This window comes from Pseudomonas syringae (genome assembly GCF_021605415.1).
GTDB classification, from domain to species: domain Bacteria; phylum Pseudomonadota; class Gammaproteobacteria; order Pseudomonadales; family Pseudomonadaceae; genus Aquipseudomonas; species Aquipseudomonas syringae_S.
The window spans coordinates 1-46,982 of the sequence record NZ_WKEQ01000040.1 but is presented as its reverse complement, the minus strand read 5'-3'; the positions used below and the strand labels follow the sequence as shown (position 1 = coordinate 46,982).

General features: G+C 59.6%; 45 protein-coding genes, 4 tRNA genes and 1 riboswitch. Of the genes, 34 read left to right on the top strand and 15 right to left on the bottom strand.

Annotated features, from left to right (window positions below; translation table 11 throughout):
- Positions 1-155: 155 nt before the first annotated feature.
- From GIW69_RS22530 to purM, 3 genes are read right to left on the bottom strand one after another with little or no spacing between them, the layout of a single operon-like run.
- Entirely contained in the window at positions 156-869 is a 714-nt protein-coding gene (locus GIW69_RS22530) for a DUF3108 domain-containing protein (RefSeq protein WP_236484972.1), read from the bottom strand.
- 8 nt (positions 870-877) lie between these two features.
- Positions 878-1,528, bottom strand: a complete 651-nt coding sequence (gene purN / locus GIW69_RS22525; protein WP_236484971.1) for a phosphoribosylglycinamide formyltransferase — start codon at positions 1,526-1,528, stop codon at positions 878-880.
- A gap of 11 nt (positions 1,529-1,539) precedes the next feature.
- Complete coding sequence (gene purM, locus GIW69_RS22520; RefSeq protein ID WP_236484970.1) at positions 1,540-2,598, bottom strand: phosphoribosylformylglycinamidine cyclo-ligase; 1,059 nt, start codon at positions 2,596-2,598, stop codon at positions 1,540-1,542.
- 372 nt (positions 2,599-2,970) lie between these two features.
- Between purM and GIW69_RS22515 the strand changes: the two genes are divergently transcribed.
- The 5 genes from GIW69_RS22515 (at position 2,971) to GIW69_RS22495 (ending at position 7,660) form a co-directional block, all read left to right on the top strand.
- Positions 2,971-4,035: a DUF2066 domain-containing protein gene (locus GIW69_RS22515; protein WP_236484969.1), complete on the top strand. Its 1,065-nt coding sequence runs from the start codon at positions 2,971-2,973 to the stop codon at positions 4,033-4,035.
- A 42-nt stretch (positions 4,036-4,077) separates the two neighbouring features.
- A complete protein-coding gene (locus GIW69_RS22510; RefSeq protein ID WP_236484968.1) occupies positions 4,078-5,151 on the top strand; it encodes an AI-2E family transporter in 1,074 nt (357 codons plus the stop codon).
- Between the two features lie 222 nt (positions 5,152-5,373).
- Entirely contained in the window at positions 5,374-6,078 is a 705-nt protein-coding gene (gene hda / locus GIW69_RS22505) for a DnaA regulatory inactivator Hda (protein WP_042558310.1), read from the top strand.
- A gap of 209 nt (positions 6,079-6,287) precedes the next feature.
- The gene (locus tag GIW69_RS22500) at positions 6,288-6,905 is read left to right on the top strand and encodes an NlpC/P60 family protein (RefSeq protein WP_236484967.1); all 618 of its coding nucleotides are present in this window, start codon (positions 6,288-6,290) and stop codon (positions 6,903-6,905) included.
- 218 nt (positions 6,906-7,123) lie between these two features.
- On the top strand, positions 7,124-7,660 hold the full coding sequence (locus GIW69_RS22495) for a C40 family peptidase (RefSeq protein WP_236484966.1): 537 nt from the start codon (positions 7,124-7,126) through the stop codon (positions 7,658-7,660).
- A gap of 125 nt (positions 7,661-7,785) precedes the next feature.
- On the opposite strand, the gene GIW69_RS22490 is transcribed toward GIW69_RS22495, so the two are convergent.
- A complete protein-coding gene (locus GIW69_RS22490; RefSeq protein WP_236484965.1) occupies positions 7,786-9,099 on the bottom strand; it encodes a PQQ-dependent sugar dehydrogenase in 1,314 nt (437 codons plus the stop codon).
- A 64-nt stretch (positions 9,100-9,163) separates the two neighbouring features.
- Entirely contained in the window at positions 9,164-9,748 is a 585-nt protein-coding gene (locus tag GIW69_RS22485; protein WP_236484964.1) for a hypothetical protein, read from the bottom strand.
- Between the two features lie 166 nt (positions 9,749-9,914).
- Positions 9,915-10,147: riboswitch (cobalamin riboswitch) on the top strand.
- A gap of 81 nt (positions 10,148-10,228) precedes the next feature.
- Here GIW69_RS22485 and cobO point away from each other — a divergent pair.
- From cobO to GIW69_RS22420, 14 genes are all read left to right on the top strand, one after another.
- Positions 10,229-10,840, top strand: coding sequence for a cob(I)yrinic acid a,c-diamide adenosyltransferase (gene cobO / locus GIW69_RS22480; protein WP_236484963.1), 612 nt, complete (start codon positions 10,229-10,231; stop codon positions 10,838-10,840).
- Entirely contained in the window at positions 10,837-12,237 is a 1,401-nt protein-coding gene (locus GIW69_RS22475; protein WP_236484962.1) for a cobyrinic acid a,c-diamide synthase CobB, read from the top strand. The genes cobO and GIW69_RS22475 overlap by 4 nt, the downstream gene beginning before the upstream one ends.
- Positions 12,234-12,884: a 5,6-dimethylbenzimidazole synthase gene (gene bluB / locus GIW69_RS22470; protein ID WP_236484961.1), complete on the top strand. Its 651-nt coding sequence runs from the start codon at positions 12,234-12,236 to the stop codon at positions 12,882-12,884. Before GIW69_RS22475 ends, bluB begins: the two co-directional genes overlap by 4 nt.
- Positions 12,881-13,789, top strand: coding sequence for an adenosylcobinamide-phosphate synthase CbiB (cbiB, locus tag GIW69_RS22465; RefSeq protein ID WP_236484960.1), 909 nt, complete (start codon positions 12,881-12,883; stop codon positions 13,787-13,789). Before bluB ends, cbiB begins: the two co-directional genes overlap by 4 nt.
- A complete protein-coding gene (gene cobD / locus GIW69_RS22460; protein ID WP_236484959.1) occupies positions 13,782-14,777 on the top strand; it encodes a threonine-phosphate decarboxylase CobD in 996 nt (331 codons plus the stop codon). Before cbiB ends, cobD begins: the two co-directional genes overlap by 8 nt.
- Positions 14,774-16,225, top strand: coding sequence for a cobyric acid synthase (locus tag GIW69_RS22455; RefSeq protein ID WP_236484958.1), 1,452 nt, complete (start codon positions 14,774-14,776; stop codon positions 16,223-16,225). The genes cobD and GIW69_RS22455 overlap by 4 nt, the downstream gene beginning before the upstream one ends.
- Before the next feature lie 147 nt (positions 16,226-16,372).
- Entirely contained in the window at positions 16,373-16,894 is a 522-nt protein-coding gene (gene cobU, locus GIW69_RS22450; protein WP_236484957.1) for a bifunctional adenosylcobinamide kinase/adenosylcobinamide-phosphate guanylyltransferase, read from the top strand.
- Positions 16,891-17,946, top strand: a complete 1,056-nt coding sequence (cobT, locus tag GIW69_RS22445) for a nicotinate-nucleotide--dimethylbenzimidazole phosphoribosyltransferase (RefSeq protein WP_236484956.1) — start codon at positions 16,891-16,893, stop codon at positions 17,944-17,946. The genes cobU and cobT overlap by 4 nt, the downstream gene beginning before the upstream one ends.
- Entirely contained in the window at positions 17,943-18,512 is a 570-nt protein-coding gene (gene cobC, locus GIW69_RS22440; RefSeq protein WP_236484955.1) for an alpha-ribazole phosphatase family protein, read from the top strand. Before cobT ends, cobC begins: the two co-directional genes overlap by 4 nt.
- Position 18,513: 1 nt before the next feature.
- A complete protein-coding gene (locus tag GIW69_RS22435) occupies positions 18,514-19,236 on the top strand; it encodes an adenosylcobinamide-GDP ribazoletransferase (RefSeq protein WP_236484954.1) in 723 nt (240 codons plus the stop codon).
- Positions 19,237-19,353: 117 nt separating this feature from the next.
- Positions 19,354-19,758 (top strand): MarR family winged helix-turn-helix transcriptional regulator, encoded by a 405-nt coding sequence (locus GIW69_RS22430; RefSeq protein ID WP_236484953.1) that lies wholly within the window; start codon positions 19,354-19,356, stop codon positions 19,756-19,758.
- A gap of 52 nt (positions 19,759-19,810) precedes the next feature.
- A complete protein-coding gene (locus GIW69_RS22425; RefSeq protein ID WP_236484952.1) occupies positions 19,811-21,019 on the top strand; it encodes an MFS transporter in 1,209 nt (402 codons plus the stop codon).
- On the top strand, positions 21,016-21,138 hold the full coding sequence (locus GIW69_RS26250; RefSeq protein ID WP_268945657.1) for a hypothetical protein: 123 nt from the start codon (positions 21,016-21,018) through the stop codon (positions 21,136-21,138). The genes GIW69_RS22425 and GIW69_RS26250 overlap by 4 nt, the downstream gene beginning before the upstream one ends.
- A 55-nt stretch (positions 21,139-21,193) precedes the next feature.
- Positions 21,194-21,754, top strand: coding sequence for a glutathione peroxidase (locus tag GIW69_RS22420; RefSeq protein ID WP_236484951.1), 561 nt, complete (start codon positions 21,194-21,196; stop codon positions 21,752-21,754).
- Positions 21,755-21,837: 83 nt separating this feature from the next.
- On the opposite strand, the gene GIW69_RS22415 is transcribed toward GIW69_RS22420, so the two are convergent.
- The 3 genes from GIW69_RS22415 to GIW69_RS22405 form a co-directional block, all read right to left on the bottom strand.
- Complete coding sequence (locus GIW69_RS22415) at positions 21,838-23,109, bottom strand: outer membrane protein transport protein (RefSeq protein WP_236484950.1); 1,272 nt, start codon at positions 23,107-23,109, stop codon at positions 21,838-21,840.
- Between the two features lie 146 nt (positions 23,110-23,255).
- Positions 23,256-23,738, bottom strand: coding sequence for a hypothetical protein (locus GIW69_RS22410; RefSeq protein WP_236484949.1), 483 nt, complete (start codon positions 23,736-23,738; stop codon positions 23,256-23,258).
- Positions 23,739-24,012: 274 nt separating this feature from the next.
- Entirely contained in the window at positions 24,013-24,237 is a 225-nt protein-coding gene (locus tag GIW69_RS22405; RefSeq protein WP_003214941.1) for a hypothetical protein, read from the bottom strand.
- 965 nt (positions 24,238-25,202) lie between these two features.
- On the opposite strand from GIW69_RS22405, the gene GIW69_RS22400 reads away from it, so the two are divergent.
- Positions 25,203-25,526 carry an SEL1-like repeat protein gene (locus GIW69_RS22400; protein ID WP_236484948.1) on the top strand — a complete coding sequence of 108 codons (324 nt, stop codon included), beginning with the start codon at positions 25,203-25,205 and terminating at the stop codon, positions 25,524-25,526.
- 175 nt (positions 25,527-25,701) lie between these two features.
- Entirely contained in the window at positions 25,702-27,066 is a 1,365-nt protein-coding gene (locus GIW69_RS22395) for a DNA recombination protein RmuC (RefSeq protein WP_236484973.1), read from the top strand.
- A 46-nt stretch (positions 27,067-27,112) separates the two neighbouring features.
- Here the strand turns inward: GIW69_RS22395 and GIW69_RS22390 are convergent, their stop codons facing one another.
- The gene (locus GIW69_RS22390) at positions 27,113-30,583 is read right to left on the bottom strand and encodes a hybrid sensor histidine kinase/response regulator (RefSeq protein ID WP_236484947.1); all 3,471 of its coding nucleotides are present in this window, start codon (positions 30,581-30,583) and stop codon (positions 27,113-27,115) included.
- A 326-nt stretch (positions 30,584-30,909) separates the two neighbouring features.
- Entirely contained in the window at positions 30,910-31,452 is a 543-nt protein-coding gene (locus tag GIW69_RS22385; RefSeq protein WP_236484946.1) for a TetR/AcrR family transcriptional regulator, read from the bottom strand.
- 91 nt (positions 31,453-31,543) lie between these two features.
- Between GIW69_RS22385 and GIW69_RS22380 the strand changes: the two genes are divergently transcribed.
- From GIW69_RS22380 to GIW69_RS22370, 3 genes are all read left to right on the top strand, one after another.
- Positions 31,544-32,746 (top strand): MFS transporter, encoded by a 1,203-nt coding sequence (locus tag GIW69_RS22380; protein ID WP_236484945.1) that lies wholly within the window; start codon positions 31,544-31,546, stop codon positions 32,744-32,746.
- A gap of 105 nt (positions 32,747-32,851) precedes the next feature.
- Positions 32,852-34,003, top strand: coding sequence for a TDT family transporter (locus GIW69_RS22375; RefSeq protein WP_236484944.1), 1,152 nt, complete (start codon positions 32,852-32,854; stop codon positions 34,001-34,003).
- A 97-nt stretch (positions 34,004-34,100) separates the two neighbouring features.
- Positions 34,101-35,975 carry an MFS transporter gene (locus tag GIW69_RS22370; RefSeq protein WP_236484943.1) on the top strand — a complete coding sequence of 625 codons (1,875 nt, stop codon included), beginning with the start codon at positions 34,101-34,103 and terminating at the stop codon, positions 35,973-35,975.
- Positions 35,976-36,071: 96 nt separating this feature from the next.
- On the opposite strand, the gene sugE is transcribed toward GIW69_RS22370, so the two are convergent.
- The 3 genes from sugE to rdgC form a co-directional block, all read right to left on the bottom strand.
- On the bottom strand, positions 36,072-36,386 hold the full coding sequence (gene sugE / locus GIW69_RS22365; protein WP_010456757.1) for a quaternary ammonium compound efflux SMR transporter SugE: 315 nt from the start codon (positions 36,384-36,386) through the stop codon (positions 36,072-36,074).
- A gap of 117 nt (positions 36,387-36,503) precedes the next feature.
- Entirely contained in the window at positions 36,504-37,469 is a 966-nt protein-coding gene (locus tag GIW69_RS22360) for a bile acid:sodium symporter family protein (protein ID WP_236484942.1), read from the bottom strand.
- 98 nt (positions 37,470-37,567) lie between these two features.
- Entirely contained in the window at positions 37,568-38,488 is a 921-nt protein-coding gene (rdgC, locus tag GIW69_RS22355; protein WP_236484941.1) for a recombination-associated protein RdgC, read from the bottom strand.
- Positions 38,489-38,647: 159 nt separating this feature from the next.
- Here rdgC and GIW69_RS22350 point away from each other — a divergent pair.
- The 4 genes from GIW69_RS22350 to GIW69_RS22335 all read left to right on the top strand — a co-directional run bounded on the left by GIW69_RS22350 (position 38,648) and on the right by GIW69_RS22335 (position 39,190).
- Positions 38,648-38,723 (top strand) — tRNA-Val (locus GIW69_RS22350).
- 19 nt (positions 38,724-38,742) lie between these two features.
- Positions 38,743-38,819 (top strand) — tRNA-Asp (locus GIW69_RS22345).
- A 200-nt stretch (positions 38,820-39,019) separates the two neighbouring features.
- Positions 39,020-39,095: transfer RNA gene (locus GIW69_RS22340), tRNA-Val, on the top strand.
- Positions 39,096-39,113: 18 nt separating this feature from the next.
- Positions 39,114-39,190 (top strand) — tRNA-Asp (locus GIW69_RS22335).
- Positions 39,191-39,413: 223 nt separating this feature from the next.
- Here GIW69_RS22335 and GIW69_RS22330 read toward each other — a convergent pair.
- Both GIW69_RS22330 and GIW69_RS22325 read right to left on the bottom strand, forming a co-directional pair.
- Positions 39,414-40,580, bottom strand: a complete 1,167-nt coding sequence (locus GIW69_RS22330) for a catalase family protein (RefSeq protein WP_236484940.1) — start codon at positions 40,578-40,580, stop codon at positions 39,414-39,416.
- Complete coding sequence (locus GIW69_RS22325) at positions 40,577-42,388, bottom strand: di-heme-cytochrome C peroxidase (RefSeq protein WP_236484939.1); 1,812 nt, start codon at positions 42,386-42,388, stop codon at positions 40,577-40,579. The genes GIW69_RS22330 and GIW69_RS22325 overlap by 4 nt, the downstream gene beginning before the upstream one ends.
- 269 nt (positions 42,389-42,657) lie before the next feature.
- On the opposite strand from GIW69_RS22325, the gene bamJ reads away from it, so the two are divergent.
- The 6 genes from bamJ to GIW69_RS22295 all read left to right on the top strand — a co-directional run.
- On the top strand, positions 42,658-43,374 hold the full coding sequence (gene bamJ / locus GIW69_RS22320; protein WP_236484938.1) for a BamJ family beta-barrel-assembly machinery protein: 717 nt from the start codon (positions 42,658-42,660) through the stop codon (positions 43,372-43,374).
- A gap of 294 nt (positions 43,375-43,668) precedes the next feature.
- Positions 43,669-44,124 carry a YkvA family protein gene (locus GIW69_RS22315; protein WP_236484937.1) on the top strand — a complete coding sequence of 152 codons (456 nt, stop codon included), beginning with the start codon at positions 43,669-43,671 and terminating at the stop codon, positions 44,122-44,124.
- A 106-nt stretch (positions 44,125-44,230) separates the two neighbouring features.
- On the top strand, positions 44,231-44,572 hold the full coding sequence (locus GIW69_RS22310; RefSeq protein ID WP_236484936.1) for a helix-turn-helix domain-containing protein: 342 nt from the start codon (positions 44,231-44,233) through the stop codon (positions 44,570-44,572).
- Positions 44,569-44,940 carry a hypothetical protein gene (locus GIW69_RS22305; RefSeq protein ID WP_236484935.1) on the top strand — a complete coding sequence of 124 codons (372 nt, stop codon included), beginning with the start codon at positions 44,569-44,571 and terminating at the stop codon, positions 44,938-44,940. Before GIW69_RS22310 ends, GIW69_RS22305 begins: the two co-directional genes overlap by 4 nt.
- Positions 44,941-45,348, top strand: coding sequence for an SEL1-like repeat protein (locus GIW69_RS22300; RefSeq protein WP_236484934.1), 408 nt, complete (start codon positions 44,941-44,943; stop codon positions 45,346-45,348).
- 235 nt (positions 45,349-45,583) lie between these two features.
- A partial coding sequence (locus GIW69_RS22295) for a DUF6531 domain-containing protein (RefSeq protein WP_236484933.1) occupies positions 45,584-46,982 on the top strand: 1,399 nt, incomplete at its 3' end.

Sequence of the window (46,982 nt, the reverse complement as noted above, 5' to 3'; positions counted from 1 at the left end):
GCAAAAGCTGATGGCGCTGATGGGCTGAGAGGCCCTTTATTTTTCAGATCGCAGAAAAGCAAATGCCCCGACAAGTCGGGGCATTTGCTTTTAACCGGGACAGATTGTGTTTTCACACAGCCTGAATTGTCGGGGCTTTTTGTGTGGGCGTTGGCTTAGCTGCCTTTGACCGCTTTGCCGTTGACCGTGCCGTCCTGGAGCATGATGTTGTACTCCTTGCCGTCGGTCTCGACCTGTTGCAGGCGAACCAGCAGGTAATCCCAATCCTTGGCGAACCACAGGACGGTGATGCGTTTGCTTTGTGTCGGATCACGTACGCGTTCGACCTTGATGGCCTCGATCTGGCCAGCCTTGGTTTCGACTTTTTCCGAACCCAGCACGCGGAAGTCATAAGTGTCGACTTCGCCATCATCAACGACCTGATAGCTCATGCTTTTCTTGCCGGCCGCCACGTCATGTTGCAGGGCCAGCTGGTACGTGGATTTATCGACCATGCCACGATTGAGCGGAATCTTCACCGCGTCGCCGCGATCGGTGCCGGTGACCATTTTGGTCGACCAGTCGAAATCCAGATCGGCTTTCTTCGCCTTGCCCAGACCGCCACGTTCGAAGTGGTAGGACTGTGGCAGGAGGGTGTCCTTGTCGAGGGTCAGGGTGCTTTCTTCACTCAGGCTGGCGATCATCATCGACGCCTTGAAGCTGAGTTTCCAGACGCCGTTGGCTTCCTTTGTCAGGCTGCGTTCGGCGGTGCCACTCATGGGCAGTTGTTTCCAGTCGGCGGTGTAGCTGGCGGAGAACGGTTGAAGGTCTGCCGCCTGTGCCAGTGGCAGGGCGAACAGAGCGCAAGCGAAGAGCAGGGCGCGACGCATAATATCTCCTAGTTTCGAATCAAGTGGCCGCTGGCCGCGAGGGGCAGGCCATCCAGTGATGCACCGTGCTCGCCGAGGCTGAGCCGGCCTTCGGCAAACCAGCGTATGGCCAACGGGTAGATCAGGTGTTCCTGCGCATGTACCCGTTGGGCCAGACTCTGCGGCGAATCATGCAACTCTACCGGTATTACTGCCTGTACGACCAGTGGCCCGCCATCGAGTTCCTCGGTGACAAAGTGCACGGAGCAGCCGTGTTCGGCGTCGCCGGCCTCCAACGCGCGCTGATGAGTGTGTAACCCTTTGTATTTGGGCAGCAGCGACGGGTGGATATTGAGCAGGCGACCCTGATAGTGACGAACGAAGTCAGCGCTGAGAATGCGCATGAAGCCGGCCAGTACCACGAGTTTCGGATTGAATTCGTCGATCAGTGCGATCAGGGCGGTATCGAAGGCCTCGCGACCTTCGAATGCCTTGTGGTCCAGGGAGCGGGTTTCGATGCCCGCGTCCCTGGCGCGTTGCAGGCCGTAGGCATCGGCGCGATTGGAAATCACCGCAGCGACACGGACCGGGCTGTCGCCGGTGCGTGTGCTGTCGATCAAGGCCTGCAAGTTGCTGCCGGTGCCGGACAACAGCACCACGACATCACAGGTCTGGGACATCCGCTCTTGCATCAGTGTGCCTTGAGGTTCTTCAGTTCGACCTGCGCCGCGCCTTCGGCAGCGTCAGAGATCTGGCCGATGACCCAAGGCTGTTCGCCGGCGTCACGCAGGGTATTCAGGGCCACTTCAACATGTTCCTGAGCTACGCAGATGACCATGCCGACGCCGCAGTTCAGTACGCGGTGCATTTCGGTCTCGTCGACGTTGCCTTTTTCTTGCAGCCAGTCGAACACGGCAGGGCGGTTCCAGCTCGCCACGTCAACCACGGCTTGAGCGCCTTTTGGCAGAACGCGCGGGATGTTGTCCAGCAGACCGCCGCCGGTGATGTGGGCCATGGCTTTGACCGCGCCGGTGTCTTTGATCAGCTTGAGCAGCGGCTTCACGTAGATGCGGGTCGGAGCCATCAGCAGGTCGGTCAGCGGCTTGCCATCGAGCTGGATGTTTTCGATGTCGGCGCCGGAGACTTCGATGATTTTGCGGATCAGCGAGTAGCCGTTGGAGTGCGGGCCGGACGATGGCAGGGCGATCAACGCATCACCGGCAGCGACTTTCGAGCCGTCGATGATTTCCGACTTCTCGACAACACCGACGCAGAAACCGGCCAGGTCGTAGTCTTCGCCTTCGTACATGCCAGGCATTTCAGCGGTTTCGCCGCCGACCAGGGAGCAGCCGGACAGTTCGCAGCCGGCGCCGATGCCGGTCACGACCTGGGTCGCGGTTTCGACGTTGAGCTTGCCGGTGGCGTAGTAGTCGAGGAAGAACAGCGGCTCGGCGCCGCACACCACCAGGTCATTGACGCACATGGCGACCAGGTCGATGCCGATGCTGTCGTGCTTGTTCAGGTTCAGTGCCAGACGCAGCTTGGTGCCGACGCCGTCGGTGCCGGAAACCAGCACTGGCTGCTTGTAGCCGGCCGGGATTTCGCAGAGGGCGCCGAAACCGCCCAGGCCGCCCATGACTTCCGGGCGCGCAGTGCGCTTGGCGACGCTCTTGATGCGTTCGACCAATGCTTCACCGGCGTCGATGTCTACACCGGCGTCCTTGTAGCTCAGGGAGGGTTGCTTGCTCATGATCCAGGCCTTTTAGGGGGGATTCAGGGGTAACGACCGAGTTCAGCGGGTGCACCGAAATCGACGGGGGCGATAGCCTCACGCGAGTTTTTCGGGACGCCCGGTTGTTGCCGGTCTGCGAAGGCGCGCGATTTTATCAGGCTTGAAGGGCAGCGGCCATCCTCGTGCCGACGGGCAGGGCATATCAGCCGAAATAAATACGGTTGAAGCGGCGAGCGACCTGTATAAGTTGTCGCGATTAACCGTCTATCGTTAGGCATGTGCAAAAACTTACCGCCAGCGTGTGAATGTTTTGCGCGGGCATGCGGTCACAGCCTTGCTCAATCGGTTCACGCGGCCTGTTCCAGCCGCTCTTGTCGACGGGAATCTTCCATGCGTTTGTGTAAATTATTGTTTGTAGGCTGCTTGTCTCTGGTCAGCCTGGCGAGTCATGCCGAATCCCTCAAAGGCCTTTATCAAGTGCGTGAGCCGGTCAACGGCCAGGCGCCGGAAGAGCGCGACCGCGCCATCCAGGGTGCACTGGATACACTGGTGCTGCGTCTGACCGGCGATGCCAAGGCGCCGCAGAATCCCGGGCTGGCGGCGATCCGAAAGGATCCGCAGCAGATCATCAGCCAGTTTGGTTTTGATGCCGGGCCCCCGGAAGTGCTCAAGGTCGATTTCGATCCGGCCACCACCGAGCAGGCGTTGCGCCGTGCCGGGCTGGCGTTGTGGGGCGCCAATCGCCCATCCATCCTGAGTTGGTGGTTGAACGATTCTACGGAAGGTTCGAGTCTGGTCGGCGACGGACAGGCCAGTGCCGCGCCGTTGCGTCGTGCCGCGCAACATCGAGGTTTACCGCTGCGTTTGCCGCTGGCGGATCTGAGTGAGCAACTGGTCGCCACTGCGCCGACGCTGGAAGGCACCGATCCTGCGCCGTTGCGTAACGCATCGGAGCGCTACAACGCCGACGGATTGCTTGCGGTGCATGCGCGCGAAGAAGGCGGGCAGTGGCAGGCCAAGTGGCATTTGTGGCTGGGCGATCAGAAAGAGGCGGGGAGCGTGCAAGGCGCCGATCAGGCGGCTGTGACCGATGCCGTGATGCTGGCGGTGGCTCAGCGTCTGGCGCCGCGCTTTGTCGCCAAACCGGGTGTGGCGGGCCAGCAAGTGCTCGAAGTGCAAGGCATGAATCTGGAACATTACGCGGCGCTGCTGCGTTTGCTCGAACCGTTCGGCGTGCGGCTGCAAAGCGTTGAAGGCGACCGCATTGTGTATCGGGTCAATGGCAGCGCCGAGCAATTGCGCGCACAGTTGTCGTTGGCCCGTTTGCAGGAGGTTCCGGTCGGTGAAGCGCCTGCGCCTGTGCCTGCACCGGTGCAGCAACCGTCCACTGAGGGTGCGACGCCGGCAGTAACACCTGCCCCGGCGCTGACGCCGACGTTGCGGTTCCGTTGGTGAATTTTTCTTTCTTTATATAGATGCTTGAAACAGGAGTGGTAAATGGCCGATTCACGGCGTTGGTTCTGGCTCGGTGGGGTTGTCCTGCTTTGCGTGTTCGTCTGGTTGCTGCACCCGATCCTGACGCCGTTCCTCGTCGCGCTGCTGCTGGCGTATCTGTTCGATCCGCTGGTGGATCGTCTGGAAAAGCTTGGTTTGTCCCGCACCTGGGGTGTGATTGCGGTGTTTGCGCTGTTCACCCTGATTGTCACCGCGCTGATGCTGGTGCTGGTGCCGATGCTGGCCAAACAGCTGCTGCGTTTGTATGAACTGGCGCCGCAGATGCTCGACTGGTTGCAACACACAGCGGTGCCGTGGGCGCAGGCGAAGCTGGGGTTGTCGGACGGCTTCTGGAAGTTCGACAAGGTCAAGGCTGCAATCAGCGAACACATGAGTCAGACCACCGACATCGTTGGCATCGTGCTGAGCCAGGCCACGGCTTCAAGCCTGGCGTTGATCGGTCTGTTGGCAAATCTGGTGCTGATCCCGGTAGTGAGTTTCTACTTGCTGCGGGACTGGGACGTGATGATGGCCAAGATTCGCAGTCTGTTGCCACGTAACCGCGAAGAGCGTGTCGTTGCGCTGGCTGGTGAATGCCACGAAGTGCTGGGGGCGTTTGTTCGTGGACAATTGCTGGTGATGCTGGCGTTGGGCGTGATTTACGCGGCCGGGCTGATGATTGTCGGTCTGGAGCTGGGACTGCTGATAGGGTTGATCGCAGGTCTGGCGGCGATCGTGCCTTACATGGGTTTTGTGATCGGTATCGGTGCGGCATTGATTGCCGGGTTGTTCCAGTTCGGTGGCGATCTGTATCCGATGATCGGCATCGTCGCGGTGTTCATGATCGGCCAGGCGCTGGAAGGCATGGTGCTGACGCCATTGCTGGTCGGGGATCGGATCGGCCTGCACCCGGTGGCGGTGATTTTTGCGATCCTGGCTGGCGGCGAACTGTTCGGCTTCACCGGTGTGCTGCTGGCTTTGCCGCTGGCAGCAGTGATCATGGTGTTGGTGCGACACGTTCATGACTTGTACAAGGATTCGGGAATTTACAGCGGCGTCGACGATCCTGAACTTTAATGTTTGCGCGCGAGCGGCCCGACGGTGAGTCGGGTTGGCTCGCGTCATGCACGCAATCCTTGCCCGGGCTGCGTCAGAGAAACTGGCATAAAACCAGCGTATTAACGCAAACCTTTGATTTTGCTTAATGTCTGTCGCATTGTGTACACCGCTTCACGGGTATAAACTTCGCAAACTTTACACAGAGGCCACTAACGGTTCCCTGAGAACTGTTCAGTCAGCATGAAACCGATTCAGCTGCCCCTAGGTGTGCGTCTGCGTGACGACGCCACCTTTATCAACTACTACCCAGGCGCCAATGCCGCTGCACTCGGCTATGTCGAGCGCCTCTGCGAAGCCGACGCCGGGTGGACCGAAAGCCTCATTTATCTGTGGGGCAAGCACGGGGTAGGGCGTACGCATCTGTTGCAGGCGGCCTGCTTGCGCTTCGAACAGATGGGCGAGCCGGCGGTGTATTTGCCGTTGGCCGAGTTGATGGATCGCGGCACCGAAATCCTCGATAACCTTGAGCAGTACGAACTGGTTTGCCTGGATGATCTTCAGGTGATTGCCGGCAAGGCTGACTGGGAAGAGGCCATGTTCCACCTGTTCAACCGACTGCGTGACAGCGGTCGACGTTTGCTTATCGCGGCTTCCACGTCGCCGCGTGAGCTGCCAGTCAAACTGGCTGACCTCAAATCCCGCCTGACCCTGGCGCTGATTTTTCAGATGCGCCCACTCTCCGACGAAGACAAATTGCGTGCGCTGCAGTTGCGCGCGTCCCGTCGCGGATTGCACCTCACCGATGAAGTCGGGCATTTTATTTTGACCCGCGGCACTCGCAGCATGAGCGCGCTTTTTGATTTGCTGGAGCAGCTTGATCAGGCTTCCTTGCAGGCTCAGCGCAAGCTCACCATCCCTTTCCTGAAAGAGACGCTAGGCTGGTAAGTCTTGGCTTTCAGCGGGTTTGGGCAACGTTCAGGCGCCAGAAAATATGCTTTTCTGCACAGTAGCAGCCTGCGTCGGCACCAACGGGTTTGGGCGCTTAGATGTAAACGAGAAACCGGGAAGTCACATAAAGTTCGATTGAATTTGCAAATGAGGTTGATAGCGGGCATAGTCTCGCCTTCTTTACAACTTCAGCCACGGTCGTGCCCATGCTAAAGCGCTTCGCACCCCTCGTGCCTCTCGCACTCGTTACCCTGTTGTACGGTTGCGCTGCTCACTCTCCAGTTCAAGAGCAGCCACAACAGATCAAGAATTCTGCTACCGCTCAGTCTTCCGTTATTTATCAGGAAGAGCTGGACACCGAGAAAGCACTGTCGGACTTCAATGGCAAGAAGCCTTACCAGCTTCCTGTTCTGGCCGACAGCATCCTCGAACGCGGCATGTCCCTCATCGGTACCCGTTACCGTTTCGGCGGCAGCTCTGAAGCCGGCTTCGATTGCAGCGGTTTCATCGGCTATCTGTTCCGCGAAGAGGCCGGCATGAACCTGCCGCGCTCGACTCGCGACATGATCAACGTTGATGCGCCACTGGTTGCGCGCGCCAATCTTGAGCCGGGCGATCTGTTGTTCTTCGCCACCAATGGTCGTCGCGGTCGTGTCAGTCACGCCGGGATCTATTTGGGCGACAACCAGTTCATCCACTCCAGCAGCCGCCGCAGCGGTGGTGTACGCATCGACAACCTCGGTGACAGCTACTGGAGCAAGACCTTCATCGAAGCGAAACGCGCTCTGGCCAACGCGCCGACCGTGGTCACTGCTCGCAAGTAATCGTGGTTTATCGCCACGCCCGTGGCGATAAACCAGCTGTTATCGAGTTAGTAGACTTGGACTTTACAAGGTGAAGTTAAAGTCTTACTTGAAGTTTGCTGTGTAGCCGCTAGAATCTCATCCTATATTGATGGCAAACCGCCTGCGTCCTACGCAGGCGGTTTTGTTTTCCGCCTTTTCGGCAGAAAAAGCCGCAGCCAGATCAGGATGTTCTGCTAATGACGACGTCGGCCCGCCTCACTTTGATGTTGTTCGCAGCGCTGCTCAGCGCTTGCGCCAGTCGCACACCGCCCCCTGGGCCGGTGGTTCGCGCCCCGATCGTATTCGGCCCTTCCCAGACTTTTTCTCCCGTGGCTGAAGACGTGCTGTTTCGCGCGCTCGGCCTCGTCGGCACCCCCTATCGCTGGGGCGGCAACACGCCTGACTCGGGTTTCGATTGCAGCGGTCTGATCGGCTTTGTTTACCGTGATGCCGCCGGTATCAGCTTGCCGCGCTCCACGCGCGAACTGATCGTCATGCAGGCGCCGAACGTGGGTAAAGAAGGCCTTCAAACCGGCGACCTGATTTTCTTCGCTACCAATGGTGGTTCGCAGGTCAGTCATGCGGGGATCTACGTTGGTGAAGGGCGTTTCGTTCATGCGCCGGCCACCGGTGGGACGGTGAAGCTGGACAGCCTGTCGAAGGCGTATTGGCAAAAGGCTTACCTAAGCGCCAAGCGAGTGTTGCAGCCGGAACATCTGGCGCACAACCCATAGAATCAAAGGCGACCCCTCTGCAGGAGTGAGCCTGCTCGCGATAGCCTCGCATCAGTCAACATAGATTTCGACTGAGACGACGCATCGCGAGCAGGCTCACTCCTGCATTGGTTTTGTGTCAGGCGTTATTTGGTGGAGGACACCCGCCACACCTTATTCCCCACATCGTCCGCCACCAGCAGCGCACCCTGCTTGTCGATCGTCACGCCAACCGGCCGGCCCATGGCTTTCTCATCTTTATTGAGGAAACCGGTCAGGACATCAACCGGTTGCCCGCTCGGTTTGCCCGCCGCGAAGGGCACAAAAATCACTTTGTAGCCACTGTGCGGCTTACGGTTCCACGAACCGTGCTGGCCGATGAAGGCGCCATCCTTGAATTGCGCCGGCAGGCTGTTGCCTTGCGCGAAGGTGAAACCCAGCGAGGCTGTATGCGGGCCGACGGCGTAGTCCGGCGCAATGGCTTTCTGCACCAGCTCCGGATTCTGGGGCGTAACGCGCACGTCGATGTGCTGGCCGTAATAACTGAAAGGCCAGCCATAGAACGCGCCATCCTTGACTGACGTGATGTAGTCCGGCACCAGGTCACTGCCGATTTCATCGCGCTCGTTGACCGATGTCCACAGCGCGCCACTCTGCGGTTCCCAATCCATGCCGTTGGGGTTGCGCAGGCCTGAGGCAAAGATCCGGTGATTGCCGGTGGCGCGATCCACTTCCCAGATCGCCGCGCGACCTTCTTCTTTATCGAGACCGTTTTCACCGACGTTGCTGTTCGAGCCGACGGTAACGTAAAGCTTGCTGCCGTCCTGGCTGGCGATGACATTTTTTGTCCAGTGGTGGTTGAGCGTGCCACCGGGCAGATCGACCACCTTGATCGGCTCCGACTTGATTTCGGTCGCGCCGGGTTCGTAGTTGAAGCGCAGCAGTCGATCGGTGTCGGCGACGTACAGGTCATTGCCGACCAGAGTCATGCCGAAGGGTGAATGCAGATTCTGCAAGAACACCGTGCGAGTCTCGGCCACGCCGTCTTGGTCGGCATCGCGCAGCAGCGTAATACGGTTTGCGCTCGGCACGCCGGCACCGGCGCGCCCCATGACTTTTTTCATGACCCAGCCGCGAATGCCTTTGCTGTCATCGGGCTTGGGCGGTGCATTGGTTTCCGCCACCAGCACATCGCCGTTGGGGAGCACGTAGAGCCAGCGCGGGTGATCAAGGTTTTCCGCGAACGCCGTCACCTGAGTGCCGGCCGCCGCTGTCGGTTTTGCACCGTCGGGCCAACCGATCGCCGGGGCGATATTCACGGTGGGTATCATGGTTTTGTTCGGTTCAGGCAGTTTCGGAGACGGGCCGGTGCCGTCGGACACTTGCAGACTGGAGGTTTCACCACAAGCGGCGAGCCCTCCGGCGAGCGCGATGACAAAAACGAGCTGGGGCTTGCGCATGGCGGATCCTCTCTATGAATGTTCTTAAACATAGAGAAGCGCGCGAGCCCGATGGTTCAACCGCTCAACCGCGGGCCTCTTTGAACAGCACCGCGACACCCGGATGATAGTTGCCCGCTTCGTTGTGCAACTTGTGATAGGCGTAAGGAAAATACCAGGCCACGGCGCAGCAGTGTTCCTTTTGCAGGTCGTCGACCATGTCTTGCAGTTCTTCGGGGCTGGCGCGCTGCCCGGCCTTTTGCGGCGCAACGAACAGGCAGCCGAGCCTGAGGTCGCTGGCGTAGCTGATGCGCTTGGCGTCGCTAGTGATGTCGAGCAGGGCTTGGGCCAGATTGAGGTTGTTGACCTTGGGCCAGCGCTGAGTGACCTGAATGAATGCGCGATCTTCCGCGCCGGCGATAAACAGATCGGCGCGGGCATTGCGCTCGCCTTCTTCGTTCTGTTTGCGCGTGGCGGTTTGCTGCAAGGTCACCAGCTCGGCCATCCACGCCGCTGCCGAAAGCAGGCCAAGATTGGCTTTTTCGTCATGCCAGTAAGGCGTGTCGTTATCGCCGCGCACGGCGTTGTAACGATCGATACAGTCAAACCAGCGTTCCAGCACCGGGCGCAGAAACTCCAGCCGCGGATTACTGATGCTCATGCCTTGCATGGGATTTCCCCTTGTTATTGTGATTCACGCTTTTGAATCAAGCGCGTGGCTCTTTGATATCACTGTGCGGGGCATGGCACAAGATTGGCGTCAGATAATTGATAGGTGGCAGTTATTCGCGCACTTCACCGGCCTCTCGATTGACGCTCCACCCCCAACCCTCTAACCTTCGCCGCTTGTTTCAGGTGCTCTGTGACCCAGTGTCGACAGAGTGAAACAGGGAAGCCGGTGAGGGTTGTCTTCAGACGAAGCGCAATCACGATCCCGGCGCTGCCCCCGCAACGGTAAATGAGTAAACGCTGCGCCATATGCCACTGTGTCGATCACGATGCGGGAAGGCGCGCAGCCAGGCCAACGCCGCTCATGAGCCCGGAGACCGGCCTGATCCATCCAGCGGCATCACGGTGGGCGATGCCAGGCTTTTTGCCGTCTATTCTTGTGCCTGCCCGCCGTTATCCAGCCTCAACGGAGAGCTCCCCCATGACCGATTCCCCTGAACGCGACGAGCGTCATCTGGCGCGCATGCAGCGCAAAAAAGCCGTGATCGACGAGCGCATCGCCAATTCCCCGAACGAATGCGGCCTGCTCCTGGTGCTGACCGGCAACGGCAAAGGCAAAAGCAGTTCGGCATTCGGCATGCTCGCCCGCGCCATGGGCCACGGCATGCAGTGCGGCGTGGTGCAATTCATCAAGGGACGTAACAGCACCGGCGAAGAGCTGTTTTTCCGCCGCTTTCCCGAGCAGGTGCGTTTCCATGTGATGGGCGAAGGTTTTACTTGGGAAACCCAGGATCGTCAGCGTGACATCGCCGCCGCCGAAGCCGCTTGGGAAGTTTCCCGCGAACTGCTGCGTGACCCGGCCATCGGCCTGGTCGTGCTGGATGAGCTGAACATTGCCTTGAAGCACGGATACCTCGATCTCGATCAAGTGCTCAGCGATTTGCAGGCCCGTCCGCCGATGCAGCATGTGGTCGTCACCGGTCGCGGCGCCAAGCCTGAAATGATCGAAATGGCCGACACCGTCACCGAAATGGGCGTCATCAAGCACGCCTTCCAGGCCGGCATCAAAGCGCAGAAAGGCGTCGAATTGTGAGTCAACCACGTCATTGCCCGGCGGTACTGATCGCCGCGCCGGCCTCCGGTCAGGGCAAGACCACCGTCACCGCCGCGCTGGCCCGATTGCATCGCAATCAGGGGCGCAAGGTGCGCGTGTTCAAATGCGGCCCGGACTTTCTCGACCCGATGATTCTCGAGCGCGCCAGCGGTGCGCCGGTCTATCAATTGGACATGTGGATGGTCGGCGAGCAGGAAAGTCGTCGCCTGTTGTGGGAAGCAGCCGGCGAGGCCGATCTGATCCTGATCGAAGGTGTCATGGGTTTGTTCGACGGCACGCCGTCGAGCGCCGATCTGGCGCGGCATTTCGGTGTACCGGTGCTTGGTGTAATCGACGGCACCGCCATGGCGCAGACCTTTGGCGCACTGGCGCTGGGTCTGGCGCGCTATCAGCCGGATTTGCCGTTTGCCGGCGTGCTGGCCAACCGCGTCGGCACTTTGCGTCACGCGCAATTGCTGGAAGGCAGCCTCACCGAAGGCCTGCGCTGGTACGGCGCGTTATCCCGGGAAACCGGTATCGAGCTGCCGAGCCGACACCTCGGTCTGGTACAGGCCAGCGAACTCAATGACCTCGACATGCGCCTCGATGCCGCTGCCGATGCACTGGCCAGCAGTTGCGAGGTCGCGCTGCCACCGGCCGTTGAATTCGCCGCGCCGGACGTGCTCGCCGCCGAACCGTTGCTGGCGGGCGTGCGCATCGCCGTGGCACGTGACGAAGCGTTTGCCTTCACCTACGGCGCCAGCCTCGATCTGTTGCGGGCGATGGGCGCCGATTTGAGTTTCTTCTCGCCAATCCGTGATTCGCAATTGCCCGAGGCTGACAGCCTGTATTTGCCAGGTGGCTATCCGGAACTCCATCATGTCGCGCTCGGCCAAAATACACCGATGCTCGATGCCATTCGCGCCCATCATGCGGCCGGCAAACCGCTGCTCGCCGAGTGTGGCGGCATGCTGTATCTGCTCGATTCGTTGACCGATGTCGACGGCACCCGCGCTGAATTGGTGGGTTTGCTGAAGGGCGATGCGGTAATGCAGAAGCGTCTGGCAGCGCTGGCGTTGCAAGCAGTGGATTTGCCGGAGGGTTCGCTACGCGGACACACCTATCATCATTCGTTGACCACCACCGAAATGGCACCGATCGCGCGTGGCCTGAGCCCGAACGGCGGGCGCGGGGCCGAGGCGGTTTATCGGGAAGGGCGGATGACGGCTTCGTATGTGCACTTTTATTTTCCGTCGAACCCGGCGGCTGTCGCGGCACTGTTTGCGCCGGACCTTGAGGCCGCCATCGCTGGCAAGCCAGCTCCCACAGTCGACGGTGTAATGCCTGAAGAAATGCAGTCCCCTGTGGGAGCTGGCTTGCCAGCGATGGGGCCATGACCGACAACGCATTTTCCGAAGCCGAGCGCGCAGCGGTCTACAAAGCCATCGCTGAACGCCGCGACATGCGCCACTTCACCGGCGGCACCATCGAGCCGCCATTGCTGCGCCGCCTGCTCGAAGCCGCGCATCAGGCGCCGAGTGTCGGTCTGATGCAGCCGTGGCGCTTCATCCGCATCAGCGACCGCGCCTTGCGCAGCCAGATCCAGAGCCTCGTGGAAGAAGAACGTGTCCGCACCGCCGAAGCCCTTGGCGAGCGCAGTGACGAATTCATGAAGCTCAAGGTCGAAGGCATCAACGACTGCGCCGAGGTGCTGGTCGCCGCGTTGATGGCGGATCGCGAAAAGCATATTTTCGGTCGCCGCACGCTGCCTGAAATGGACATGGCGTCGTTGTCCTGCGCCATCCAGAACCTATGGCTCGCCTCGCGCGCCGAAGGGCTGGGCATGGGCTGGGTGTCGTTGTTCGATCCGCAAGCGCTGGCCGATCTGCTGAAATTACCGGTTGGCGCGAAGCCTATGGCGGTTCTTTGCCTGGGGCCGGTCAAGGAATTCTATCCGGCGCCGATGCTGGTACTCGAAGGGTGGGCGCAGGCGCGTCCGCTCAATGAGTTGCTGTACGAAAATTATTGGGGAGTGAGTCAATGAGTGTGGCGTTGTTGAGTGTCGCCGCGGTTGCGCTGGATGCGCTGCTGGGTGAACCGAAACGCTGGCATCCGCTGGTGGGGTTCGGCCGTTTTGCCGGGCGCATCGAGCAACGTTTCAACGGCGGTGGCCGGGGCTGGCGCAGTCATGGCGTCACCGCGTGGGTGATCGCGGTGGTGCCGCTGACGCTGTTGGCCACCGCACTGTCGTGGGCGCCTTATGTGGGCTGGATCGTCGACATTCTTGCGCTGTATTGCGCCCTCGGCATGCGCAGCCTCGGCGAGCACGTCGGGCCGGTGGCAAAAGCCCTGCGCGGCGATGATCTGGAAGAGGCGCGCAAGCGTGTCGGCTATCTGGTCAGCCGTCAGACCAACGAACTGGACAGCACTGCCGTCGCCCGCGCCGCCACCGAGTCGGTGCTGGAAAACGGCAGCGACGCGGTATTCGCCGCGCTGTTCTGGTTTGCCGTGGCTGGCGCGCCCGGCGTCGTGCTCTATCGCTTGAGCAACACGCTCGACGCCATGTGGGGTTATCGCAACGAACGCTTCGAACGGTTCGGCTGGGCGGCGGCGAAAATCGACGACGTGCTCAACTACATTCCTGCACGGCTGGTGGCAATGACCTACGCGCTGCTGGGCAATACCCGACTCGCACTGAAGTGCTGGCGCATCCAAGGCCCGACCTGGGACAGCCCGAACGCCGGCCCGGTGATGGCGGCGGGTGCCGGCGCGCTGGGTGTTGAACTGGGCGGCCCGGCCATTTATCACAGTGAACTGCATGAGCGCCCGCAACTTGGCGAAGGCCCGCCGGCGGATGCTGACTCCATCGACCGAGGCTGGCAATTGGTACAACGCGGCGTATGGTTGTGGCTGCTGATTCTCTGCGTCGGGGCTGAATTCTATGCTTGAGCACGGTGGGCGGTTGCGCAGGGCGGCGCACGAATACGGGATCGACGAAGCCGATTGGCTCGATCTGTCCAGCGGGTTGGCACCGTGGGCATTTGCGGTGCCCGAGATTCCGTTGCGGGCCTGGGCGCGATTGCCGGAAACCGATGACGGTCTGGAACAGGCCGCGTGCGATTACTACGGCGCTGCGCAGGTCTTGCCAGTCGCCGGTTCGCAAATGGCTATCCAGTTGCTACCGCGCCTGCGCCGGGCGGGCAAGGTCGGCGTGCTGTCGCCGTGTTACGCCGAGCACGCCGAAGCCTGGCGCCGCAACGGTTACATCGTTCGCGAAGTGCTGGAGCACGAAGTCGATTTTTTCGTCGACAGCCTCGACGTGCTGGTGGTGGTCAATCCGAACAATCCCACTGGCCTGAGTCTGACACCGGCACGCCTGCTCGACTGGCATGCACGGCTGGCGCAGCGGGGCGGATGGCTGGTGGTCGATGAAGCGTTCATGGACAACACGCCCGAGTTGAGTCTGGCGCCGTTCGCCCATCGGATCGGTTTGATCGTGCTGCGTTCGTTCGGCAAGTTTTTCGGTCTCGCTGGCGTGCGGCTGGGATTCGTATTGGCCGAGCGCAAATTGCTCAAACTGCTCGCCGAACAGGTTGGGCCGTGGGTAGTGAGCGGGCCGACCCGCGTGTTGGGGCAAGCCTGTCTGCGAGACACCGAAGGCCATACCCGTCAGCGCATTCGCAGTGAAGAGGCCAGCGAGCGTCTGGCGCAAATTCTTGAGCGGTATGGCTTCAAGCCTCAGGGTGGTTGCGCGCTGTTTCAGTGGCTGATCACCGATCAGGCTGCGGCGCTGTATGAATTCATGGCCCGACGCGGCATTCTCCTGCGCCTCTTCACGCACAACAGCAGCCTGCGTTTCGGCCTGCCCGCCGACGCAGTCGAAGAGGCGCGACTCGAACACGCGCTGCAAGCTTTCTGCAAGGAAACGACCGCATGACCACCCTGATGGTGCAAGGCACGACGTCCGACGCCGGCAAAAGTACGCTGGTGACGGCACTGTGTCGCTGGGCTACCCGGCAGAATGTCGCGGTCGTGCCATTCAAGCCGCAGAACATGGCGCTCAACAGCGCAGTGACCGCCGACGGCGGCGAGATCGGTCGCGCGCAAGCGGTGCAGGCGCAAGCGGCGTTTCTCGAACCGCACACCGACATGAATCCGGTGTTGCTCAAGCCGAATAGTGACACCGGCGCCCAAGTCATCATCCATGGCCGTGCCGTCACCAGCATGAACGCCGTCGCCTATCACGACTACAAAGCCATCGCCATGCAAGCGGTGCTCGCCTCTCATGAGCGACTCAGCGCGGCGTATCCGCTGGTGATGGTCGAAGGCGCGGGGTCGCCGGCAGAGATCAACCTGCGTGCCGGCGACATCGCCAACATGGGCTTTGCCGAGGCGGTCGATTGCCCGGTGCTGTTGATCGCCGACATCAATCGTGGCGGGGTTTTCGCGCATTTGGTCGGGACCCTGGAATTGCTGTCGCCGAGCGAGCAGGCGCGGGTCAAGGGCTTCATCATCAACCGTTTTCGCGGCGACATCGCTTTGCTGCAACCGGGCCTCGACTGGCTCGAGCAACGCACCGGCAAACCGGTGGTGGGCGTGTTGCCTTACGTGATGGATCTGCATCTGGAGGCCGAGGACGGCATCGACCTGCGCCAGACCGACAAAGCCGAGCAAGTTTTGAAAGTCGTAGTGCCGGTGCTGCCGCGCATCAGCAACCATACTGACTTCGATCCGCTACGTTTGCATCCGCAGGTGGATCTGCAATTTATCGGGCCGGGTATGGCGATTCCTGCGGCCGATCTGATCATCCTGCCGGGTTCGAAAAGCGTGCGCAGTGATCTGGCGTACTTGCGCGCCAATGGTTGGGATACCGCCATCAGTCGCCATTTGCGCTACGGCGGCAAAGTGCTGGGGATCTGCGGCGGTCTGCAAATGCTCGGTGAGCAGGTTCACGATCCGCTAGGGCTGGAAGGCGCGCCGGGTTCGAGTGCCGGTCTCGGTCTGCTGGCGTTTGAAACACAACTCGAAGCCGACAAGCAATTGCGCAACGTGCGCGGGCGGCTGGCGCTGGAAGATGCTGCGGTCAGTGGTTATGAAATCCATGCCGGCGTGACCACCGGGCCGGCGCTTGAACATACCGCCGTGTATCTGGATGACGGTCGTTGCGACGGTGCACAGAGTCTTGATGGGCAGGTGTTCGGCACGTATCTGCATGGGTTGTTTGAATCGCCCGAGGCGAGCGCCGCATTGTTGCGCTGGGCCGGGTTGAGCGATGTGCAGGATGTCGATTATCACGGCTTGCGTGAGCGCGACATCGAGCGGTTGGCGGATCTGGTGGAGAAGCATTTGGACACGGGGTTGTTGCGTGAACTCTGTGGGATTTAGGGTGAATGTCCCGGCCCTATCGCTGGCAAGCCAGCTCTCACAGGTTTTGATATCGCTTGCCAATTTCGTGAACGACTCCGAACCCTGTGGGAGCTGGCTTGCCAGCGATAGCGTCAGTCGCCTCACCACCATTTTATGGAAGTGCCAATGCTCCAACTGATCCTCGGCGGCGCCCGTTCCGGCAAAAGTCGCCTGGCTGAAAAACTCGCCAGCGACAGCCTGCTCGCGGTCACTTACATCGCCACGAGCCAACCGCTGGACGGCGAGATGAACGCGCGCGTCGCTCACCATCGTGCCCGTCGTCCGGCCGAGTGGGCGCTGATCGAGGAGCCACTGGAACTGGCCCGCGTCCTGCGCGAAAACGCCGGCGCCGAGCGCTGCCTGCTGGTGGATTGCCTGACGCTGTGGCTGACCAATCTGCTGATGCTCGACGACGCCGAGCGCCTTGCCGCCGAGCGTGAATCCCTGCTGGACTGCCTGGCGACGCTGCCGGGTGAAATCATTTTTGTCAGCAACGAGACCGGAATGGGTGTCGTGCCACTGGGCGAATTGACTCGCCGCTATGTCGATGAAGCCGGTTGGCTGCATCAAGCTCTTGCCGAGCGCTGTCAGCGCGTTGTCCTGACCGTCGCCGGCCTGCCCCTGACTTTGAAAGGAACTGCGTTATGACCCAAGCCTGGTGGCTGAATCCGTGCCAACCGGTGAATGCCGATGCCCTTGAGCAAGCAGCGGCGCGACAACAGCAACTGACCAAGCCGGCCGGTTCGCTTGGCCGGCTGGAAAGTGTAGCGGTGCAATTGGCCGGGTTGCAGGGGCAGGTCAAACCTCGGCTCGATGGCGTATGGATCGCAATATTCGCAGGCGATCACGGCGTGGTAGCCGAAGGTGTTTCGGCGTATCCGCAGGAAGTCACCGGGCAGATGCTGCTTAATTTCGTCAGCGGCGGCGCGGCGATCAGCGTGCTGGCGCGTCAACTCGGCGCGCAGTTGGAAGTGGTGGATCTGGGCACGGTGACGGCGTCGTTGAATCTACCGGGCGTGCGTCATTTGAACATCGGCCCGGGCACGGCAAATTTCGTCGAAGGTGCGGCGATGACCCAGGCCCAAGGCGAGCAGGCATTACAGGCGGGTCGCGACAGCGTCTTGCGTGCGAAAGCGACGGGCGCACAGTTGTTCATCGGTGGCGAAATGGGCATCGGCAACACCACCGCCGCCAGTGCGCTGGCCTGTACTTTGCTCGATTGCCCGGTGGCGCATCTGGCCGGCCCCGGCACCGGGCTGAACGCCCAAGGCGTCAGCCATAAGGTGAAAGTGATCGAGCGGGCGCTGGCGTTGCATGCGGGGCAACGTGGCGATGCGTTGCAGACGCTGTTCAATCTCGGCGGTTTCGAGGTTGCCGCGCTGGTCGGCGCTTACCTTGCCTGTGCGCAGGAAGGCGTTGCGGTGCTGGTCGACGGTTTCATCTGCACAGTTGCCGCGCTGGTGGCGGTGCGCTTGAGTCCGGACTGCCGCGAATGGCTGCTGTTCGGTCATCGCGGCGCCGAGCCGGGTCATCGCCACGTACTGGAAGCGCTGAAAGCCGAACCGCTGCTGGAACTCGGCCTGCGTCTGGGTGAGGGCAGCGGTGCAGCGTTGGCGGTGCCGCTGCTGCGCCTGGCGTGCGACCTGCACGGGCAGATGGCGACGTTCGCCGAAGCGGCCGTGGCGGATCGTCCGGCATGATCCTGCACCTGTTGCGTCACGGTGAAACCGAACTCGGTGGTGGGCTGCGTGGCAGTCTCGACGATGCGTTGACCGAGCTGGGTTGGGCGCAAATGCGCGCGGCGGTGATAAAGCAGGGGCCGTGGGATCGTCTGGTCAGTTCGCCGTTGCAGCGATGCGCGCTGTTTGCCCATGAACTTGGCGAGCAACTCGGTCTGTCGGTTCAGCTGGACAAAGATTTGCAGGAGCTGCACTTCGGCGCGTGGGAAGGGCAGAGCGCAGCAGCGTTGATGGAAACCGATGCCGAAGGCTTGGGCTTGTTTTGGGCTGATCCTTATTCGTATACGCCGCCGCAGGGCGAGCCGGTCGGCAAGTTCCGCGCTCGGGTGCTCGACGCTGTCGCTCGGCTGCACGCAACCTATGCTGGCGAGCGCGTGTTGTTGGTCAGCCATGGCGGTGTCATGCGGTTGTTGCTGGCACAGGCACGCGGTTTGCCACGAGAGCAGTTGCTCAATGTCGAAGTCGGCCATGGCGCTCTGTTTGCACTGGCGGTGGACGCCGATGGATCGCTCAGGGAAGTGTGCTGACATGCTGCCACTGTGGATCGCCCTGCAATTTCTCAGCAGCCTGCCGATTCGATTGCCGGGGATGCCGGAGCCTGAGGCGCTCGGACGTTCACTGCTGTTTTATCCGCTGGTGGGATTGCTGTTCGGCTTGATGCTGTGGGCGCTGAATATGGCCTTGAGTGGCGCGCCGTTGCTGCTGCATGCGGCATTGCTGTTGACCGTGTGGGTACTGCTCAGCGGCGCACTGCACCTCGATGGCCTGGCCGACAGCGCGGATGCCTGGCTTGGCGGCTTCGGTGATCGCGAGCGCACGCTGACGATCATGAAGGATCCCCGCAGCGGGCCGATGGCGGTGGTGACGCTGGTGTTGGTGTTGCTGCTGAAATTCTGCGCGCTGCTGGCGTTGATCGAGCAGCAGCACGGCGTCTTGTTGCTCGTTGTGCCATTGCTGGGACGGGCGTCGTTGCTCGGATTGTTCTTGACCACGCCGTATGTGCGGCCCGGCGGATTGGGTCAGGCATTGGCCGATCATCTGCCGCGCAAGGCGGGGTGGTGGGTGCTGGGGCTGAGTGCGCTTTTTTGCGTGCTGATCGGTGGTGTCGTTGCGGTCGTCGTGGCACTCGGGATGTTTATTTGGCTGCGGCAGGTCATGATGCGGCGACTTGGCGGCACGACGGGGGACACGGCGGGCGCGCTGCTGGAATTGCTGGAGATGGCGGTGGTGGTGGGATTGGTGTTGGTCTGAAAGATTATTGCGCGATGGGCGTACGCCTTCGCGAGCAGGCCTGGAACACGCTGAAAATTATCCCGGAAAACTCACTTGTAACTTGATTTAACACAGTCGCGGGTATATACACGCATCATGCTTACCTCTCAGTGTTTGTGCACCAACCTGCGTCGCGCCGCGCGTGGCGTCAGCAGGCATTACGACGGCGCCCTCGATGGCTTCGGCATTAACGTTGCCCAGTATTCTTTGCTGTGCAATCTGCAGCGTCTGGATCAACCGAGTATTTCCGTACTGGCCGAGGCCATGGGACTTGATCGCAGCACTCTGGGCCGCAATCTGCGGGTGCTGGAAGGCGAGGGGCTGGTGGCGCTGGCCGAGGGCGAGGACATGCGCAATCGCATCGTCAAGCTTACCGAAATCGGCGAGCAACGGCTGGTGGCGGCACTGCCAGCCTGGGAAGCGGCGCAGCAGCGGTTAATTGATCGTCTGGGCGCCGAGAAGCGTGAAACCTTGCTGAAACTCTTGGACGAACTGGCTTAAGGCCGGTTTTTCCGACTTTAAGCGGGTATATACCCGCGAACGGAGAACAATAATGACAACAATGTGGCGTACGTGCGGTTGGGTGTTGCTGGGCAGTGCGCTGATTCTGGCATTGTCACTGGGCGTGAGGCACGGCTTTGGCCTGTTCCTGTCACCGATGAGCGCGCAGTTCGGCTGGGGCCGTGAGGTATTTGCCTTTGCCATCGCCCTGCAAAATCTGATCTGGGGCCTGGCCCAGCCGTTTACCGGTGCTCTGGCTGACCGCTTCGGCGCGGCAAAAGTGGTGTTGATTGGCGGCGTGCTCTATGCGATCGGTCTGGTGTGCATGGGCTTGTCCGATTCGGCGGTGACCCTGTCGTTGAGTGCTGGTCTGCTGATCGGTATCGGTCTGTCCGGCACATCGTTCTCGGTAATTCTCGGCGTGGTCGGCCGCGCCGTTCCGGTGGAAAAACGCAGCATGGGCATGGGCATCGCCAGCGCGGCCGGTTCTTTCGGCCAGTTCGCCATGCTGCCGGGCACATTGGGTCTGATTGGCTGGCTGGGCTGGTCGGCCGCATTGTTAGTGCTGGGTTTGCTGGTAGCCATGATTGTGCCGCTGGTGAGCATGCTCAAGGACAAGCCACTGCCCAACCTCGGGCACGAGCAAACCCTGTCCGAAGCATTACGCGAAGCGTGCTCGCATTCCGGTTTCTGGCTGTTGGCGTTCGGATTTTTTGTTTGCGGTTTTCAAGTGGTGTTCATTGGCGTGCATCTGCCGGCTTACCTGGTCGATCAGCACTTGCCGGCCACTGTCGGCACCACGGTGCTGGCGCTGATCGGGCTGTTCAATATCTTCGGCACCTACACTGCCGGCTGGTTGGGCGGACGCATGTCCAAGCCGCGCTTGCTGACTGGGCTGTACCTGTTGCGGGCGGTGGTGATTGGATTGTTCCTGTGGCTGCCGGTTACGACCATGTCGGCTTATCTGTTCGGCATGGCGATGGGCTTTTTGTGGTTGTCCACAGTGCCGTTGACCAACGGCACAGTCGCGACCTTGTTTGGTGTGCGCAACCTGTCCATGCTGGGTGGCATCGTGTTCCTGTTCCACCAGCTCGGCTCGTTCCTCGGCGGCTGGCTGGGCGGGGTGGTGTATGACCGAACCGGGAGTTATGACTTGATCTGGCAAGTGGCGATTCTCTTGAGCCTGTTGGCCGCTGCGCTGAACTGGCCGGTGCGTGAGCGTCCGGTCGAGCGTCTGCAAACCCGCGTGAGTCCGGCATGAACAGTCGATGGGCGCCAATCGCCATCACCGCACTCGGCGCCGCTTTGCTGGCGCTGGTGTGGTGGGGCTGGCATCAGGGCGGTCTCGCGTTGATGCAGTTGGGAATGGGCGCTTGCTAGTGGGCGCGGAGGGCGAGTAACGTCGGGTTTTGACGATTGCTCAAGGATGCCCGACATGCTCAAGCGCTGGTGTGCTGTTCCCGCGTTGCTGATGGCGTTGACCGGATTGGCCCAAGCGGCGGACTGTCCGGAACTGTTGCAAGGCTCGCTACCCAAACTGCGGGCCAAGGAATCTGTCGATTTGTGCCAGCGCTACGCCGACAAGCCGCTGGTGGTGGTCAACACCGCCAGCTTCTGCGGTTTCGCGCCGCAGTTCGAAGGTCTTGAGGCGCTCAATCAGCGCTACAAGGGGCAAGGACTGGAAGTGCTCGGCGTACCGTCCAACGATTTCAAGCAGGAATCCAAGGACAGCGCCGAGACTGCCAAGGTTTGTTACGCCAATTACGGCGTCACCTTCACCATGACCGAGCCACAGAAAGTTCGCGGCGACGATGCCATTCACCTGTTCCAGGTGATGGCCGCTCAGAGCAGCGCGCCAAAGTGGAATTTCTATAAATATGTAATCGACCGTCAGGGCAAGGTGATCGCCAACTTTTCCAGCCTGACCAAGCCCGATGATCCCGATTTCATCGCTGCGGTGGAAAAAGCGATCGCGTCCAAGCCATTGAAACCCTGATCGACGCCCACTAAAAAGCCCCGCCTCCCAAAAGGAATGCGGGGCTTTTTAGTGGGCGAGGGTATTAGCCTCGCCGTGCAGCATCAGAAGCGGTACGTAGCGCCGACACCGAAGCCGTTTGCCGAGTTTTCATACTTGGAGTTGTAAGTCTGGCCGCGATCGTTCTGGTTGCGGATATTGACCGACTCTTCCTTCAGGTACGAATAGGCGACGTCGATGGTCAGGTCGTCGGTTGGGCTCCAGCCGGCACCGACGCTGAAAATCGTGCGGTCGCCAGTCGGGATGCGCGGCGAACGGTCGACGTTGTTGGTTGGCGACTGATCGAGGGTCAGGCCGGTACGCAGTACCCATTCCTTGTTCAGCTGATACGAAGTACCGATGGCGTAGGCCCAGCTGTCATGCCAGTTCTGGTCTTCGGTGATCTCGCCAAACTGACCGGCCAGCGCAGGTTGCACGCCGGAGTTCTCGACGGTGATTTTCTCCAGCTGGCTCCAGCGAGTGAACGTGGTGCCGGCGTAGACATTCCAGCGGTCGTTGATCGCTTGAGTGACCGAGAGATCCACCGATTCAGGCGTGGTGATCTTCAGCGAAGCGTCGTACTTCTGGTTTGGGTTAAGGCCAATGGCGCCGAGCACGCCATAGTTGACCTTGGTGTGGCCTTCCAGCTTGTAGTCGACTTTGGAGTGATAAGTCAGACCCACGCGAGTGCTGTCGGTGGCTTGCACCAGCACGCCGATGTTGTAGCCCAGCGCGGTGTCGTCACCCTTGATCTTGACTTTGCCATCCGGCGCGGCCTGAGTGATCGACAAGTTGGATTCCAGCGAGCCGTCGATGCGGTTGATGGTTGGACCGAAACCGATCGACACCTTATCGTTGAAGGCGTAGCTGATGGTCGGCTGCATGGTGATGACTTGTACTTCGGACTTGCTGCCGAAGTAACGGCCGGCAAAGCCGTTTTCGTAGTCGGTAATCAGGCCGAACGGCACGTACACGCCGAAGCCGAATGCCCAGTGATCATCGATCGGCTTGACGTAGTAACCCATAGGTACGGAGGTGAAGGGCACCATGTCGCCTTTGTTGCTGCCGCCGTTCGGGCTGGAGCTACCGTCTTTGATGTCGGTCGAGGCGTCGAGGAAGGCTACACCACCGGTGACTTGTTCGCGCTTGATGCGCGACATGCCGGCAGGGTTGCCGTAAACAGTGCTGGCGTCATCGGCAGATGAAGATCGCCCGGCGTAACCAGTGCCCATGCCACTGATGCTGTGTTCGTTGATGGCAAAGCCAGCTGCGAAAATCTGAGTGGATGCCATGGCAACGGCGAGGCTAAGTGTGGTTTTGAGCATTACTTTTTTCATTATTAGAACTCCTGGTGATCACCGGGGCGAAAATTACCAACATTTTCGTTCCAGCGCTATAGCTCCAATGCCTTGAGTTAGAGCGGTTTTGTAGGACAATCCGACCAGAATTACGACCTGTTAAGCGATGTTGCGAAGCCGAGGGGTCAGCACGCGACCTGCTTCAGCGGTGAAACACAGGTCTGCCACGCGCAAGTGAAATCGCGCAGGCGTCCTTGGGGGTGAAACGTCTGACGCCAGATGCGCGCCATTCCCAGCAGATCATGCGCATCGGGCAGGGGGATGTTTTGTTCTTCGACCAGCAGCCATGCAATCGCCGTGGCGTAACGCAGGTTGACGGTCAATTCAAGGTGCGGGCCGCTGAGAAAGGCATGCTGACTGGCGAGGCCGCGAACCAGGCTGGCCCGCTCTGGATCCAGCGCCAGGTAGTCGTCCCAGAGAGCCTTATGGCGTTGCTCGCCGATGCGATAAAGGCCATGACCACGTCGGTCATGCAGGGCCGATCCGAGCGCGGACTGACTTGCTGCGATGCCCAGCAAAAGAGATTCGGCGGTTGCGCAATGGCGTCCCAGGTAAATCAATGTAGGACGGATCACATAGCGGCACAGTTCGCTGGCAGCGATACCCATAAAACCCTCGAAGACGCTGAATGGGCGGCGATACCTGAGGGGCCTTGGCAGCAGTGGATCGGTTCAGGCTCGCCGGAAGCGGATCACGCCGCTTGAGTTGAAGTGTAGTGTCATCTTGGTGATGTAAAGGACTGTTTTAACAATATTTTCGGTGTTCAGTTATAACCGTTATATCGGATCGTACTTAGGCAGAATTCTTCAAAGATGAAACATCGGGCAATAAAAAGCCCCGCTTTTAAGGCAGGGCTTCGGGGTTTTCAGCCTTCGCGAGCTGTCAGGCAACCAGCGCCTGACGGGTACGATCGATCACGGCCTGCAGCGGCTCGGCGCTGGAGTACTGATCGGGGTACAGGCGTTCGCTGTGACGAGCGATGCCATGTTCGTTGACCAGCGTGAAGCTGAAGCAGCCTTTGCGAGCGGCCATGATCAGGCAGTTCATTGGGGCAAAAGCATTGGTGAGGGTGCGAATGGCATCCTGAGTATGAATTTGAGTCGACATAATTATTGGTGTTCCTACAAATGACACGGATATGAACCGTGCAGCGTTAAAACGTTCCAGTAACGTCGACCACCATTGGTCGAACGAAGAACCCGACTGGAACAAAGCAGCCAGTTTGAAGCGCTAATAGTTTGGCGCGCTTGGGCTGGCAGGTAGGTACTTAGGAGGGCAGGCAACACATCAAGGGCAAAGGTTCTGGGCCCGGGGTGAAGATCCTGATCAATTTGCAGGCTGGTTCGGTCAGAGTAAGTGGTCTTCGCAACACCCTTTGCATTCAATTCAAAGGCAGTGCTGGTGCAAGATTTACCTGGAAACCATCGAGAGGTCGCTCCCGCTTTGTCGGTGGAGGCTTCTTTTTTCAGAAGGCTGACCGAGGGGGATGTGTTCGACCGGAATTGACTTTCAGCTTGGTACTAACGCCGCGAATACTAACGGATCGAAACTGCAAACGCAAACCTGTTTGCGAAAAGAGTTTTGCTGGCGCCATTTTTACCCGTGGCTCAAACCGGGCCGCCCCGTAATAGCCCTGAATCCGACCGGCGGTAGCCCGAATTCTTAGGGCTAGAGCGCGCATTCACCCGGCTTATCCCCAGGCAGCATGCTAAAACGACTTGAAAAGGCGCAGCCATATAACCCCATAACAGGTACTTGTGCACATTAGTTGCGCAGACAGTAACGCGACTGTCACAAACATCCTGACTCGGATGGCTGCCTGTAACGAAAGTTTAAGTCAATGAAAAACATCGCTTTTTTTTACTGGTGAAAAAATCGTCAGTTTGAGCGCGAGCCCCGCTCTGTAAGGCTTTGCGAGGTTTGAAGGGGTGTTGTCCACCGAGTTATCCACAGCTTCTGTGGATTGTCCCGAGCGCTTGCTCTAGCACGGGCGTGCCGGGTTTTTTTGGGGCTTTACCTGTAAGAAAAAAAGAGTAGAGTGGCGCGCCTTCCGATCTGTCCCACAGTGTTTTATGAAGTTTCGCTCAGTATCAGATTCTGTTACCTCCGAATCCCCTCGTGTTACCTCTCCAAAGTGGTTTTCCGTGCGCGTGGCCGAATGGCTTCTCGACAGCCCGCGCCTGAGCGAAAACCTCAATGCCAAGCACCTTGCCGGCCGCTTGCTCAAGCAACCGGCCCGGGAAGGCGTGGTGGCCGCGCAAAGCCGTCTCGGTCAGTTGATGTGCCGCGAATGTGGCAATGCCCGGGATCGCCGTATCGGCCAGGATCTTCTGCGCCAGGCCGCCCGTGCCGGTGATCGTCGCGCTCAGCAGGAACTCGGTCTGATCGAAGACTGAGCTGTCCAACACCTGGCGCCTTGGTTACCCTTCAGGCTTTATCGAATCGGCAGGAGTGGCTATGGCGATGGACTTGACCAGCATGTTGCTGGGGCTGGCGGGAGCGGGGCTGCCCTTGCTGGTATTGGCCTGGCAACTGCAGCGCCGCGCCAGTAACGGGCAAGCCGACATCGCACTGCTTGAAGAGCGACTGGCCATGGCGCAACTGGCTCAGGACGGCCTCAATGCGCAACTCGATGGCTGCCGCGATGAAATCGCCGACCTCGGCCAGGCCAACGCCACCAAGCAAGCGGATCTCGCGGCACTGCGCCGTGAAGTCGAACTGCTGCAGATCGAGCGTGATGATGCCCGTGACGCCTCCCACGCCTGGAACCTCGAACGCGCCAACAAGGAAGCCGAGCTGCGGCGCCTGGACTCGCAGAACGCCTCGCTGAACGCTGAGCTGCGCGAGCAGCAGGAAAGCCATCAGCAACGCCTCAACGACCTGCAAGGTTCCCGCGACGAGTTGCGCGCGCAGTTCGCCGAGCTGGCCGGGAAGATCTTCGACGAGCGCGAGCAGCGTTTTGCCGAAACCAGCCAGCAACGCCTTGGACAGCTGCTTGATCCGCTGAAAGAACGCATCCAGTCCTTTGAAAAACGCGTCGAAGAAAGTTACCAGGCCGAAGCCCGCGAGCGCTTTTCGCTGGCCAAGGAGCTTGAGCGCCTGCAAGCACTGAACCTGCGCCTGAGCGACGAGGCGACCAACCTGACGCGCGCCTTGAAAGGTCAGAAAACCCAAGGCAACTGGGGCGAGCTGATCCTTGAGCGGGTTCTGGAACACGCCGGTCTTGAAAAGGGTCGCGAGTACCAGACCCAGGTCAACCTCAAAGGCCCGGACGGCGAACGTTTCCAGCCTGACGTCATCATTTATCTGCCGGGCGACAAGCAGGTGGTGGTCGACTCCAAAGTCAGCCTGACGGCGTACCAGCAATACGTTGCCGCGGATGACGACGACATCGCCCAAATCGCGATCAAGCAGCACGTGCTGTCGCTGCGCAGTCACGTCAAAGGCCTGGCCGGCAAGGATTACAAACGCCTGGAAGGCTTGCACAGTCTGGATTTCGTCTTGCTGTTCGTCCCGATCGAAGCGGCGTTTTCCGCCGCGCTGCAGGCCGAGCCGACGCTGTTCCAGGAAGCGTTCGACCGCAACATTGTGATCGTCAGCCCGACCACGTTGCTGGCGACCTTGCGGGTGATCGATAGCCTTTGGAAGCAGGAGCGCCAGAGCCAGAACGCCCGGGAAATCGCCGAACGCGCCGGGTGGCTGTATGACAAGTTCGTGTTGTTCATCCAGGATCTGGACGAGGTCGGTAATCGTCTGCAACAGCTGGATAAGGCTTACAGCTCGGCGCGGAACAAACTGACAGAGGGGCGCGGCAATCTGGTCAGCCGCAGCGAGCAGCTCAAATTGCTCGGTGCGCGGGCGAGCAAGAGTTTGCCCGCGGATCTGTTGGAGCGGGCGATGACTGATGTCGATGGCTTGGTTGAACTGCCTGAGTAGCTGAACATTTGCGCGAGCAGGCGTTGGTTGCCTTGTCGCACAATCTTTACAGCGGCAAATACCGACTCAACAACGCTCGCAACGCCGCTGGCTTCACTGGTTTGGCCAGATAATCCAGCCCTGCGGCGTGCACTCTGGCCACGGTTTCCGGGTGGCCATCGGCACTGATGACAACCCCTGGCACCGGCTCGCCCAGGCTGGTTCTCAGCCACGCCATCAATTCGGTGCCGGTGTCGCCGTGATCCAGGTGATAGTCCACCAGCGCCAATTGCGGGCGCACGCCATCGGCCAGCAGCGCCGCGCACTCGTCACGATTGCGCGCCGTCCATACCTGACAGCCCCAGCGGCTCAACAGGCTGTTCATGCCGATCAGAATGCTGTCCTCATTGTCGATGCATAGCACTTGCGCGCCGCCCAGCAATTTGCCGTTGAGTTCGACCGGTGCACTCTGTGTAACGGCCTGCGTTCCGGCTAATGGCACGCTGACGCTGAACACGCTGCCTCGCCCCGGCCATGAACGTACGCGCAAGGTATGTCCGAGCACGCGACATAAACCATCGGCAATTGCCAAACCCAGTCCCAGGCCTTTCTCGGCGCGCGTCTGATGGCTGTCGAGGCGTTTGAACTCCTCGAAAATCACTTTCTGTTTATCTTCCGGAATGCCCGGGCCGCGATCCCAGACTTCCAGGCACAACTCTCCCGAACGGTGACGCACGCCCAACAACACCGGGCCTTTGGCGTAACGAAAGGCGTTGGTGAGAAAGTTTTGCAGAATCCGTCGCAGCAGTTTGATGTCGCTGTCGATGCGCAAATTGCTGCCGCGCACGCGGAACGACAGGCCTTGCTCGTGAGCCAGCGCTTTGAATTCGGCACCGAGAATGTCGAACAGCTCGTTAAGCGCGAACGGCTTGCGATCCGGGTTGATCTTGCCGTTTTCCAGGCGGGAAATGTCCAGCAAATCGCTGATCAGGTCTTCCGCCGAGCGCAACGAGCTGTCGAGATGTTGCACCAGTTTTTGCGCCTCGCCGCTCAGGCCATCGTCCTGATGGGAGAGGGCGGCGGAAAACAGCCGCGCGGCGTTCAGCGGTTGCATCAGGTCATGGCTGACGGCCGCGAGGAAGCGGGTTTTAGACTGGTTGGCGGCTTCGGCGGTGCCCTTGGCCTCGGTCAACGCGACGTTGAGTTGAGATAATTCCTGTGTCCGCTCGCTGACCCGTTGCTCCAGTCCTTCGTTGGCCTCGGTCAGCGCCTGCTCGGCTTCGCGGAACGCTGTAATGTCGGTAAAACTCATGACGAAACCGCCCCCGGGCATTGGGTTGCCGATCAGCTCAATCACGCGACCATTGGGGAACAGGCGTTCAGACGTGTGCGCGCGGCCCTGACGCATCCAGTGCAGGCGCCGGGCAACGTGGACTTCCGCCTCGCCGGGCCCGCACAAGCCGCGTTCGGCGTTGTAGCGAATGATGTCGGCAATCGGCCGGCCGACGCTGATCAAGCCGTCCGGGTAGTTGAACAGCTCCAGATAACGTCGATTCCAGGCCACCAGTTTCAGCGATTGATCGACCACGCTGATGCCTTGGGTGATGTTTTCAATCGCCCCTTGCAGCAACGCGCGGTTGAATTGCAGCACCTCCGAGGCTTCGTCGGCGATCCGAACCACATCCTCCAGCTGCATTTCCCGACCTTCAATCGCGGCTTTTACTACAGCCCGAGTCGAAGAAGCGCCAAGCACGCCGGCCAACAATCGCTCGGTGTGAGCGATCCATTCACCGTCGGCATTCTGATTGGGGTTAAAGCCCTTTCCTTGGCGATAGGCGAAGCGGATGAAGCTCTGGCGCGCGCGTTCTTCACCGACAAACCGTGCGGCCAGTTGCAGCAGATCGTCGATTTGCACCGCGAGCATTGAGCGGGCGCTCGGGCGCGCACTGATTTCCTGGCCGATGAAACGGCCGGCCTGCCAGTGCTCCGAAACGCGCGTGCGGGACAATACCGACACCCAGGCGAACAACGTGAAATTACCCGCCAGCGACAACACCACGCCTTGGGTCAGCGGCGAAATCGGCAAGTCCAGGGGGTTGCTGTGCAGCCAGGCCAGCCCTGGGAAGCTGCTCAGCGACCAGCCAAGACTGTGGGCGGCAATCGGCAGGACCAGCGTGTAAAACCACAAAAACGTACCGGCGGCGAGACCGGCGAAAACGCCTCGGCGGTTGGCTTGTTTCCAGTACAGCGCGCCAGCCATGGCGGGCGCGAGTTGGGTGACGGCGGCGAAAGCGATCTGGCCGATGGTCGCCAGGCTGGCGGTAGAGCCGAGCAGTCGATAGGCCACATAGGCCAACAGCAAAATAACCACGATGCTCACGCGGCGCACCGAGAGCATCCACTGGCGGAACACTTCGAAAGGGCGCTCGGCATTGTTGCGGCGCAACAGCCACGGCAGCAGCATGTCGTTGGACACCATGGTCGACAGCGCGACACTGGCGACGATTACCATGCCTGTGGCCGCCGATGCGCCGCCGATAAACGCCAGCAGCGCCAGTGCCGGATGCGCCTCGGCAAGCGGCAGGCTGATGACGAAAGAGTCAGGAATAACGGAGCTTGGCAACAACATCTGACCGGCGAGGGCGATCGGGACTACAAACAATGCGGCCAGCGCGAGGTAGGCCGGGAACACCCACTTGGCCAGGCGCAAATCCTGCGGATCGATATTCTCTACCACGGTGACGTGAAATTGCCGAGGCAGGCAGATGATCGCCATCATCGCTACGCCGGTCTGCACCACCATTGATGGCCAATTAATGGTTTCTTTCCAGTATTCCTCCAGGCGCGGGGCGAGCATGGCCTGATTGAACAGATCGTCGAAACCGTCATAGAGGCCATAGGTGACGAAAGCGCCGACGGCGAGAAACGCGAATAGCTTGACCAGTGATTCAAAGGCAATCGCCAGCACCATGCCTCGGTGGTGTTCGGTGGCGTCGAGGTTGCGCGTGCCGAACACAATAGTGAACAAGGCCAGCACCAGCGACACGATCAGCGCCGTATCCTGCGCACGGGTGCCCATGGCGTCGGCGCCGGCACCGATCAGCAGGTTCACGCCAAGCACGATACCTTTGAGTTGCAGGGCAATGTAGGGCAGGACGCCGACCAGACAGATCAGCGCCACGACCACTGCCAGTGACTGGGATTTGCCATAACGCGCCGCAATGAAGTCGGCGATGGAGGTAATGTTCTCCTGCTTGCTGATCATCACCATTTTTTGCAGCACCCACGGCGCACCCACCAGCAGCAGGATCGGCCCGAGGTAAATCGGCAGAAATGACCACAACTGCTCGGCGGCCTGACCGACCGCGCCGAAAAATGTCCAACTCGTGCAATAGACCGCCAGTGACAAACTGTACACCCACGCACGCACACGCGGCGGCAGCGGTGCGCTGCGCCGGTCGCCGTAAAAGGCGATGGCGAACATGATGGCCATATAGGCCAGGGCGACGGCGGCGATCAGCCCGGTGGACAACGACATGAGCACTCCAGACAAAAGACAACCGGGACTCCCGCCCGGGCGGACAGTCTCGCACGAGTGCTGCGGTTAGTCAGTGTCGACCAAGGTCGTGGCGCGGCGGGGTGTCGCAGGTGTGGAACTGGCGGGTTTTTGCTGCGACCGAGCGGGCCTCATCGCTGGCAAGCCAGACTCCCACAGGGTATGGGTCGAATGCAGATTTGTGTACACCATTATCGGATCGGTGGTGAATGAGGTTTTTGTACACCACAAATCCTGAAGGGTCTGTGGTTAATGACATTTTTTGGACACCACAAATCCTGTGGGAGCCTGGCTTGCCAGCGAAGGCGTCAGTCCTGGCGCAACGCGATGTCGATCAGCCGATGCAATTCATCCACTTCCAGCGCCGCCGCCGAAAACAGAATGCGAAACACCACCGGCGCCACCACCAGGTTGATCAGCCGATCAACACTCGGAGCCGGCTCATCGGGATGTCGATCCACGATGGTCTGCAACTGCTCCCCAATGATCGCCACGCAAAACCCCGGCGTGGCGCTCGCCTGCACGTCACGCATCATGTTGCGGCCCGGCTCCGAGCTCATTTCGTCGAGGTATTGCTCGGCCCAGGCACGGACATCGCTGCGCAGGCTGCCGGTTTCTGCCGGATCGCTGTCGGGGCGCATGCGGGCGAGGGCGACATCTGCGAGCAAGGCCGCAAGATCGCCCCAGCGCCGATAGATCGTCGACGGCGTAACCCCCGCGCGCGCGGCGATTTGCGGCACAGTCACGGTTGAGCGCTCCTGTTCCTGCAGGAGCGTGCGGACTGCCGAATGAATCGACTCTTGCACCCGGGCACTGCGACCGCCCGGGCGTAAACCTTCTTTAATAGCCATGCGGCAGACCTTAACACAAAGAATTTGCTTTAAGAGCACGCCGCGAGCACACTCCGCAAAAGCAAAAAATTAGCTTTTGCGGAGTGTGCACATGACCGGCCCTGTTTCCAGCCCGACTTCAAATCGTTTCAACCTGTGGTTTCTGGCGATCACCTTACTCAGTTTTCTCGCCGCTTCCACCGCGCCGACGCCGTTGTATCACCTGTACCAGGATCACCTGCACTTCTCGGCAGCCGTGTTGACCCTGATCTTCGGCGTTTATGCCCTCAGCTTGTTGGCGGCGTTATTGACCGTCGGCTCATTGTCCGATCATCTGGGGCGCAAACCGGTGATCTTTACCGCTGTGCTGCTCAATGCGCTGGCGATGCTGCTGTTCATATATGCCGACAGCGTGGCCTGGCTGATCGGTGCGCGCGTGCTGCAAGGTTTTGCCACCGGCATGGCCACGGCGGTGCTAAGTGCAACGCTGCTGGACACCGACCGGCAACAAGGCCCGCTAATCAACAGCGTGGCGCCGCTGCTCGGCATGGCGCTGGGTGGCATGGGCTGCGGACTGTTGGCCGAATTCGCCCCGGCGCCACTGCAACTGACCTATTGGTTACTGTTCGCGTTGTTTGTGTTGCAGGCGTTGTCCGTCTGGAGGATGCCGGAAAGCGTCACGCCGCGGGCCGGCGCATGGGCGTCCCTGCGACCGACCTTGCATGTGCCGGCGCAAGCCCGCGCGACGTTATGGCGGGTGCTGCCGCTGAACATCGCGACCTGGGCGCTCGGTGGTTTTTACGCCTCACTGGCACCGTCGCTGGTGCGCGCAGCCACCGGTTCGACCTCCAATCTGATCGGCGGCGCGACAGTCTCGGCGTTGACCGTAACCGGTGCGCTGATGATCTTCACAATGCGCAATCGTCCCGCCAGCAAAGCCTTGCAACTGGGTGCCAGTTTGCTGCCGGTCGGTGTGGTGCTGATTCTGCTGGGTGTACACAGCGCCAGTCTGCCGGTGTTTTTCCTCGGAACCCTGGTCGCCGGTTGTGGGTTCGGCTCAGGCTTTCTCGGTGCAGTGCGCAGCTTGGTTCCGCTGGCCTTGCCCCATGAGCGAGCGGGCTTGATGTCGGCGTACTACGCGCTCAGTTACTTGGCGTTTTGCTTGCCGGCATTGCTGGCCGGATACCTGACCCGCAGTTTCGGATTGCTGAGCACCACTGACGGCTACGGCGCAGTGCTCATCGTGCTGGCAGTGGGCGCATTGCTGATCAGTCTGCGCCCGGTGGCAAAGAGCTGCCTTCAAGGCGATGTTTAAACGTTTATCGATACAATAGATAACAGATAGAGAAATTACCCGTTATATAGATATTCGATCCGGATCTACCATGGCCTCAACCTCAACAGAGGACAGGAGTTCATGATGATTTGCCCGAATATTCACAAGGCAGCCTACAAGCCGTTTAACCAACTTCAGCATCCGCGTGAAGTGATTCGCCAATTCACACCGAACTGGTTCGCCGCGACCATGGGCACCGGCGTACTGGCGTTGGCTCTGGCGCAATTACCTCTGGCGATTCCCGGGCTGCACGCGGTGGCTGAAGGCCTGTGGCTCTTCAACATCCTGTTGTTTGCGTTGTTCGCCGCCGCGTACGCAGCTCGTTGGGTACTGTTCTTCGATGAGGCGCGGCGGATTTTCGGGCATTCCACCGTATCGATGTTTTTCGGCACGATTCCCATGGGCCTTGCGACGATCATCAACGGCTTTCTGTTGTTCGGCGTGCCGCGTTGGGGCGATGGCGTGATACATGTCGCCGAAGTGCTGTGGTGGGTGGACGTGGCGATGTCTTTGGCTTGCGGCGTGCTGATTCCTTACATGATGTTCACCCGTCAGGAACACAGCATTGATCAGATGACCGCCGTCTGGCTGTTGCCGGTGGTAGCGGCAGAAGTGGCGGCAGCCAGTGGCGGATTGCTCGCTCCGCATCTCGTCGATGCCCACTCGCAAATGGTGGTGCTGGTCACAAGCTACGTGCTCTGGGCATTTTCCCTGCCGGTTGCGTTCAGCATTCTGACGATCCTGCTGCTGCGCATGGCCCTGCATAAACTGCCCCACGAAAACATGGCCGCATCGAGCTGGCTCGCTCTCGGGCCGATCGGCACCGGCGCGCTGGGCATGTTGTTGCTGGGGAGCGATGCACCGGCAATCTTCGCGGCCAACGATTTGCCGGGCATTGGTGAAATCGCCTCGGGCATCGGGCTGGTGGCCGGCATCACCCTGTGGGGCTTCGGCTTGTGGTGGATGTTAATGGCGCTGCTGATCACCGGCCGTTATCTGCGCGCCGGCATCCCGTTCAACCTCGGCTGGTGGGGTTTCACCTTCCCGCTGGGCGTGTACTCGCTGGCGACACTTAAGCTTGCCGGCGCGCTCAATTTGGCGTTTTTCAGCGTGATCGGCTGTGTGCTGGTGACGTTGCTGGCGGTGATGTGGCTGATTGTCGGCAAGCGCACGCTGCAAGGCGCGTGGCGAGGCGTGCTGTTTGTCTCGCCGTGTATTGCAGGTTTGAAGAAATAGGCGGTAAAGATTAGGTAATGTGTGGCCTGGATCAGGGAGCGAGACTCCAATAAACGTATCCAGGCCACTCACTACAAGAATCAGGGACACACGGAAGATGAGTCACCCCTCACAGTTCAACCTGTTGCGCACGCGGCGTTTCTTGCCCTTTTTCATCACTCAGTCCCTCGGCGCGTTTAACGATAACGTGTTCAAGCAGTCGCTGATTCTCGCGATTCTCTACCGGCTGAGCATCGAAGGTGATCGTTCGATCTGGGTCAACCTGTGCGCATTACTGTTTATCCTGCCGTTCTTCCTGTTCTCGGCCCTGGCCGGGCAGTTCGGAGAAAAGTTCGCCAAGGACGCGTTGATTCGCGTCATCAAACTGGCGGAAATCGCGATCATGGCTGTGGGATCGGTCGGCTTCCTGTTCGATCATCTGTCGCTGATGCTGGTGGCGCTGTTCGCCATGGGCACCCACTCGGCGCTGTTCGGACCGGTGAAATATTCGATCCTGCCGCAGGCGTTGCGTGAGGATGAACTGGTCGGCGGCAATGGGCTGGTGGAAATGGGCACGTTTCTGGCGATTCTGGCCGGCACCATCGGGGCAGGCGTGATCATGTCGTCGACGCACTATGCGCCGCTGGTTTCGGTCGCGATCGTCGGCATCGCCGTGTCGGGTTATCTGGCCAGCCGCAGTATTCCCCGCGCCGCCGCCGCGACCCCGAACCTGCGATTGAACTGGAATATTTTCAGCCAGTCCTGGGCGACCCTGAAACTGGGTCTGGGCCAGACGCCCGCCGTGTCGCGCTCGATCGTCGGTAACTCGTGGTTCTGGTTTGTCGGGGCGATTTACCTGACGCAGATCCCGGCTTATGCCAAAGAATGGATGCACGGCGATGAAACCGTAGTGACGCTGATCCTGACCGTGTTTTCTGTCGGTATCGCACTGGGTTCGATGCTCTGTGAGAAATTGTCCGGGCGCAAAGTCGAAATCGGCCTGGTGCCATTCGGATCGTTCGGTCTGACGGTGTTTGGTTTGCTGCTGTGGTGGCACTCCGGCGCAATCCCGGACAGCGTTGACGGCCATGGCTGGCTACAAATGCTGAGTTTCGGCCATGCATGGGCTGTGCTGTTCGATATTCTCGGCCTGGGCATTTTCGGTGGCTTCTACATCGTGCCGCTGTACGCGCTGATCCAGTCGCGCACTGCCGAACACGAGCGGGCGCGGGTGATAGCCGCCAACAACATTCTCAACGCGCTGTTCATGGTGGTGTCGGCCATCGTTTCGATCGTACTGCTGAGCGTGGTCAAGCTGTCGATTCCGCAGCTGTTTCTGGTGGTCTCGCTGCTCAATATTGGCGTCAACGCCTACATCTTCAAAATCGTCCCGGAATTCAGCATGCGTTTCATGATCTGGCTGCTCAGCCATTCCATGTATCGCGTCGAGCATCGCAACCTGGAGGCGATCCCTGATGAAGGCGCGGCGCTACTGGTGTGCAACCACGTATCGTTCGTCGATGCCTTGCTGATTGGCGGCGCGGTGCGTCGACCGATTCGCTTTGTCATGTACTACAAGATCTACAACTTGCCGGTGTTGAACTTCATCTTTCGCACAGCGGGGGCCATTCCTATTGCCGGGCGACAGGAAGACATTCAGATCTACGAAAAAGCCTTCACCCGGATTGCCCGATATCTGAAGGATGGCGAGTTGGTGTGCATCTTTCCGGAAGGCAAGCTGACCGCTGATGGCGAGATGAGCGAATTCCGTGGCGGGTTGACGCGGATTCTCGAAGAGACGCCTGTGCCGGTGATTCCGCTGGCATTGCAGGGGTTGTGGGGTAGTTTCTTCAGCCGCGATCCGAACAAGGGTTTCTTTCACCGGTTGTGGTCGCGAGTAACTCTGGTGGCCGGTTCCGCGGTGTCAGTAGAAGAGGCCGAGCCGCTGAAGTTGAGGGCGTTGGTGGAAGAATTGCGCGGCGCTACAAGATAGGTGGAATGCGCAGGCCTCTTCGCGAGCAGGCGCGCTCCTACAGTTCAAGCGCGGTCAACTGTAGGAGCGAGCCTGCTCGCGATGGGGGTCAGGGGCCTAAGCGCTGACTTTGAGCCCGATCAACCCGGCGATGATCAACGCCACGCTGGCCAGCCGAAACAGCGCCATCGATTCACCAAACAAAATGATCCCGGCAATCACCGTACCCACGGCACCGACGCCCGTCCAGATCGCATAAGCGGTGCCCAACGGCAATTCCTTCATCGCGAGGCCCAGCAAGCCAAGGCTGATGGCCATGGCGGCAACGGTCAGTGCGGTGGGGAGCGGACGGCTGAAGCCATCGGTGTATTTCAGGCCGACGGCCCAGCCGACTTCGAACAGGCCGGCGAAAAACAGAATGATCCAGGACATGGAAGACCTCCATCGAATAGAAGGGGTCGTCCCCGGATTAATGACTCGATCGAGCCGCGAGGTCGTCCTCGCGTTGGGCAATAGTGCCGAGCATTGACCCGGGGTTCAAGGTTGAAATCAGTCGGTTGCCGGTTGCGAAGGCGTCAATTGCTCATCCTCGTCCTTCATCCGGCGGAAGTACGTCGACAGCAACGCCCCGGAAATATTGTGCCAAACGCTGAACAGCGCACTCGGCACCGCCGCCAGTGGCGAGAAGTGTGCGCTGGCGAGTGCGGCGCCCAGCCCGGAATTCTGCATGCCGACTTCCAGCGCCAGCGATTTACGCTGGGCCAATGGCAACTTGAACAGGCGACCGGTGAAGTAGCCGAGCAGATAGCCGAAGCTGTTGTGCAACATCACCACGGCCATGATCAGCAATCCAGATTCGGCGATTTTCGCCTGACTGGCGGCGACCACAGCGGTCACGATGATCACGATGCTGACCACCGACACCAGCGGCAACACTTCCACGGCATGACGCACCTTGTCGCCGAGCAAACGTTGCGCAACCACGCCGAGCACGATGGGCAGCAGCACTACTTGCAGGATCGACCAGAACAACTCCATGAACGAAACCGGCAGCCAGGCCGACGCCAACAGCCAGATCAGGGCCGGTGTCAGCAGCGGAGCGAGGAGGGTGGTGACGGCGGCGATGGCCACCGACAGCGCCAGATCGCCCTTGGCCAGCCAGGTCATCACGTTCGAGGACGTGCCGCTCGGGCAGCAGCCGACCAGAATCACGCCGACAGCGATTTCCGGCGGAAGATGAAAGGCCTGGCATAGCAACCATGCGACACCGGGCATGATCACGAAATGCGCAACCACGCCCAGCGCCACACGCCATGGATGGCGAGCGACGGCGGCGAAGTCATCAAGTTTGAGGGTCAGGCCCATGCCGAACATCACCAACCCCAACAACGGCACGATTGCGCCTTTGAGGTCGATGAACCACGCCGGTTGCAGGAACGCGACGACAGCGAAAATCAGTACCCAGTATGCGAAGGTGTTGCCGACAAAGCGACTTAGTGCAGCCAGTGCGCGCATGGCCTGATCCTTTTTTAATATCACCACAAAACATTGTGGGAGCTGGCTTGCCAGCTCCCACAGCTAACCCTTTTCCTTCAGTAGGGAACAGGCCAGGTTTAAATCCCCTGCGGCGTCTCTTCCCCACCCAGCGCTTCAACCAGCGCCGGCAGGAAATCGCCAAACGTCAGCATCATCAGGGTGAAGCTGGCGTCGAGCTGGCCGAGCGCTTCGTCGCCGCCGTCCTGTTCCGCCTGATCCTGCAGCAAGTCTTCGAACTTCAGGCGCTTGACGGTCATTTTGTCATCGAGCATGAAGGACAGTTTGTCCTGCCAGGCCAGCGACAATTGAGTGACGACTTTGCCGGTGCTCAAGTGCAGCTGGATTTCTTCGCTGGTCAGATCCTGACGCTTGCAACGCACGATGCCGCCGTCTTCGTGGGTGTCGCGCAGTTCGCACTCGTCGAGCACGAAGAAATCGTCGGCCGCTTTCTGGGTGGTGACCCACTCGGTCATAGTCGCCGTCGGCGACATTTTTACAGTCAGCGGACGCACTGGCAGCGTACCGATCACTTCGCGCAGGGTAGAAAGCAGGTCTTCGGCGCGTTTCGGGCTGGCCGAGTTGACCAGGATCAGGCCTTGCTTCGGCGCGATAGCCGCGAAGGTCGACGAGCGGCGGATAAAGGCGCGTGGCAGGAACGCCTGGATGATTTCGTCCTTAATCTGGTCGCGTTCCTTTTTATAGACCTTGCGCATCTGCTCGGCTTCGATTTCATCGACCTTTTCTTTGACCGCGTCGCGCACGACGCTGCCCGGCAAAATGCGTTCTTCTTTGCGCGCGGCGATCAGCAGGAAGTCGCCACTGACGTGTACCAGCGGCGCATCTTCGCCCTTGCCGAACGGCGCAACGAAACCGTAGGTGGTCAACTCCTGGCTTGCACATGGACGCGCCAGTTTGGTGGCCAGTGCGGTTTCCAGCGCCTCGGCATCAACGGGCAGATCCTGGGTCAGGCGATAGATAAGCAGGTTTTTGAACCACATGGGGTGAGTCTCTCCTTTATACAAAGGGGGGCATTATTGTCTTCGCGGTGGCATAGGCCAACCCTTCTGTAAGCCTTTGGAAGGCCTGAGAAAATTATTTAAAAAAGTGCTTGCCAGAGGTAGGGTCGCTCCGTAGAATGCGCGCCACACCGAAGCGAAGGGTGATTAGCTCAGCTGGGAGAGCGTCTGCCTTACAAGCAGAATGTCGGCGGTTCGATCCCGTCATCACCCACCATTCGTTTCATGTGTTACGCGCAGCGGTAGTTCAGTCGGTTAGAATACCGGCCTGTCACGCCGGGGGTCGCGGGTTCGAGTCCCGTCCGCTGCGCCATATTCGGTAACTTGGAACACTGAACGCCAGGTCACCACGGAAAAACCCGCTGAGGCGGGTTTTTTTCTGCCTCAAAGTTTGTACGTTGTTCCTGCAGGTCGTGTCGTTTCGCCGGTTTCCAGATTTATTTGAGAAAATATTCAATTAAATCAAGACTTTATGGAAATCTGTGGCATAATGCGCCCCGCAACGAAGGTACTGGGTGATTAGCTCAGCTGGGAGAGCGTCTGCCTTACAAGCAGAATGTCGGCGGTTCGATCCCGTCATCACCCACCACTACTTTCATTGTTTCGCGCAGCGGTAGTTCAGTCGGTTAGAATACCGGCCTGTCACGCCGGGGGTCGCGGGTTCGAGTCCCGTCCGCTGCGCCATATTCGGTATCTGGAACGCTGAACGCCAGATGCCACCCAGAAAGCCCGCTTTATGCGGGCTTTCTGCTGTCTGGCGTTTGGCAAACCGGCCTCTTGCGACGTGGTAACTATGCAGCATCTGTCGGACAGGCTGGCAGATGCCGGCGAACTGAACGTACTTCGCCAAAGCGACAGCTGGACACAATCGGGACAGGTCAGCGTCACAGAGGCGCTGCCATCGTGATCAATTGCCGTTGCGACTATGCCGATAATCGCTGACGGCCTCATATACCGCTTTGCGTAACCGATTGATCCCTCCGACTGGCCGATGCTCCTGAATGCCAAACCATGGATTGAAGGACAGGTTGTCGCATTGCAGGTTCAGCGCCGGGGTGTCGAAATCCTGGGGCGGCAACGTTATTCGTGCCACGGTTTCGAAGGCTGAATCCTGCTCACGCCATTCGATGCTGGTGTCCTCGATCGGCATGTATTTGTTTGCGTCCTGGCGTTGTATCTGCAGCACGAAACAGGCCGGGGCACGATCCGTTGACAATTGCTGGTCAAGGGCACTGCGCAGAAAGTTCGGCAGGTCATGATTCTGTTTCGGCAAAGTGTAGGCCGGGCAATTATCCGGATCCGGCATCACCCGGAATTTGGCGTTTGCCTGACCAAACTTGTAGGGCGAAACCGAAAAGTACGTGGTATTCGTCGGGCTGTCCGGCGGCGGGGAAAGTGTCGCTAAAGCAATAAACAGATGGCGGACTTGCCACGTTCGCGGATCCCAGCCAGGGAAAAACGCCATGATCTTCTTGCCATCCGCCTGGGCGGCCACGTTCTGACGGTATTCGGCGACATCGCTGACAAAAAAGTTCGGGTGGCTGAACATCACGAAATCCTGCTCCGTTCGACCCTGCCGATCGCTCAGCAATTGCTTGCCGGGCACATCAAACAGCTTGATCGCCATGCCCCGAGCGTCGCGCATGTTATCGAACTGCGGATAGGCATTGCCGTTGGACAGTCGCATGATTGCTTGCCAGGTTTTGCCCGGATCGCTGAACACACCTTGGCGCAGGTCTGCCGCCAGATCCGTCAGCACCTGCAACTGCGCCTTCACGCAGCCGTGGGCCTTGGCGTGGGCATCGCGCAGGTAACGCGTGCTTTCGCGGTGTTGGTCGACAATGCGTACGGCAGTCTGTATCACGTCCTGGGTCATGGCCGCTTCGCCTGCGGGAATCTGTTCCAGCGCCGACACCGGGCCACGGTGTTGCCAGGCAAACCAGGCTGTCACCACTGCCCAGCCGAGCAGGCCGAGTACAAGCAAAACCAGTACGATCTTGCTTAGCAAGCGGCCGATACCGAGCCAAAGTCGGGCGAGCCAGGGCAGTTCTTTTTGGAAGGTTGTCATGATCATGGCAATTGCCCCTCCAACGGGCCGCCCAAGACTTTGAGGTATTCCAGTAATGCCCAGCGTTCATTGGGCTGGAGTAACCGGCCAATCACCCCGTTGCCCAGCGATCCGGCACGGAATTCGTGCCCGCTGTTGTGGTTGCCGGTGAGGCGGGTATCAAACAGAAATCCGTTGGTGAACGCCTCGGGGCGGTACCCCAAGTGCCGAGGGTCATACTCAAAGGTGCCCTTATAGAAAGTGGTGGCGCGCTCGTCTTGAGGCGACAGCAACTGGTAAAGGCTAGGCACTGAGCCGTTGTGCAGAAATGGCGGCGTTGCCCAGACGCCTGCCAGAGGACGCGCCTTATAGGCGACTTTTTCGCGAACACCAATCGGCAGACCGAAACCGTCGAGCCTGGCTTTCTCCTCAGGCGTATTCACACCGGCTTCGCGATAAGCACGCTGCTCGACAAATGCCGTGACATAAGCCAAGCCTTTGGCCACGGACAGTTGGCTCAAATCCAGCGGTTCCTTCGGTTTGGGGTGCAGTTTCACATCCATGTGTGAAAGCTCCGTCAAACTCCATTGCAGGGCGGTCAGGTCGAAGCGGTGATCAGCAATATTGTTGGCGGCGTTCGGGTCGGTCCCGATGACGTCCACTGGCAACATGTGCAGATGCTTAACCCAGCGTTCACCTTGCTTTTTTTCCTTGGGAACATGGCATCCGGCGCAATTTTCAGCGAACAAGGCGCGGCCCTTGGCGGCCAGCGGTTTGTCGACTTCTCCCAATATTGCTTCGGGCCAGGCAGGGGGCTTGAGGTTCTGCAGTGTTTCTTCGATTTTGTGCAGGTCGTGGACGCGAACACTCGAGGGATAACGCGCTTCGCCTTGCAATGGCTGGCCGTCACTGTCAAAGAAACTCAGTGTCGCGCCGACACCCAGCGCTTCACCAATATTGCGCGCCATCGGCTGCTGGGCGGAGCCGTTCCACTGCACCCAATTGAAGGTCCACATGTCCCACAGCTGCGGGTAATCGACGGGCGCGTTGGCGACGCGATAGTTGCTCGGTGAAATGGCGTCGCCGAACGTCGCATTGGCAATCCGCCCAAAAGCATCGGTACGCCCCGGGCCCTCCTCGGTAGGGTAGAGGCCGCGATGGGTGTCGTTCCACGCCACTTTGATAAAGGTGTTCAGCGAACCTTTGAAGTCTTTACGCAGCTGCTCATGTCGCGCGTCATATTGCTCGCCCAGCACACTGCGGGCGAAACGCTCGAATTTCCAGGGGTTGTAATAAGTTGAAGTCAGACTGGCGACCAATGCTTGTCCGAAACTTCCGCCCCGCAATGTAGGAACACTGGAAGGCAGGACGTGCTGGGCTGCACCACCGTCGATGCGCACGGCCTGGCCATTGAAATGCAGCTCGCCGGTGTGGCAAGCAGCGCACGTGATATCGAGATATTGCTCCTGACTGCCCGGATTCTGATGCCGGGCGAAGCCCACCGGCAGATTGCCGGGATTGTCCGAAGTAGCCTTTTGTTTGGGGTCGGTCAGAAAGCCGAAACGCGCCAGGTATTCCGGGGATGCGAAGCGTTGCTGTGAGAAAGGCAACTCCAGCGCTTGAAACCATTCATAGCGCAAGCCCTTGATCTGTGTGCCTTGCGGCGTGAAATAGTAGATTTGCCGTTCGTGTTCGCTCCATTGATCCAGGTAATGCAACTGTTGCACCGGCGTATTGAAAGGCAGCTTTGGATTGGCGATGTAATACAGGACTACTGCAAGACCGAATCCCAGTAGCACAACGAACAACGTCAGCACACGGAATAAGAGGCGCAAGATAAACATCCTTGTCGATTTGTTGTGCTCTTATGCCTCAGGCGAAGGGGTGGCGGCAAGTGGCCATTACGTCAGTCTTGTGGGATGTGTCATCGGATGTCGTCGGATCGAGATGACAGAAGCTTCATCCTCCCTTTATCCAAATGCGTTTTAATCCCTGAACTTATCAGAAGATTCCTGCTCTCATGCCGGTAGCCATTGGTCGTGGCGGCCTGATAAGCTCGCGGCTTTACTCGTTTGCCCTTTCGGCGCATGAACAAGGAAATAGCATGAAACAGCATCGGTTGGCGGCGGCGGTTGCCCTGGTAGGCCTGGTACTCGCGGGTTGTGATTCGCAGACCAGCGTAGAGCTGAAAACCCCGGCGCAAAAAGCTTCCTACGGTATCGGCCTGAACATGGGCAAAAGCCTGGCTCAGGAAGGTATGGATGATCTGGACTCCAAAGCGGTAGCCCAGGGCATCGAAGATGCCGTCGGCAAGAAAGAACAGAAGCTGAAAGATGAAGAGCTGGTCGAAGCGTTCGCCTCGCTGCAAAAGCGTGCCGAAGAGCGTATGGCCAAGATGAGTGAAGAGTCGGCTTCCGCCGGCAAGAAATTCCTCGAAGAAAACGGTAAGAAGGCCGGTGTCACCACCACCGCGTCCGGCCTGCAGTACGAAGTCGTCAAGAAAGCCGATGGCCCGCAGCCAAAGCCGACTGACGTCGTCACTGTTCACTACACCGGCAAGCTCACCAACGGCACCGTATTCGACAGCTCCGTCGAGCGCGGCAGCCCGATCGATCTGCCGGTCAGCGGTGTGATTCCGGGTTGGGTCGAAGGCCTGCAACTGATGCACGTTGGCGAGAAGTACAAACTGTACATTCCTAGCGATCTGGCTTACGGCGCGCAATCGCCAAGCCCGGCCATCCCGGCCAATTCGGTTCTGGTCTTCGACCTGGAACTGCTGGCCATCAAGGATCCAGCCAAAGAAGACGCCGCCGCCAAGTAATTCGCGATGGCTTCATCAACAACGCCCCGCACAAGCGGGGCGTTGTTGCATCTGGAGAACGGTGAGCGTAAACAGAGCGAACCGATGGCGGTTGTCGAAGTCCTAGCATTAGGGCCGCCAGCACTAGTCGCCTCGAACGGCCAAGTCAATGAATTATTGGGCTTTTTCCAGGTGAGTAAAAAACGCCCGATCTAAGCGCAGCCCTTATGAAACGGGGCTTTCAGCGCTGAAATGCAGCTCTGTTCACAAGGTTATCCACAATTTGTGTGGATAACATTTCAACGGGAAGACTAGATGAAAACTCCGTGGAATTTTGCTCGATTCCTGCCGTTGGCCGGTCGCTTGCTCGCGCGTGGACGATTGCCGACGCTGTTGTTCGCGGTGGCCAGCAAAGGCGCTGCGCAAGGCAATCGCTTGGGCAAGCTCAAGGATGATCTGCGTTTGCTTCAGTCGCTGTGCCTGGCTTACTGGCGTGGCGAGTACCGTGCAATCAGTCCGAAAGCCTTGATTTCGGTAGTGGCGGGTCTGATGTACTTTCTCAGTCCGGTAGACGCCATTCCTGATTTCATTCCGGTTTTCGGCATGCTCGATGACATTGCCGTCCTCGCCTGGCTGATGAAAACCCTCGACGATGAACTCAACGCTTTTCGACTGTGGCGCAATCGGCAGAAGCCGGAAAAACTCGCTATCGTCGAACGCCTTCCTGACAGCCCGGAGCAACTGCAGCTTCAAGGGCCGAAAAAATCCTGAACTTTCTGTGGATATTAGATACCCCCCGCCACATTCGTCGCTGTTAGGATTACACTTCGAAGGAAAAGCGCCGACTCGCTAAGTGTCGTTGTCCTACGGGGTAGTCATGGATATTCAGATAATTACACGCGAAGGCGAGCCCGAATACGCGGTGCTTCCATGGGCCCAGTATCAGGCTTTGCTGAAAGCGGCAGGGATCAATGAAGCACTCGCGCCTGCGGCTCCAACGCCGTCCGCGACCTCTACAGACCCGATTCTTCCGGGTCTGGATCAATTACGCAGTTTGCGCGAAGGGAAGGGTATCGCCATCGAGGCGCTCGCCCGCACGGTAGGCATCAGCCCTTCATACCTGGCCATGATCGAGAGTGGTGAGCGTTTGCCCGACGCTGCGATTCGCCGCAGCCTGGCCTGGGAATTGACGGTGCCGGGATGGAGGGAACACTCGTGAGCGTACGCATCAGCCGTCAACATTGGGATGGATTGCTGGGGGAGCTGGATCAGGCGCGCAGACAGCGTCATCTCTTGACTTACCGGGCACTGCTCGAACGTTTGCAATTGCCTTCGCCGGCCATGCAAACCCTGACGGCGGCGCTTGAACATCTGGCGGCGATGGACGCTAAAGCCGAACAGCCGCTGCGCAGCTCGCTGGTGATCAGCCAAGGCGCCAGTCGTCTTCCTCGTACCGGTTTTTTTGAGTGCGTTGAACGTCTCGGGCGCTTTTCCGGGCCGTCCGATGGTGTTGCGGCTGCGTCCTGGCATGCATCGGAAGTGGTTCGGGTGTTCGAATACGAGTACCCGGAGTCGGCGGAGGCTTGAGTGTTTTTACGACTCAAGGCGCGGGCAAGTTACTGGCTGGCCCGTAGGCTGTTTCACTGGTCATGGTTCGTCCGCCAACCACGCGGCTGGCGATGGCTCGAAGGTCAGTTCGCCCGCATGGCCAACCTTGGTGATGTGGGGGCGCAAAGCTTTTACGGGCATATCCTGACTTTTCGCGGCGTCGGTCTGGGCGCCCGCGAAGAGGGCATCAGGCTGCTGCAACTGGCGGCGCTCGCTGGTGATGGTAAAGCAGCCTACCAAGTCGGTGTCATCAGCCTCGCCGGCAGTCCCAGCAAGGCTCCGGATCCGACCGAAGCCGCGCGCTGGTGGGGACTGGCCGCGAAGGCCGGGCACCCGCTGGCCGAACTCAAGTTGAAAGAGCTGGCGTCGGGCAGTGACAGTAAATAAACACTTGGTGCGAATTCGATAAACGTGGCGTGAGGGAAACCTCTCGCCACGTTTGCGTTTCAAGCCCCCGACATTGAGTGGAATTCTTTTAAAGACTTCTCCTACGGCATTCGCCTACTCGGCTGACTTATTTATTGAGTGATCCATCGCACAGTTCCCGCGCCTAATTTTTGCGCGAGGGAACGCTCATGTTCGACCCGGTTTTTCACTTCATTTCGCATTGCTGCCTGCGCTGATGGAAACGGTCATTCGCATCGAGCAGGAGCTCGACAGCTTTCCTCAAACCCTCAGCGTTTACCGTGAGCAGCTCAATCACTGGCTGAGTCGCTCCGCCGACAATGTCAGCCATGCAGCGGATCTGCCGTCGCTGATGGGCATGGAGCGGATCATCCGTTTTGGCGATCTCGGTACTGCCGTCAGCAGCAGTGACAGCGATTTCTCTTCATCTGTCGTTCAGTGCCCGAAAAACGGGGTGATGAAGATTGAGAGCAAGTTCGAATCTGTCTACGACATTCCCTTGGGCGACATCATGGTGGATGTGGTGGCGGTGGAAACTGGCGAGGTTACGCCCGTCACGCTGGATGCACAGGGCAGGGGCGAGTTTCGAGGCGCGGCGGGCAAGTTCTATCGGGTACGCGTTCACGGTGAGGTTACCGCAACGCAAGTAAACGACCTGTTCAAGTCCTATGAAGGTCTGGCAGGGAATCTGGAGTCCTGGCTACGCAGCGAATGGCAGGGTTTCAAACCGCAATGGTCGCACGACGTAGCGATGGCGGCGGGCAATGGGATGATGGCCGGCAGCTGGGCAGCCATCGAAGGTGTGTGGGACGGCATCGGCTTGTTGTCGGACATTCTCAAGGATCCCGGAGCCTTCGCTGATCGGTTGGGCGAAGGTGCCGCACAGCTGATTGAAGTGGCGCAAACCGCCCCCGCTTTGATGGAAAAACTTCAGTTGCTGGTCAGTGACGAAGCCGCGCTGTGCCTGCTGCTGCGTTCCGCCAGTCTTTGGCTGGAAATGCTGCCGCCCAGTGAAATCGCTGGCAAAAGCGCTGAAGCGATATCGATGTTCGTGGTCCAATTGCTGATCGATATCTTGATTGCCGTAGTGCTGACGTTTGTCGGTGCGGGCGCAGGTGTCGCTTACCTGACGTTGCGCCTGGCTGATCGTGCAACGGGATTGCTTTCTGCGGTGACGCGCCTGTTGAAGGCACTTTTCGGCATCGTCAACTCGTTCATCGGCTATATCGACCGCTACAAGGCGGTTGCCGCTCGCGGCGTCGCAGCCGGAATAAAAAAAGGCCGGATGCAACTCCGGTGGGACGCAAAGCGCAACGCTTTGTTGAAGAAAGACGAGCCCTACGACGACAAGCCCGATCAAGCGAAAAATCCCAACGGTGACAGTGCCGATTGCGCGCCACTGACCTGCACCAACGGCTGCCCAGTGTCGATGGTCACGGGCGAAGAACTGCTGACGCTCACCGATGGCACGCTGGATGGATTGTTGCCATTTGCCTTCACCCGACTGTATCGAAGCAGCGCGGCCGAGATTGATGCAGGGCTTGGTTTCGGCTGGAGCCATTCGCTGGCCCATCGTCTGGACATCGACGGTGACGAGGTTGTCTGGATCGACCATG

Coding starts and splice junctions, on each gene's coding strand:
- GIW69_RS26250 (WP_268945657.1), top strand. CDS start 21,016: ATGAACAGTCGATGGGCGCCAATCGCCATCACCGCACTCGGCGCCGCT.
- GIW69_RS22455 (WP_236484958.1), top strand. CDS start 14,774: ATGACCACCCTGATGGTGCAAGGCACGACGTCCGACGCCGGCAAAAGT.
- GIW69_RS22435 (WP_236484954.1), top strand. CDS start 18,514: ATGCTGCCACTGTGGATCGCCCTGCAATTTCTCAGCAGCCTGCCGATT.
- cbiB (WP_236484960.1), top strand. CDS start 12,881: ATGAGTGTGGCGTTGTTGAGTGTCGCCGCGGTTGCGCTGGATGCGCTG.
- purM (WP_236484970.1), bottom strand. CDS start 2,598: ATGAGCAAGCAACCCTCCCTGAGCTACAAGGACGCCGGTGTAGACATC.
- GIW69_RS22430 (WP_236484953.1), top strand. CDS start 19,354: ATGCTTACCTCTCAGTGTTTGTGCACCAACCTGCGTCGCGCCGCGCGT.
- cobC (WP_236484955.1), top strand. CDS start 17,943: ATGATCCTGCACCTGTTGCGTCACGGTGAAACCGAACTCGGTGGTGGG.
- GIW69_RS22495 (WP_236484966.1), top strand. CDS start 7,124: ATGACGACGTCGGCCCGCCTCACTTTGATGTTGTTCGCAGCGCTGCTC.
- rdgC (WP_236484941.1), bottom strand. CDS start 38,488: ATGTGGTTCAAAAACCTGCTTATCTATCGCCTGACCCAGGATCTGCCC.
- GIW69_RS22385 (WP_236484946.1), bottom strand. CDS start 31,452: ATGGCTATTAAAGAAGGTTTACGCCCGGGCGGTCGCAGTGCCCGGGTG.
- GIW69_RS22310 (WP_236484936.1), top strand. CDS start 44,231: ATGGATATTCAGATAATTACACGCGAAGGCGAGCCCGAATACGCGGTG.
- GIW69_RS22400 (WP_236484948.1), top strand. CDS start 25,203: ATGAAGTTTCGCTCAGTATCAGATTCTGTTACCTCCGAATCCCCTCGT.
- sugE (WP_010456757.1), bottom strand. CDS start 36,386: ATGTCCTGGATCATTCTGTTTTTCGCCGGCCTGTTCGAAGTCGGCTGG.
- GIW69_RS22490 (WP_236484965.1), bottom strand. CDS start 9,099: ATGCGCAAGCCCCAGCTCGTTTTTGTCATCGCGCTCGCCGGAGGGCTC.
- GIW69_RS22415 (WP_236484950.1), bottom strand. CDS start 23,109: ATGAAAAAAGTAATGCTCAAAACCACACTTAGCCTCGCCGTTGCCATG.
- GIW69_RS22500 (WP_236484967.1), top strand. CDS start 6,288: ATGCTAAAGCGCTTCGCACCCCTCGTGCCTCTCGCACTCGTTACCCTG.
- GIW69_RS22375 (WP_236484944.1), top strand. CDS start 32,852: ATGATTTGCCCGAATATTCACAAGGCAGCCTACAAGCCGTTTAACCAA.
- cobU (WP_236484957.1), top strand. CDS start 16,373: ATGCTCCAACTGATCCTCGGCGGCGCCCGTTCCGGCAAAAGTCGCCTG.
- cobD (WP_236484959.1), top strand. CDS start 13,782: ATGCTTGAGCACGGTGGGCGGTTGCGCAGGGCGGCGCACGAATACGGG.
- GIW69_RS22420 (WP_236484951.1), top strand. CDS start 21,194: ATGCTCAAGCGCTGGTGTGCTGTTCCCGCGTTGCTGATGGCGTTGACC.
- bluB (WP_236484961.1), top strand. CDS start 12,234: ATGACCGACAACGCATTTTCCGAAGCCGAGCGCGCAGCGGTCTACAAA.
- GIW69_RS22390 (WP_236484947.1), bottom strand. CDS start 30,583: ATGTCGTTGTCCACCGGGCTGATCGCCGCCGTCGCCCTGGCCTATATG.
- GIW69_RS22360 (WP_236484942.1), bottom strand. CDS start 37,469: ATGCGCGCACTGGCTGCACTAAGTCGCTTTGTCGGCAACACCTTCGCA.
- hda (WP_042558310.1), top strand. CDS start 5,374: ATGAAACCGATTCAGCTGCCCCTAGGTGTGCGTCTGCGTGACGACGCC.
- GIW69_RS22425 (WP_236484952.1), top strand. CDS start 19,811: ATGACAACAATGTGGCGTACGTGCGGTTGGGTGTTGCTGGGCAGTGCG.
- GIW69_RS22405 (WP_003214941.1), bottom strand. CDS start 24,237: ATGTCGACTCAAATTCATACTCAGGATGCCATTCGCACCCTCACCAAT.
- cobT (WP_236484956.1), top strand. CDS start 16,891: ATGACCCAAGCCTGGTGGCTGAATCCGTGCCAACCGGTGAATGCCGAT.
- GIW69_RS22530 (WP_236484972.1), bottom strand. CDS start 869: ATGCGTCGCGCCCTGCTCTTCGCTTGCGCTCTGTTCGCCCTGCCACTG.
- GIW69_RS22410 (WP_236484949.1), bottom strand. CDS start 23,738: ATGGGTATCGCTGCCAGCGAACTGTGCCGCTATGTGATCCGTCCTACA.
- GIW69_RS22380 (WP_236484945.1), top strand. CDS start 31,544: ATGACCGGCCCTGTTTCCAGCCCGACTTCAAATCGTTTCAACCTGTGG.
- GIW69_RS22315 (WP_236484937.1), top strand. CDS start 43,669: ATGAAAACTCCGTGGAATTTTGCTCGATTCCTGCCGTTGGCCGGTCGC.
- bamJ (WP_236484938.1), top strand. CDS start 42,658: ATGAAACAGCATCGGTTGGCGGCGGCGGTTGCCCTGGTAGGCCTGGTA.
- GIW69_RS22515 (WP_236484969.1), top strand. CDS start 2,971: ATGCGTTTGTGTAAATTATTGTTTGTAGGCTGCTTGTCTCTGGTCAGC.
- purN (WP_236484971.1), bottom strand. CDS start 1,528: ATGTCCCAGACCTGTGATGTCGTGGTGCTGTTGTCCGGCACCGGCAGC.
- GIW69_RS22485 (WP_236484964.1), bottom strand. CDS start 9,748: ATGCAAGGCATGAGCATCAGTAATCCGCGGCTGGAGTTTCTGCGCCCG.
- GIW69_RS22370 (WP_236484943.1), top strand. CDS start 34,101: ATGAGTCACCCCTCACAGTTCAACCTGTTGCGCACGCGGCGTTTCTTG.
- GIW69_RS22330 (WP_236484940.1), bottom strand. CDS start 40,580: ATGATCATGACAACCTTCCAAAAAGAACTGCCCTGGCTCGCCCGACTT.
- GIW69_RS22510 (WP_236484968.1), top strand. CDS start 4,078: ATGGCCGATTCACGGCGTTGGTTCTGGCTCGGTGGGGTTGTCCTGCTT.
- cobO (WP_236484963.1), top strand. CDS start 10,229: ATGACCGATTCCCCTGAACGCGACGAGCGTCATCTGGCGCGCATGCAG.